Annotated in this window: 68 protein-coding genes (1 of these 68 cut by a window edge); 56 read left to right on the forward strand and 12 right to left on the reverse strand. The window is 49.8% G+C overall.

The genetic code is table 11. The annotated features are described in order from the left end of the window. Positions 1-97: 97 nt before the first annotated feature. The 32 genes from rpsJ to SU32_RS08520 all read left to right on the forward strand — a co-directional run bounded on the left by rpsJ (position 98) and on the right by SU32_RS08520 (position 19660). Complete coding sequence (gene rpsJ, locus SU32_RS08365; protein ID WP_026481640.1) at positions 98-406, forward strand: 30S ribosomal protein S10; 309 nt, start codon at positions 98-100, stop codon at positions 404-406. 24 nt (positions 407-430) lie between these two features. Next, a complete protein-coding gene (rplC, locus tag SU32_RS08370) occupies positions 431-1135 on the forward strand; it encodes a 50S ribosomal protein L3 (protein WP_053998907.1) in 705 nt (234 codons plus the stop codon). Next, positions 1135-1752 carry a 50S ribosomal protein L4 gene (rplD, locus tag SU32_RS08375; RefSeq protein WP_053998908.1) on the forward strand — a complete coding sequence of 206 codons (618 nt, stop codon included), beginning with the start codon at positions 1135-1137 and terminating at the stop codon, positions 1750-1752. Before rplC ends, rplD begins: the two co-directional genes overlap by 1 nt. Further along, positions 1749-2042, forward strand: coding sequence for a 50S ribosomal protein L23 (locus SU32_RS08380; RefSeq protein ID WP_053998909.1), 294 nt, complete (start codon positions 1749-1751; stop codon positions 2040-2042). Before rplD ends, SU32_RS08380 begins: the two co-directional genes overlap by 4 nt. A gap of 20 nt (positions 2043-2062) precedes the next feature. Then, entirely contained in the window at positions 2063-2896 is an 834-nt protein-coding gene (gene rplB / locus SU32_RS08385; RefSeq protein ID WP_053998910.1) for a 50S ribosomal protein L2, read from the forward strand. An 18-nt stretch (positions 2897-2914) separates the two neighbouring features. Continuing rightward, positions 2915-3193 carry a 30S ribosomal protein S19 gene (rpsS, locus tag SU32_RS08390; RefSeq protein ID WP_026481645.1) on the forward strand — a complete coding sequence of 93 codons (279 nt, stop codon included), beginning with the start codon at positions 2915-2917 and terminating at the stop codon, positions 3191-3193. 3 nt (positions 3194-3196) lie between these two features. Next, a complete protein-coding gene (rplV, locus tag SU32_RS08395) occupies positions 3197-3586 on the forward strand; it encodes a 50S ribosomal protein L22 (protein WP_053998911.1) in 390 nt (129 codons plus the stop codon). After that, the gene (gene rpsC, locus SU32_RS08400) at positions 3586-4296 is read left to right on the forward strand and encodes a 30S ribosomal protein S3 (RefSeq protein WP_053998912.1); all 711 of its coding nucleotides are present in this window, start codon (positions 3586-3588) and stop codon (positions 4294-4296) included. Before rplV ends, rpsC begins: the two co-directional genes overlap by 1 nt. Positions 4297-4321: 25 nt before the next feature. Further along, complete coding sequence (gene rplP, locus SU32_RS08405; protein ID WP_053998913.1) at positions 4322-4735, forward strand: 50S ribosomal protein L16; 414 nt, start codon at positions 4322-4324, stop codon at positions 4733-4735. Positions 4736-4746: 11 nt separating this feature from the next. After that, positions 4747-4947 carry a 50S ribosomal protein L29 gene (rpmC, locus tag SU32_RS08410; RefSeq protein ID WP_053998914.1) on the forward strand — a complete coding sequence of 67 codons (201 nt, stop codon included), beginning with the start codon at positions 4747-4749 and terminating at the stop codon, positions 4945-4947. A 12-nt stretch (positions 4948-4959) separates the two neighbouring features. Then, a complete protein-coding gene (gene rpsQ / locus SU32_RS08415; protein ID WP_053998915.1) occupies positions 4960-5190 on the forward strand; it encodes a 30S ribosomal protein S17 in 231 nt (76 codons plus the stop codon). A 69-nt stretch (positions 5191-5259) separates the two neighbouring features. Next, on the forward strand, positions 5260-5628 hold the full coding sequence (gene rplN / locus SU32_RS08420; RefSeq protein WP_053998916.1) for a 50S ribosomal protein L14: 369 nt from the start codon (positions 5260-5262) through the stop codon (positions 5626-5628). A gap of 11 nt (positions 5629-5639) precedes the next feature. Then, complete coding sequence (rplX, locus tag SU32_RS08425; RefSeq protein WP_053998917.1) at positions 5640-5951, forward strand: 50S ribosomal protein L24; 312 nt, start codon at positions 5640-5642, stop codon at positions 5949-5951. Continuing rightward, on the forward strand, positions 5944-6504 hold the full coding sequence (gene rplE, locus SU32_RS08430; protein ID WP_053998918.1) for a 50S ribosomal protein L5: 561 nt from the start codon (positions 5944-5946) through the stop codon (positions 6502-6504). Before rplX ends, rplE begins: the two co-directional genes overlap by 8 nt. A gap of 26 nt (positions 6505-6530) precedes the next feature. Then, positions 6531-6836: a 30S ribosomal protein S14 gene (gene rpsN, locus SU32_RS08435; RefSeq protein ID WP_053998919.1), complete on the forward strand. Its 306-nt coding sequence runs from the start codon at positions 6531-6533 to the stop codon at positions 6834-6836. Positions 6837-6848: 12 nt separating this feature from the next. Further along, a complete protein-coding gene (gene rpsH / locus SU32_RS08440) occupies positions 6849-7247 on the forward strand; it encodes a 30S ribosomal protein S8 (protein ID WP_026481655.1) in 399 nt (132 codons plus the stop codon). 44 nt (positions 7248-7291) lie between these two features. Beyond that, positions 7292-7825: a 50S ribosomal protein L6 gene (rplF, locus tag SU32_RS08445; protein ID WP_053998920.1), complete on the forward strand. Its 534-nt coding sequence runs from the start codon at positions 7292-7294 to the stop codon at positions 7823-7825. Positions 7826-7836: 11 nt separating this feature from the next. Then, positions 7837-8199 carry a 50S ribosomal protein L18 gene (gene rplR, locus SU32_RS08450; RefSeq protein WP_053998921.1) on the forward strand — a complete coding sequence of 121 codons (363 nt, stop codon included), beginning with the start codon at positions 7837-7839 and terminating at the stop codon, positions 8197-8199. A 127-nt stretch (positions 8200-8326) separates the two neighbouring features. Continuing rightward, positions 8327-8890, forward strand: a complete 564-nt coding sequence (gene rpsE, locus SU32_RS08455; RefSeq protein ID WP_026481658.1) for a 30S ribosomal protein S5 — start codon at positions 8327-8329, stop codon at positions 8888-8890. 48 nt (positions 8891-8938) lie between these two features. Further along, positions 8939-9139: a 50S ribosomal protein L30 gene (rpmD, locus tag SU32_RS08460; RefSeq protein ID WP_053998922.1), complete on the forward strand. Its 201-nt coding sequence runs from the start codon at positions 8939-8941 to the stop codon at positions 9137-9139. 18 nt (positions 9140-9157) lie between these two features. Next, positions 9158-9631, forward strand: coding sequence for a 50S ribosomal protein L15 (gene rplO, locus SU32_RS08465; RefSeq protein WP_053998923.1), 474 nt, complete (start codon positions 9158-9160; stop codon positions 9629-9631). A gap of 181 nt (positions 9632-9812) precedes the next feature. Next, the gene (gene secY / locus SU32_RS08470) at positions 9813-11153 is read left to right on the forward strand and encodes a preprotein translocase subunit SecY (RefSeq protein WP_053998924.1); all 1341 of its coding nucleotides are present in this window, start codon (positions 9813-9815) and stop codon (positions 11151-11153) included. Then, positions 11150-11800: an adenylate kinase gene (locus SU32_RS08475; RefSeq protein WP_053998925.1), complete on the forward strand. Its 651-nt coding sequence runs from the start codon at positions 11150-11152 to the stop codon at positions 11798-11800. Before secY ends, SU32_RS08475 begins: the two co-directional genes overlap by 4 nt. 222 nt (positions 11801-12022) lie before the next feature. Then, the gene (gene rpsM / locus SU32_RS08480; RefSeq protein WP_053998926.1) at positions 12023-12391 is read left to right on the forward strand and encodes a 30S ribosomal protein S13; all 369 of its coding nucleotides are present in this window, start codon (positions 12023-12025) and stop codon (positions 12389-12391) included. Positions 12392-12454: 63 nt separating this feature from the next. After that, complete coding sequence (rpsK, locus tag SU32_RS08485) at positions 12455-12844, forward strand: 30S ribosomal protein S11 (RefSeq protein ID WP_053998927.1); 390 nt, start codon at positions 12455-12457, stop codon at positions 12842-12844. A gap of 101 nt (positions 12845-12945) precedes the next feature. Beyond that, positions 12946-13953: a DNA-directed RNA polymerase subunit alpha gene (locus SU32_RS08490; protein WP_053998928.1), complete on the forward strand. Its 1008-nt coding sequence runs from the start codon at positions 12946-12948 to the stop codon at positions 13951-13953. 46 nt (positions 13954-13999) lie between these two features. Next, complete coding sequence (rplQ, locus tag SU32_RS08495) at positions 14000-14428, forward strand: 50S ribosomal protein L17 (RefSeq protein WP_053998929.1); 429 nt, start codon at positions 14000-14002, stop codon at positions 14426-14428. A gap of 97 nt (positions 14429-14525) precedes the next feature. Then, entirely contained in the window at positions 14526-16037 is a 1512-nt protein-coding gene (locus SU32_RS08500; RefSeq protein ID WP_082376587.1) for a DegQ family serine endoprotease, read from the forward strand. 1 nt (position 16038) lies between these two features. Continuing rightward, positions 16039-17361 carry a replication-associated recombination protein A gene (locus tag SU32_RS08505; RefSeq protein ID WP_053998930.1) on the forward strand — a complete coding sequence of 441 codons (1323 nt, stop codon included), beginning with the start codon at positions 16039-16041 and terminating at the stop codon, positions 17359-17361. Positions 17362-17441: 80 nt separating this feature from the next. Beyond that, positions 17442-18263 carry an aspartyl/asparaginyl beta-hydroxylase domain-containing protein gene (locus SU32_RS08510; RefSeq protein WP_053998931.1) on the forward strand — a complete coding sequence of 274 codons (822 nt, stop codon included), beginning with the start codon at positions 17442-17444 and terminating at the stop codon, positions 18261-18263. 6 nt (positions 18264-18269) lie between these two features. Next, positions 18270-18650 (forward strand): fluoride efflux transporter CrcB, encoded by a 381-nt coding sequence (gene crcB / locus SU32_RS08515; RefSeq protein WP_053998932.1) that lies wholly within the window; start codon positions 18270-18272, stop codon positions 18648-18650. Between the two features lie 8 nt (positions 18651-18658). After that, the gene (locus SU32_RS08520; protein ID WP_053998933.1) at positions 18659-19660 is read left to right on the forward strand and encodes an RluA family pseudouridine synthase; all 1002 of its coding nucleotides are present in this window, start codon (positions 18659-18661) and stop codon (positions 19658-19660) included. A gap of 2 nt (positions 19661-19662) precedes the next feature. Here the strand turns inward: SU32_RS08520 and SU32_RS08525 are convergent, their stop codons facing one another. The 6 genes from SU32_RS08525 to uvrA form a co-directional block, all read right to left on the reverse strand. Further along, positions 19663-21255: an MBL fold metallo-hydrolase gene (locus SU32_RS08525; RefSeq protein WP_245625510.1), complete on the reverse strand. Its 1593-nt coding sequence runs from the start codon at positions 21253-21255 to the stop codon at positions 19663-19665. Positions 21256-21315: 60 nt separating this feature from the next. Continuing rightward, entirely contained in the window at positions 21316-21744 is a 429-nt protein-coding gene (locus SU32_RS08530) for an FKBP-type peptidyl-prolyl cis-trans isomerase (RefSeq protein ID WP_053998935.1), read from the reverse strand. 157 nt (positions 21745-21901) lie between these two features. Beyond that, on the reverse strand, positions 21902-23596 hold the full coding sequence (locus SU32_RS08535) for a glycine/sarcosine N-methyltransferase (protein WP_053998936.1): 1695 nt from the start codon (positions 23594-23596) through the stop codon (positions 21902-21904). Between the two features lie 435 nt (positions 23597-24031). Beyond that, positions 24032-25438, reverse strand: coding sequence for a type I glutamate--ammonia ligase (gene glnA, locus SU32_RS08540; RefSeq protein ID WP_053998937.1), 1407 nt, complete (start codon positions 25436-25438; stop codon positions 24032-24034). 50 nt (positions 25439-25488) lie between these two features. Next, on the reverse strand, positions 25489-25827 hold the full coding sequence (locus SU32_RS08545; protein WP_053998938.1) for a P-II family nitrogen regulator: 339 nt from the start codon (positions 25825-25827) through the stop codon (positions 25489-25491). Between the two features lie 252 nt (positions 25828-26079). Next, positions 26080-29004, reverse strand: coding sequence for an excinuclease ABC subunit UvrA (gene uvrA / locus SU32_RS08550; RefSeq protein WP_053998939.1), 2925 nt, complete (start codon positions 29002-29004; stop codon positions 26080-26082). Between the two features lie 222 nt (positions 29005-29226). Between uvrA and ssb the strand changes: the two genes are divergently transcribed. Next, entirely contained in the window at positions 29227-29721 is a 495-nt protein-coding gene (gene ssb / locus SU32_RS08555; protein ID WP_053998940.1) for a single-stranded DNA-binding protein, read from the forward strand. Further along, a complete protein-coding gene (locus SU32_RS08560) occupies positions 29702-30166 on the forward strand; it encodes a hypothetical protein (protein ID WP_245625511.1) in 465 nt (154 codons plus the stop codon). The genes ssb and SU32_RS08560 overlap by 20 nt, the downstream gene beginning before the upstream one ends. Before the next feature lie 11 nt (positions 30167-30177). On the opposite strand, the gene SU32_RS08565 is transcribed toward SU32_RS08560, so the two are convergent. Next, positions 30178-30804 (reverse strand): MarC family protein, encoded by a 627-nt coding sequence (locus SU32_RS08565; protein ID WP_053998941.1) that lies wholly within the window; start codon positions 30802-30804, stop codon positions 30178-30180. 328 nt (positions 30805-31132) lie between these two features. On the opposite strand from SU32_RS08565, the gene gyrA reads away from it, so the two are divergent. The 8 genes from gyrA to tgt all read left to right on the forward strand — a co-directional run bounded on the left by gyrA (position 31133) and on the right by tgt (position 39201). Continuing rightward, the gene (gyrA, locus tag SU32_RS08570; RefSeq protein WP_053998942.1) at positions 31133-33979 is read left to right on the forward strand and encodes a DNA gyrase subunit A; all 2847 of its coding nucleotides are present in this window, start codon (positions 31133-31135) and stop codon (positions 33977-33979) included. Continuing rightward, positions 33979-34602, forward strand: coding sequence for a LysE family translocator (locus SU32_RS08575; protein WP_053998943.1), 624 nt, complete (start codon positions 33979-33981; stop codon positions 34600-34602). Before gyrA ends, SU32_RS08575 begins: the two co-directional genes overlap by 1 nt. Before the next feature lie 245 nt (positions 34603-34847). Next, positions 34848-35252: a hypothetical protein gene (locus SU32_RS08580; RefSeq protein WP_053998944.1), complete on the forward strand. Its 405-nt coding sequence runs from the start codon at positions 34848-34850 to the stop codon at positions 35250-35252. A 51-nt stretch (positions 35253-35303) separates the two neighbouring features. Beyond that, positions 35304-35789: a pantetheine-phosphate adenylyltransferase gene (gene coaD / locus SU32_RS08585; RefSeq protein WP_211097723.1), complete on the forward strand. Its 486-nt coding sequence runs from the start codon at positions 35304-35306 to the stop codon at positions 35787-35789. A gap of 13 nt (positions 35790-35802) precedes the next feature. After that, positions 35803-36387, forward strand: coding sequence for a peptidylprolyl isomerase (locus SU32_RS08590; RefSeq protein WP_053998946.1), 585 nt, complete (start codon positions 35803-35805; stop codon positions 36385-36387). Positions 36388-36436: 49 nt separating this feature from the next. Next, positions 36437-36943, forward strand: a complete 507-nt coding sequence (locus SU32_RS08595; RefSeq protein ID WP_053998947.1) for a peptidylprolyl isomerase — start codon at positions 36437-36439, stop codon at positions 36941-36943. Positions 36944-37015: 72 nt separating this feature from the next. Continuing rightward, positions 37016-38074 carry a tRNA preQ1(34) S-adenosylmethionine ribosyltransferase-isomerase QueA gene (gene queA / locus SU32_RS08600; protein ID WP_053998948.1) on the forward strand — a complete coding sequence of 353 codons (1059 nt, stop codon included), beginning with the start codon at positions 37016-37018 and terminating at the stop codon, positions 38072-38074. Beyond that, positions 38071-39201 (forward strand): tRNA guanosine(34) transglycosylase Tgt, encoded by a 1131-nt coding sequence (tgt, locus tag SU32_RS08605; protein WP_053998949.1) that lies wholly within the window; start codon positions 38071-38073, stop codon positions 39199-39201. Before queA ends, tgt begins: the two co-directional genes overlap by 4 nt. Here the strand turns inward: tgt and SU32_RS08610 are convergent. From SU32_RS08610 to SU32_RS08620, 3 genes are all read right to left on the reverse strand, one after another. Beyond that, the gene (locus tag SU32_RS08610) at positions 39198-39788 is read right to left on the reverse strand and encodes a ferric reductase-like transmembrane domain-containing protein (RefSeq protein WP_053998950.1); all 591 of its coding nucleotides are present in this window, start codon (positions 39786-39788) and stop codon (positions 39198-39200) included. The two genes, tgt and SU32_RS08610, sit on opposite strands and share 4 nt — an antisense overlap. 14 nt (positions 39789-39802) lie before the next feature. Next, entirely contained in the window at positions 39803-40291 is a 489-nt protein-coding gene (locus SU32_RS08615) for a hypothetical protein (protein ID WP_053998951.1), read from the reverse strand. Positions 40292-40391: 100 nt separating this feature from the next. Then, the gene (locus SU32_RS08620) at positions 40392-40817 is read right to left on the reverse strand and encodes a DUF4864 domain-containing protein (protein WP_201454903.1); all 426 of its coding nucleotides are present in this window, start codon (positions 40815-40817) and stop codon (positions 40392-40394) included. A 141-nt stretch (positions 40818-40958) separates the two neighbouring features. Between SU32_RS08620 and SU32_RS08625 the strand changes: the two genes are divergently transcribed. From SU32_RS08625 to SU32_RS08680, 12 genes are all read left to right on the forward strand, one after another. After that, on the forward strand, positions 40959-41843 hold the full coding sequence (locus tag SU32_RS08625) for a VOC family protein (RefSeq protein ID WP_053999070.1): 885 nt from the start codon (positions 40959-40961) through the stop codon (positions 41841-41843). Positions 41844-41851: 8 nt separating this feature from the next. Further along, positions 41852-42688 (forward strand): 3-deoxy-8-phosphooctulonate synthase, encoded by an 837-nt coding sequence (kdsA, locus tag SU32_RS08630; protein ID WP_053998953.1) that lies wholly within the window; start codon positions 41852-41854, stop codon positions 42686-42688. A 142-nt stretch (positions 42689-42830) separates the two neighbouring features. Continuing rightward, a complete protein-coding gene (eno, locus tag SU32_RS08635; protein WP_053998954.1) occupies positions 42831-44105 on the forward strand; it encodes a phosphopyruvate hydratase in 1275 nt (424 codons plus the stop codon). A gap of 168 nt (positions 44106-44273) precedes the next feature. Next, a complete protein-coding gene (locus SU32_RS08640) occupies positions 44274-44561 on the forward strand; it encodes an FtsB family cell division protein (protein WP_053998955.1) in 288 nt (95 codons plus the stop codon). A gap of 137 nt (positions 44562-44698) precedes the next feature. After that, positions 44699-45742, forward strand: a complete 1044-nt coding sequence (gene pdhA / locus SU32_RS08645) for a pyruvate dehydrogenase (acetyl-transferring) E1 component subunit alpha (RefSeq protein ID WP_053998956.1) — start codon at positions 44699-44701, stop codon at positions 45740-45742. A 15-nt stretch (positions 45743-45757) separates the two neighbouring features. After that, positions 45758-47146, forward strand: a complete 1389-nt coding sequence (locus SU32_RS08650; RefSeq protein ID WP_053998957.1) for a pyruvate dehydrogenase complex E1 component subunit beta — start codon at positions 45758-45760, stop codon at positions 47144-47146. Positions 47147-47196: 50 nt separating this feature from the next. After that, positions 47197-48528, forward strand: coding sequence for a pyruvate dehydrogenase complex dihydrolipoamide acetyltransferase (locus tag SU32_RS08655; protein WP_425394266.1), 1332 nt, complete (start codon positions 47197-47199; stop codon positions 48526-48528). 6 nt (positions 48529-48534) lie between these two features. Next, positions 48535-49176, forward strand: coding sequence for an SGNH/GDSL hydrolase family protein (locus SU32_RS08660; protein ID WP_053998959.1), 642 nt, complete (start codon positions 48535-48537; stop codon positions 49174-49176). A gap of 26 nt (positions 49177-49202) precedes the next feature. Beyond that, entirely contained in the window at positions 49203-50651 is a 1449-nt protein-coding gene (gene lpdA, locus SU32_RS08665) for a dihydrolipoyl dehydrogenase (protein ID WP_053998960.1), read from the forward strand. Next, positions 50644-50931 carry a hypothetical protein gene (locus tag SU32_RS08670; protein ID WP_144421082.1) on the forward strand — a complete coding sequence of 96 codons (288 nt, stop codon included), beginning with the start codon at positions 50644-50646 and terminating at the stop codon, positions 50929-50931. Before lpdA ends, SU32_RS08670 begins: the two co-directional genes overlap by 8 nt. A 19-nt stretch (positions 50932-50950) precedes the next feature. Continuing rightward, positions 50951-51919: a lipoyl synthase gene (gene lipA, locus SU32_RS08675; RefSeq protein ID WP_053998962.1), complete on the forward strand. Its 969-nt coding sequence runs from the start codon at positions 50951-50953 to the stop codon at positions 51917-51919. A 1-nt stretch (position 51920) separates the two neighbouring features. Further along, entirely contained in the window at positions 51921-52373 is a 453-nt protein-coding gene (locus SU32_RS08680; protein ID WP_053998963.1) for a type II toxin-antitoxin system RatA family toxin, read from the forward strand. Here SU32_RS08680 and SU32_RS08685 read toward each other — a convergent pair. Further along, positions 52358-52909, reverse strand: coding sequence for a CinA family protein (locus tag SU32_RS08685; protein WP_053998964.1), 552 nt, complete (start codon positions 52907-52909; stop codon positions 52358-52360). The two genes, SU32_RS08680 and SU32_RS08685, sit on opposite strands and share 16 nt — an antisense overlap. After that, on the reverse strand, positions 52906-54099 hold the full coding sequence (locus SU32_RS08690) for a bifunctional 2-C-methyl-D-erythritol 4-phosphate cytidylyltransferase/2-C-methyl-D-erythritol 2,4-cyclodiphosphate synthase (RefSeq protein ID WP_201454904.1): 1194 nt from the start codon (positions 54097-54099) through the stop codon (positions 52906-52908). Before SU32_RS08690 ends, SU32_RS08685 begins: the two co-directional genes overlap by 4 nt. A gap of 139 nt (positions 54100-54238) precedes the next feature. On the opposite strand from SU32_RS08690, the gene dusB reads away from it, so the two are divergent. Continuing rightward, positions 54239-55270 carry a tRNA dihydrouridine synthase DusB gene (gene dusB, locus SU32_RS08695; protein ID WP_053998966.1) on the forward strand — a complete coding sequence of 344 codons (1032 nt, stop codon included), beginning with the start codon at positions 54239-54241 and terminating at the stop codon, positions 55268-55270. Beyond that, a protein-coding gene (locus SU32_RS08700) for a two-component system sensor histidine kinase NtrB (RefSeq protein WP_053998967.1) crosses the window boundary here: on the forward strand, positions 55270-55780 show its 5' portion. 596 nt of this gene lie beyond the right edge of the window; the window shows 511 of its 1107 coding nt (coding positions 1-511); it begins with the start codon at positions 55270-55272; its stop codon lies off the right edge, out of view. The genes dusB and SU32_RS08700 overlap by 1 nt, the downstream gene beginning before the upstream one ends.

Consider the following 55780-nt stretch of genomic DNA (forward strand, 5'->3'; position numbering starts at 1 on the left):
CGGGCATCGTTTCTAAAATTCTGAAGTAAGTCGTTACTATCAAGCAGATCGGGCGCGGCACACGCTGCGCCTTGATGCTTGAATGAGGAGCCAGTTAATGAACGGCCAAAATATTCGCATCCGCCTTAAGGCGTTTGATCACCGCGTACTGGACGCATCTACACGTGAGATCGTGTCGACTGCTAAACGTACAGGTGCTGGTGTACGTGGTCCTGTACCACTACCGACACGGATTGAAAAATTCACCGTGAACCGGTCGCCGCACATCGACAAGAAAAGCCGTGAACAGTTCGAGATGCGCACTCATAAGCGTTTGCTCGATATCGTTGACCCAACACCACAAACAGTGGACGCGCTGATGAAGCTCGACCTTGCTGCCGGTGTTGATGTTGAGATTAAGCTGTAAGCACGGGATCGGAAGGACGAACCAATGCGTTCAGGTATTATTGCACAGAAGCTGGGTATGACCCGCATCTATACAGATGAGGGTATCAACACACCGGTCACAGTTCTCCGCGTTGAGAACTGTCAGGTTGTTGCTCAGCGTACTGCCGACAAAAACGGCTATACAGCTGTTCAACTCGGCGTTGGCTTTGCGAAGCCAAAAAACGTTTCAAAAGCGATGCGCGGTCATTTTGCCAAGGCATCTGTTGAGCCAAAGCGCCGCTTGGCTGAGTTCCGCGTATCAGAAGACAATCTTCTGGATGTTGGCGCTGAGATCGTAGCGAGCCACTTTGTTGCCGGTCAAAAAGTTGACTGCACAGGCACAACACAAGGTAAAGGCTTTGCCGGTGTTATGAAGCGTCACAACTTCGGTGGCGGTCGCGCAACACACGGTAACTCGCTTTCACACCGTTCGCATGGTTCGACAGGTATGTGTCAGGATCCGGGCAAAGTCTTCAAAGGTAAGAAGATGGCCGGTCACATGGGCGCTACCCGTGTAACAACACAGAACCTCGAAATTGTATCAACTGATGAAGATCGTGGTTTGATCCTCGTTAAAGGTGCCGTTCCTGGCTCAAAGGGTGCATGGATTTTGATCAAGGACGCTGTTAAAGGCGATCTTCCTGACAATGTTCCAATGCCTGCTGCGATCCGTGGTTCAGCTGCACCAGCTGCTGAGGGAGCCGAGTAATGGAAATTTCAGTAACCAAACTTGATGGCAAGTCTGCCGGTAAGGTAAAAGTTTCTGACGCTGTATTTGGTCTTGAGCCACGTGCCGACCTTCTTCAGCGTATGGTCAACTATCAGCTGGCCAAGAAACAGCAGGGTACACATGTAACGCAAGGTCGTTCCGACGTTGCCCGTACAGGTGCCCGCTTGTACCGCCAAAAAGGTACAGGTAAGGCCCGTCACCATGCCGCATCAGCGCCACAGTTCCGTGGTGGTGGTAAAGCACACGGTCCAGTTGCTCGCAGTCATGCGATCGACCTGCCGAAAAAAGTTCGCGCCCTGGCTCTGCGCCATGCGCTTTCTGCCAAAGCTCAGTCAGAATCTATCGTTGTTCTTGACGATATGACGAGCGACGGCAAAACCAAGTCTCTGGCTGCACAGTTTGAGGCACTGGGTTTGAAAAACGCATTGTTCATCGGTGGTGAAACAATCGATGCGAATTTCAAAAACGCTGCTGCAAACCTGGCGCACATTGATGTGCTCCCAATTCAGGGCATCAACGTATATGACATCTTGCGTCGCAACACATTGGTGTTGTCGAAAGCGGCTGTCGAAGCTCTTGAGGAGCGTTTTAAATGACCGATTTACGCCACTATGATGTGATCGTATCACCGGCAATTACGGAAAAAGCGACGCTTGTGTCTGAACACAACCAAGTTGTTTTTAATGTAGCGCGTGATGCATCCAAGCCGGAAATCAAAGCGGCTGTAGAAGCCTTGTTCAATGTCAAGGTTAAAGCAGTGAACACTTTGGTCCGTAAAGGCAAACTTAAGCGCTTCCGCGGCATTCAGGGCCGTCAGAGCAATGTTAAAAAAGCCATTGTGACACTGGTTGACGGCCAGTCGATCGATGTTGCAACCGGCCTATAAGGGCGACGGGGTAATAGATTATGGCATTGAAGAAATTTAATCCGACAACACCAAGCCAACGTCAGTTGGTGATTGTCGACCGCTCTGGCCTTCACAAAGGCAAGCCTGTCAAATCTTTGACACAAGGCCTTTCGAAGTCAGGTGGACGTAACAATACGGGCCGCATTACTGCGTACCAAAAAGGTGGTGGCCACAAGCGCACTTACCGTATCATTGATTTCAAACGTCGTAAGTTTGATGTTCAGGGTACTGTCGAGCGTTTGGAATATGACCCGAACCGCACAGCCTTTATTGCACTGATCAAGTATGATGATGGCGAGCTTGCTTACATTCTGGCTCCGCAGCGTTTGTCTGCTGGCGATAAAGTTATCGCTGCTGAACGTGCTGACGTGAAGCCGGGCAACGCAATGCCGCTGAAATCAATGCCGATTGGTACGATTGTTCACAATGTTGAGCTTAAGCCAGGCAAGGGTGCACAGGTTGCACGTTCTGCTGGCGCTTATGCCCAGCTTGTTGGCCGTGATGCCGGTATGGCTATCCTTCGCCTGAACTCAGGTGAGCAGCGCCTTGTTTCCGGTACATGTATGGCAACTGTCGGTGCTGTATCGAACCCGGATCACTCAAACATCAATTTGGGTAAAGCCGGTCGCAGCCGCTGGCTCGGTCGCCGTCCGCATGTTCGCGGTGTTGTTATGAACCCTGTTGATCACCCGCACGGTGGTGGTGAAGGCCGTACATCAGGTGGCCGTCATCCAGTGACACCTTGGGGTAAGCCGACGAAAGGCAAGCGTACACGCTCCAATAAGTCGACTGATCAATTCATCATGCGCTCACGTCACGCGCGTAAGAAATAAGTAGAGAGGAATAGCCATATGGCTCGTTCAGTTTGGAAAGGTCCGTTCGTAGACGGCTATCTTCTCAAGAAAGCTGAGAAGGCCCGCGAAAGCGGTCGTCACGACGTTATCAAAATCTGGAGCCGTCGTTCGACGGTTCTACCGCAGTTCGTTGGTTTGACATTCGGTGTCTACAACGGTCAGAAGCACATCCCAGTGTCCATTTCTGAGGACATGGTTGGCCATAAGTTCGGTGAGTTTGCGCCTTCACGCACTTACTACGGACACGGCGCCGACAAAAAGGCGAAGAGGAAGTAACCGATGGGTAAGCCTAAGGCACCACGCCGCTTGGCGGATAATGAGGCACGCGCAGTCACTAAGACTATTCGCGTTAGCCCTCAGAAGCTGAATCTTGTTGCAGAATTGATCCGCGGCAAGAAAGTATCAGCAGCACTTGCTGATCTTGAATTCTCGCGCAAGCGTATTTCAGGTACAGTGAAAAAGACACTTGAGTCCGCAATTGCGAACGCAGAAAACAACCATGATCTGGATGTTGATGCGCTGGTGGTGGCTGAGGCTTATGTCGGCAAATCAATCGTAATGAAACGCTTTATGGCACGTGGCCGTGGTCGCGCCAGCCGTATCGTGAAGCCATTTTCACACTTGACGATCGTTGTTCGTGAAGTTGAAGAGACAGAGGAGGCCGCGTAATGGGTCAGAAGATTAACCCAATCGGTTTTCGTCTTGGCATCAACCGCACGTGGGATTCACGTTGGTATGCTAACACTGGTGAATATGGCCAGTTGCTGCATGAAGATCTGAAAATCCGCAAGTTTCTTGAAAAAGAACTGAAGCAGGCAGCCGTTGCTAAGATCGTTATCGAGCGCCCACACAAGAAGTGCCGTGTGACAATTCACTCTGCACGTCCGGGCATCATCATCGGCAAAAAAGGCGCGGACATCGAGAAACTTCGCAAGAAGATTTCTGAGCTGACCGACGCTGAAACACACCTCAACATTGTTGAAGTGCGTAAGCCTGAAGTTGATGCAACGCTTGTTGCTCAGTCAATCGCACAGCAGCTGGAACGCCGTGTTGCATTCCGCCGCGCTATGAAACGCGCTGTTCAGTCAGCAATGCGTCTTGGCGCACAAGGCATCAAGATCACTTCCGGTGGTCGTCTTGGCGGTGCAGAGATTGCCCGTATTGAATGGTACCGCGAAGGTCGCGTTCCATTGCACACACTGCGCGCTGACATTGATTACGGTACTGCAGAAGCTGAAACAGCTTACGGTATTATCGGCATCAAAGTCTGGATCTTCAAAGGTGAAATCCTTGAGCACGATCCAATGGCTTCTGAGCGTCGCGCTATGGAAAACGACAGCCAGGGCGGTGGTAACAACCGTCGCCGCGAAAACGCTTAACGCGCCCTGGATTGGAGAATAGAAAATGTTGCAACCGAAACGGACGAAGTTCCGCAAACAGTTCAAAGGTAAAATCCACGGCGTCGCTAAAGGCGGTACGGATTTGAACTTTGGTGCTTACGGTTTGAAAGCACTTGAGCCTAACCGCGTTAATGCGCGTGAAATCGAAGCGGCCCGCCGCGCGATCACACGTCACATGAAACGTGCAGGCCGTGTTTGGATCCGTATTTTCCCTGACACACCGGTCACATCAAAACCGACCGAAGTGCGTATGGGTAAAGGTAAGGGTTCTGTCGATTATTGGGCAGCCCGCGTTAAACCTGGCCGCGTTATGTTTGAAATTGATGGTGTTCCAGAAGATATCGCACGTGAGGCGCTTCGCCTTGGTTCTGCGAAGCTTTCTGTGAAGACACGCTTCATTCAGCGCATTGGCGAGTAGGGGATAGAATTATGAAACCTGCAGACATCCGCGCACTCACTGCCGATCAATTGGCAGAAGAACTCGAAAAACTGAAGAAAGAGCAGTTCAACCTGCGCTTTCAAGGTGCCACAAACCAGCTTGAGAAGACAAACCGTGTTCGCCAAGTTCGCCGTGACATCGCACGCATTAAAACTATTGCCGGCCAGATGGCTGACAAGGCAAAAGCTTAAAGGGACGACAAAATGCCAAAACGTATTTTGCAAGGTGTCGTTGTAAGCGACAAAAACGAGAAAACGGTTGTCGTACGCGTTGAGCGTCGATTTGCACATCCGCTCTTGAAAAAAACTGTTCGTCGGTCTAAGCGCTACCAGGCGCATGACGAATCTAACCAAATTAAGGTTGGGGAGCAGGTCTCAATTCAAGAGTGTGCACCAATTTCTAAAAGCAAGCGTTGGACAGTTGTTACCGCTTAATTTCGGTAACCTGTTTGATTTAGTTAGTACCCGGTTGTCCGGGCAAAAGAGAAACAAAGGCATCCAGTCATGATTCAGATGCAAACAAACCTCGACGTCGCCGATAATTCTGGCGCTCGTCGTGTTCAGTGCATCAAAGTGCTTGGCGGTTCAAAGCGCAAATACGCTTCTGTAGGCGACGTTATCGTTGTCTCTGTAAAAGAAGCTATTCCACGCGGACGCGTCAAAAAAGGTGATGTTATGAAAGCTGTTGTTGTACGCACAGCTAAAGACATCCGCCGCACAGATGGCAGTGTAATTCGCTTTGACGGCAATGCAGCCGTTTTGGTGGACGGTAAATCAGAACCAGTTGGCACACGTATTTTCGGCCCTGTACCACGCGAATTGCGCGGTAAGAAGCACATGAAAATCATCTCGCTTGCGCCAGAAGTGTTGTAGGAGACGGAGTTATGCAAAAAATCCGTAAAGGCGATAAAGTCGTCGTACTCACCGGTAAAGATAAAGGCCGTTCAGGTGATGTAGCAAAAGTAATGCCGAAAGACGGCAAAGCTGTTGTTACAGGTATCAATATGGTGAAACGCCACACACGCCAGTCACAAACAAGCGAAGGTGGCATTATTTCAAAAGAAGCGCCAATCCAGTTGTCGAATTTGGCAATTGTTGATCCGAAAGACGGCAAGCCGACACGTGTTGGTTTTCGCATGGAAGGCGACAAGAAAGTGCGTTTCGCAAAACGTTCTGGAGATTTGATCGATGGCTGAAGCTAATTATGAGCCGCGCCTGAAGGTTCAGTACCGCGACGCAATCCGTGGCCAAATGCAAGAATCGTTCTCATACAAGAACGTCATGCAGATCCCAGAGGTAACGAAAATCGTTATCAATATGGGTATTGGTGAAGCAACAAACGATTCCAAGCGTCCTGCAAAGGCTGCTGAAGAATTGTCTTTGATCGCCGGCCAAAAAGCGCAAGTTACTTATGCCCGCAACTCTATTGCCGGCTTTAAAGTGCGCGAAGATATGCCGCTTGGCTGTAAAGTTACTTTACGTGGCCAGCGTATGTATGAATTCATGGACCGCCTGGTCACAATCGCGCTGCCGCGCGTTCGTGACTTCCGTGGCCTGAATCCAAAAAGCTTTGATGGCCGTGGCAACTTTGCCATGGGCCTTAAAGAACACATCGTGTTCCCGGAAATCGACTACGATAAAGTCGACAATATTCTGGGAATGGACATTATCGTTTGTACGAGTGCGACAAACAATGAGGAAGCATTGGCTTTGCTTAAAGCCTTCAACTTCCCATTCCCGTCAAACTAACGGCAAGCAACACAAGGTGTATTCGAATGGCTAAAGTTAGCGCAATCGAGAAGAACAAACGCCGCCGTCAACTGGTGGATAAATATGCTGAAAAGCGCGCTGCGCTCAAAGCAATCGTTATGGACCGTTCTCTTCCTATTGAAGAGCGTTTTAAAGCGAATATCAAATTGGCAGCTTTGCCGCGTAACGGTGCGAAAATCCGCGTCCGTAACCGCTGTGAAGTATCCGGTCGTCCACGCGGTTTCTACCGCAAGCTACGTATGTCACGTATCGCACTGCGCGATCTTGGCAGCACAGGCAAAGTGCCTGGCGTTGTGAAATCTAGCTGGTAAGGAGAGGCCTCAATGTCGGTTTCAGATCCAGTCGGCGATATGCTGACCCGTATTCGCAACGGTTTGCACCGCTCTAAAGGCAGCGTATCTACGCCTGCCTCTAAGCAGCGTGCCCGCGTGCTTGATGTTCTTCAGTCTGAAGGTTACATCCGTGGATATTCACAGGTTGAGTATGGTACAGGCAAATCCGAGTTCGTTATCGAACTTAAATATGCTGAAGGCCAGCCTGTAATTCGTAAGATCGAGCGTGTTTCCAAGCCTGGCCGCCGTGTATATGTTGGCGTTAAGTCAATCGAACATGTGGCAAACGGTTTGGGTATCTCAATTCTGTCAACACCGTCAGGTGTTATGGCAGATCACGATGCTCGTGAGAAAAATGTTGGTGGCGAGTTGCTCTGCCGCGTATTCTAACGCGAAACTGAGCATTCCGAATTTAAGAACGGACAGGTAATAAAATGTCTCGTATTGGTAAAAGAGCGGTTGCCCTTCCAGATGGCGTTTCAGCCACGCTAGAAGGCAATGTCGTTAAAGCTAAAGGCCCTAAGGGTGAGCTGGAATTCGTCGCCAACGATGAAGTTATTGTTGAGGTAAAAGACGGAGAGATTTCTGTTCAACCTCGCGATAACTCTAAAGTTGCACGATCAAAGTGGGGCATGTCCCGCACGATGATCCAGAACATCGTTGATGGCGTTAAAAACGGTTTTGAGCGTAAGCTTGAAATCAATGGTGTTGGTTACCGTGCTTCTATGCAAGGTAAAAACATTCAGTTGGCTGTCGGCTATTCGCATGATGTTGTTTATCAGGTGCCTGAAGGCGTATCTGCTGCAACACCGAAGCCTACAGAAATCGTGTTGACCGGCATAGACAAGCAGCAGCTTGGTCAAGTCGCGGCTGAAATTCGTAAATTCCGCTCACCTGAGCCTTACAAAGGCAAAGGTATCAAATATGCGGAAGAAACGATCATCCGCAAAGAAGGTAAGAAGAAGTAAGGACCGCTATCATGGCTTCAAACAAGCAAGCAGTGCAGCGTCGCGCACAACGCGTTCGCCGCCAGCTGAAGAAGGTAGGCAATGGCCGCGTGCGCCTTTCGGTTTACCGCTCTTCAAAGAACATCTATGCGCAACTCATTGATGATGCAGCAGGCAACACTATTGCTTCTGCTTCAACTCTGGATGCGGATCTTCGTAAGTCACTTAAATCAGGTGCTGATATCAATGCGGCGACTGCTGTCGGCAAACTTGTTGCTGAACGTGCGTCTAAAGCAGGTATCAAAGAAGTCGTCTTCGACCGTGGACCATATATTTTCCACGGCCGTGTAAAAGCTTTGGCTGACGCTGCCCGTGAGGGTGGCCTGACGTTCTAATTTGAACGTAAAGCTGGACAGTTTTAGCCCGCTGGTTTAAGCGGGCTAAATTACATCTATGGGGCTGCTTTGGTTGCTCTGTTTTTGTTTAACCCCGTGCTTCCGGAAAAAAATAAGGATTAGGGAAATGGCACAAGATCGTGGTGGTCGTAATGACCGCAACAACCGCGAGGAAGTCGACAGCGAATTCGTCGACAAGCTCGTTCATATTAACCGCGTTGCGAAAGTGGTAAAAGGCGGCCGTCGCTTTGGTTTTGCCGCGCTCGTCGTTGTTGGCGACCAGAAAGGCCGTGTTGGCTTTGGTCATGGTAAAGCACGTGAAGTGCCTGAAGCTATCCGCAAGGCGACTGAAGCTGCAAAACGCGAAATGATTTTCGTTCCATTGCGCAGCGGCCGTACATTGCACCACGACGTTAAAGGCCGTCATGGCGCTGGTAAAGTTGTTCTTCGTGCAGCACCTGCCGGTACTGGTATTATTGCCGGTGGTCCTATGCGTGCGGTTTTCGAAACTGTGGGCATGCACGACGTTGTTGCAAAGTCTGTTGGTTCTTCAAACCCATACAACATGGTTCGTGCGACATTTGACGCATTGAAAAACCAAATGCACCCGAAAGACATCGCTGCTCAGCGCGGTGTTAAATACTCAACACTTCAGGCGCGTCGTCGCGATCTGATTGGCACCGAAGAATAGGAACGGTGAAACCGTCCTTCGGGACATGTTTTACAGAGGAATTGCACTATGGTTGATAAATCCAAAGGCGCGACTGTCACCGTTGAACAGATCGGCAGCCCAATCCGCCGCTCAGCAGATCAGCGCAAAACGCTTATCGGTCTGGGCCTGAACAAATTGCATCGTGTTCGCACACTGGAAGATACACCAGCTGTTCGCGGCATGATCCTTAAAGTCTCTCACCTCGTTCGTGTACACGACGACGCTTGATAGACCGGAGTATTTGATATGAAACTCAATGAAATACGCGATAATGAGGGCGCAACGCACTCTAAAATCCGTGTTGGCCGCGGTATTGGCTCTGGCAAGGGCAAAACCGGCGGACGCGGCGTTAAAGGTCAGAAGTCACGTTCAGGCGTGGCGATCAAAGGCTACGAGGGCGGCCAAATGCCGATCTATCGTCGCCTGCCTAAGCGCGGCTTTACCAACGTTTTCACAAAGAACTTCAATGTCGTTTCTATTGAGCGCCTTGAAGCTGCTATTGAAGCTAAGAAGCTTGATGCCAAGAAAACCATTACAATCGATACATTGATCGAAGCAGGCGTTTGCCGCCGTGCTTTGGATGGTGTTCGTGTTCTTGGTGACGGCGAAGCAAAGTCCAAGCTTAATCTGGAAGTTGCCGGCGCATCAAAGTCAGCAATTGAGAAAATTGAAAAAGCCGGTGGTAAAGTTACTGTTCTTGCCTCTGCTTCGGACGAATAATATACTTTTTTCGAGAACGGCGGGCCATGTGCCCGCCTTTTTTGTTTGTACCTGTGGTTTTATGCGTTAATGACGGCTGGTGTCACTGACTTTGTGACTTGCACGTCTCGTCTCTTATGCCTATCTGAGGTAAATCTGCAGAGTCGAGTAGTGACCGCGGAATAGCGAACCGGAGAATTCTATGGCCTCTGCTGCCGAACAATTAGCTTCTAATATGAATTTTGGCGCCTTTTCGAAGGCAACTGAGCTTAAAAAGCGTATTTGGTTTACGCTGGGCGCTCTGCTTGTTTATCGTCTGGGTACTTATATCCCGCTGCCCGGATTGAACATGGATGCTTTCGCTCAGGCTTTCCAAAGCCAGTCGAGCGGTATTCTGGGTCAATTCAACATGTTTGCCGGTGGCGCGATTGAGCGCATGGCGATCTTTGCGCTCGGCATCATGCCATATATTTCAGCGTCGATTGCTATTCAGTTGATGACATCTGTCATTCCGCAGCTCGAACAGCTTAAGAAAGAGGGCGAGCAGGGGCGTAAGGTTATCAACCAATATACGCGCTATGGCACGGTGTTCTTGGCGACATTGCAGGCTTACGGCATTGCTGTGGGGTTGGAAGGCGGTAACGGTATTGTTGCTGATCCAGGCTGGTTCTTCCGTTTCTCTACAGTGATTTCACTTGTTGGCGGTACAATGTTCCTGATGTGGCTTGGCGAGCAGATTACTGCGCGTGGCATCGGTAACGGTATTTCATTGATCATCTTTGCGGGCATTGTTGCCGGTATGCCTTCCGCGATTGCCGGAACCCTTGAATTGAGCCGTACGGGCGCGCTTTCTGCCGGTCTTGTTGTTGCTATTCTGGTTCTTGCAATTGCGATCATTGGTTTGATCGTCTTTGTTGAGCGTGCGCAGCGCCGTTTGCTTATCCAGTACCCGAAACGTCAGGTTGGTAACCGGATGTTCCAAGGCGATACATCGCACTTGCCTTTGAAGCTGAACACAGCGGGTGTTATTCCGGCAATCTTTGCATCATCTTTATTGCTTTTACCTGCTACGCTTGCCGGTTTCTCTGACACCAGCAACCTGCCGGACTGGGCAACAAGTGCCTTGGCAGCGCTTGGCCACGGGCAGCCGCTCTATATGGTCTTTTACGGTGCACTGATCGCATTCTTTGCGTTCTTCTACACTGCGATTGTTTTCAATCCGCAAGAAACCGCGGATAACCTCAAGAATCATTCAGGCTTTATTCCTGGTATTCGTCCGGGTGCACGTACAGCCGAATACATTGACTATGTTTTGACACGTATCACTGTCGTTGGCGCAATCTACCTTGTTCTGGTTTGTCTATTACCCGAATTTCTAATAGCGCGTACCGGCGTACCGTTTTATCTGGGCGGTACATCATTGCTGATTGTGGTCAGCGTCACACTGGATACGGTCGCTCAGGTGCAAGGTCATCTCATCGCCCACCAGTATGAAGGCTTGATCAAGAAGTCTAAATTGCGTGGGGGGAAAAAGCGTCGATGAGACTAATTTTACTAGGACCGCCAGGGGCAGGTAAGGGCACTCAGGCGCAAAAGCTTGTTGATGCTTATGGCATTCCCCAGCTTTCAACAGGTGATATGCTACGTGCTGCCGTTGCTGCCGGTACAGAAGTCGGCCTACGCGCCAAAAGTGTTATGGATGCCGGCAATTTGGTTTCGGACGACATTGTGAATGCAATTGTGTCCGAGCGTCTCGAACAGCCTGATTGTGAAAAAGGATTCATTCTTGACGGCTATCCGCGCACGCTCGCACAAGCTGATTCCGTAGAAGACCTGCTCGCTGAAAAGGGTATGCCTTTGGATGTCGTTATTGAGCTGGCTGTTGAAGACGAAGTTCTTGTCGAGCGTATTTCCGGCCGGTTCACATGTGCAAATTGTGGTGCCGGTTACAACGACACTTTGCAGCCTACGGCTAAAGAAGGTGTTTGTGACAAATGCGGCGGCACAGAGTTCAAACGCCGCAAGGATGATAATCCGGAAGCGTTGAAAACACGGCTTATGGCGTATTATAAAGAAACATCGCCGTTGCTTGGCTATTATTATGCTAAAGGTATGCTCCAGTCTGTCGACGGATTACAGGCAATTGAGCAAGTTGGCGAAAGTATTAAAGCAGTTCTGGACGAAGTTTGATCCAAAACTATAGAAATATCAGTAGTTGGTATGATTCATGCGTGCCGACTGTTGACAGTTGTTGGTGTCAGGCTTATAGCCCACCGACTCCCTTATAATCGTGTGGATTTTTGAGTCCTTTTCTGGATCGGTTTACACATTTGACAGTGAGCTCCGCAGGGGCCGGCCTCCACCGGACGCGGAAAATATAATCGCCATTTTGGCATACATGGAGTATAGAGCATGGCTCGTATTGCAGGGGTTAACATCCCAACACAAAAACGCGTAATTATCGCACTACAATACATTCATGGTATTGGCGCGCAATTCGCGAAAGAAATTATCGAAAAGAACAACATTGCCCCTGAGCGTCGCGTAAATGAATTGTCAGACGCTGAAGTTCTTGGCATTCGCGAAACAATCGACCGTGACTATCAGGTTGAAGGTGATCTTCGCCGCGAAACATCCATGAATGTTAAGCGTTTGATGGACCTTGGTTGTTACCGTGGCCTGCGCCACCGTCGCGGCCTTCCTGTTCGTGGTCAGCGTACGCACACAAATGCGCGCACACGTAAAGGTCCGGCTAAAGCGATCGCTGGTAAGAAGAAATAATTACAATTTATACGGTTTAGCCGCCGGCACTACGGCGGCGCTTGAAATCAAAGGAACGATTTAATGGCTAAAGAAGCTGCTCGCGTTAAACGCCGCGAAAAGAAGAATATTTCATCTGGCATTGCTCATGTGAACTCTACTTTCAACAACACAATGATCACTATCACGGATGCTCAAGGCAACGCGATTGCTTGGTCTTCAGCTGGTATGCAGGGCTTTAAAGGCTCACGTAAGTCAACGCCGTTTGCGGCTCAGATGGCTGCGGAAGACTGTGCAAAGAAAGCACAAGAGCACGGTATGAAGTCTTTGGAAGTTGAAGTTAACGGTCCTGGTTCCGGTCGTGAATCAGCATTGCGCGCGTTGCAGGCTGCGGGTTTCACAATTACGTCTATCCGTGATGTGACAACTATTCCGCACAATGGCTGCCGCCCTAAAAAACGTCGCCGGGTATAAATCCGACCACGATGTGATTTGGGTGTCGTTAATCCAGCGATACTCGATAAAAGACAAAGCGCTACGATTGGATGGTAGCGTTGTAGTTGAAGGAAAATGCTGTGATACAAAAAAACTGGCAAGAACTGATCAAACCGAGCAAGGTTGAGTTCAAAGGTTCAGGAAGTAAAGTGTCTTTGATGGTCGAGCCGCTTGAGCGTGGTTTCGGTCTGACTTTGGGCAACGCGCTGCGTCGCGTTTTGCTATCATCACTTCGTGGTGCCGCTGTTACTGCGGTGCAAATCGACGGCGTACTGCATGAGTTCTCTTCAATTTCCGGTGTTCGCGAAGATGTTACCGACATCATTTTGAACATTAAGGAAATTGCGATCAGCATGGAAGGCGATGGCCCGAAACGTATGGTTGTGCGTAAGCAGGGACCGGGCGCTGTTTTGGCTTCTGATATTCAGACTGTTGGTGATGTTGAGATTCTCAACCCTGACCATGTCTTGTGTACGCTTGATGAAGGCGCTGAAATCCGTATGGAATTCACCGTTGATGCAGGTAAAGGATATGTTCCTGCAGAACGCAACCGCGCTGAAGATGCACCAATTGGTCTTATTCCGGTCGATAGTCTTTATTCACCTGTTCGCAAAGTGTCTTACAAAGTTGAGAACACACGCGAAGGTCAGGTTCTTGACTACGATAAGCTGCTTATGACGATTGAAACAAACGGTGCTGTTTCCGGTGAAGATGCTGTGGCGTTTGCTGCGCGTATCCTGCAGGACCAGCTCGGCGTGTTTGTGAACTTCGAAGAGCCGGAAAAAGAAGCACAGGAAGAGCAGGTTCAGGAACTTGCGTTCAACCCGGCGCTTCTTAAGAAGGTTGACGAACTGGAACTTTCTGTTCGTTCTGCAAACTGCCTGAAGAACGACAATATTGTTTATATTGGCGATCTTATCCAGAAGAGCGAAGGTGAAATGCTCCGTACGCCTAACTTCGGTCGTAAGTCTCTTAACGAGATTAAAGAAGTTTTGGCATCTATGGGTCTGCATCTTGGTATGGAAGTACCAACATGGCCACCGGAAAACATCGAAGATCTCGCAAAACGTTACGAAGATCATTATTAATTTTTGAACTTAATCCGGCTGAGCCGGGCAACCTAGGAGAAGGCTCATGCGCCACGGAAAATCAGGCCGCAAGCTAAACCGTACAAGCAGCCACCGCAAAGCAATGTTTGCGAATATGGCAGCGTCACTTATTGAACACGAACAGATCGTGACAACTTTGCCAAAAGCAAAGGAATTGCGTCCGATCGTCGAAAAGCTCGTTACTTTGGGCAAGCGTGGTGATCTTCACGCACGCCGTCAGGTGGCAGCTTCTATTCGTGACGAAGCTCAGACACGCAAATTGTTTGCGTCACTGGCACCGCGTTATGTGGACCGTCACGGCGGTTACTTGCGAATCATGAAAGCGGGCTTCCGCACCGGTGATAACGCACCTATGGCTGTTATCGAATTTGTTGATCGTGATGTTGATGCTCGCGGCGCGGCCGACCGTGCGCGTGTTGAAGCTGAAGAGAAAAACGAAGAAGCAGCAGCATAATTTCGCCATTTGAAGCGAATTGAGAAGTAAGGGCCTTTCGGGGCCCTTTTTTCGTTCTATATTGATGGTGCTATTGGTGATTTGCTTGGAGATCAGAATGCTTATTCGTATTTTTGCTACAGCTATGATGCTCATGGTTGTGACATCAGGCCCATTGCCTGCGCAGGCGCAAAATGCGGACAACAGTATTCGTGGTTTCCTCAATGAGTTGTTTCAGCCTAAAGAGCCCGAGCAGAGTAAACAGGCGCCCCAGACACAAGAAAGTGTGAATTCTACGACAAGGCGCGTACCGCTGGCACAAGGCGATATCCAACTCTCTTTTGCGCCGCTTGTTGAAAAAACATCACCTTCCGTTGTGAACGTTTATGCGGCGCGCAAGATCGAGCAAAGGCAATCGCCTTTTGCCGGTGATCCGTTTTTTGAGCAGTTCTTTGGCAACCGCCTAGGCCGGCGTCAGCCTCGCGTGGAATCGTCTCTGGGCTCCGGTGTAATTGTCGATAGTGCAGGGCTGGTTGTTACCAATAATCATGTGATTGATGGTGCGGACCAGATCAAAGTTGCTCTGTCGGACGGGCGTGAATTTGAAAGCGAAGTTGTTCTTCGCGATGAACGCTCCGATCTTGCGGTACTTAGAATTGAAACGGGTGAAGATTTACCTGCGCTCAGTTTTGCGGAATCCGATCAATTGCTGACAGGCGATCTGGTATTGGCGATCGGCAATCCGTTTGGTGTCGGCCAGACGATTACATCCGGTATTGTTTCTGCTGTCGCGCGCACACGCGTTGGCGTTTCTGATTTCGGCTTTTTTATCCAGACGGACGCAGCCATTAACCCCGGTAATTCGGGTGGCGCATTGATTGATATGAGTGGCAAGCTGGTGGGTATAAATACAGCTATTTTCAGTAGGTCCGGCGGATCAAATGGTATTGGCTTTGCGATACCGGCAAATATGGTTCGTGCTGTCGTTGCGCAGGCAAAAGGCGGCAGTGATGCTTTTGAAAGACCATATATAGGAGCGGATTTTGAGCCGGTAACACCAGACATTGCCGAAAGCCTTGGTCTGCAACGCCCGTCCGGTGCCATTATTGTAAGTGTTGTTGAAGATGGTCCGGCTGACAAAGCGGGTTTACGCGTTGGAGATGTGCTGCTTTCAATCGGCGGCAATCGCATAGAACATCCTGATGCGCTGGGCTACAGGCTTGCAACACTCTCTATTGATGAGAATGCCGAAGTGGATGTGTTTTCACGCGGCAGACTGGTTACACTGAAAATCAGACTTGAGGCGCCACCGGCCAACATACCGGCAGAACGTGTGGTAATTGAGGGACGCGGACCTTTCTCAGGTGCTGAAATTTCGGAGCCGTCACAAGACATTATCCGTCAATTGCGCATTCGCGGTGACGTGCAAGGTGTTATCATTACTGATATTGCGCGCGGATCAAACGCAGCCCGCGCCGGTTTCAGACCGGGCGATATTATTCTGGGTGTGAATGGCGAGGAAACAAACACGATTGAAAAGGCGAGTGCTGTTCTAAGCGAAGACCGCCGCTCATGGCGTTTTCATATCAACCGAAACGGGCGCACCATTCGCCAATTCTTGCGGTACTAATTTGGCGGGTCTTTTTGAAACAGACGAAACGAAGAGTCATAGCGGCGACGACCTAAATCGTCCGCTTGCTGACCGTTTGCGCCCGAAAGAGCTTTCAGACGTTGTCGGCCAAGAGCACCTGACCGGTGAAGAAGGCGTGCTAACGCGTTTGTTTTCTGCAGGCGGGACAGGAAGCCTTGTTCTGTGGGGCCCTCCCGGTACAGGTAAAACGACTCTAGCGCGGTTGATTGCGGGCAAAACGGATCACCATTTCGAGCAATTGTCGGCCATTTTCAGCGGTGTCTCTGATCTGAAAAAGATATTTGAATCGGCACGGTTGAGACGTAGCAACGGCACGGCGACCATTTTATTCGTCGATGAAATACACCGCTTTAATCGCGCGCAGCAGGATAGTTTTTTGCCTGTCATGGAAGATGGCACAATCACATTGATTGGCGCCACAACCGAAAATCCCTCTTTTGAGCTTAATGCCGCGCTGTTATCGCGTGCGCGCGTGCTAACGCTTAAACGCCATGATGAGGAAAGCCTGTCGCAGCTTTTGTCAAAGGCAGAGGAACTTATCGACCGTCCATTGCCGGTCGATGAGGAAGGGCGCGAGGCTATTATCGCAATGGCTGACGGCGACGGGCGGGCAGTCCTGACGCTTGCCGAAGAGCTTTACCGCTCGACATTGCCCGATGAGCGGCTTGGCGTTGATGGTTTGCGTAAAATATTGCAGCGGCGCGCGCCACTTTATGACAAGGGACAGGACGGCCATTACAACCTTATATCAGCATTGCATAAGTCCGTGCGCGGGTCTGATCCTGATGCAGCGCTCTATTATCTGGCACGAATGCTGGATGCGGGGGAGGACCCGCTTTATCTTGGGCGGCGCTTGGTTCGTATGGCCTCAGAAGATATAGGTCTTGCCGATCCGCAAGCACTGCAAATTACATTGGCTGCAAAAGATGCCTATGATTATCTTGGTTCGCCCGAAGGTGAGCTCGCGCTGGCACAGGCATGTGTTTATTTGGCTTCTGCACCAAAATCCAATGCGGTTTATACGGCTTATAAGATGGCGCGGGCATCGGCACAGCAATACGGTTCTTTGTTGCCACCTAAACATATTTTAAATGCGCCGACTAAATTGATGGGCGCAGAAGGCTACGGCGTTGGTTATCAGTATGATCATGATGCGCCGGACGCATTTTCCGGTCAGAACTATTTTCCTACGGAAATGGGCCGCCAGAAATATTATGAACCTGTTGAGCGGGGTTTCGAGCGTGATATCGGTAAACGTCTCGAATATTGGGCAAAGCTAAGAAAACAGCGCGGTCAATCCTGATAAGTGAACAATTTGCGCACTTGCTGATTGTTGGTTCAGTGCGTAAATGAAAATCTACTATAACCGGATGATGATCAGTGATGAAACGTGAAACGAAAAAGCTCATTAGAACTGTTGTTATCAGCACGGTAGTTCTGGCGGCTCTTCTTTATTTCATTCCGTGGATTACCATTTTCTGGCTTATATGCGGCCTGCTGGATATTTCCCGCAACAAGGCAAAAAACAATATGATGTTCAAGCGATATTTTGCCGGCAATGGATTGCTGACTTGGTTTTTGTCGCCAGTCAATTTGTTTATTGATCTAATTTCGCCGCGCAATCCCGGCGTTCTTAAACTGGACGATCTCCCAGAAACGCACCGCGCTGAAATTAATGAAGTTCTGAATGTTTTTCGAGACCAGAAAGACAATATTATTGCCGATATTGATGCGGTTTATGGTGAAGGCCGCCGTGGCATGTATGTGTACCGTTGGTTTGGCAAAAAGCAGATTGACAATGTGCCTGCGCTTAGCGGTGACTATAAATATGTGAAGACGATTGCTGTTTCAGTGTTCAGCGGTAAAGAAAAAACAACCTGGCACTACGGTCCGCACCGTTTGAGTTATCGCGTTTTACTTAATCTATCGCCTGTAGAAACGGATAAGGTATTTATCGAGTGTCAGGGCAAGAAGCATTTTTGGCACGAAGACCCGCTTTACATTTTCGACGACACATTGTTCCACCGTTCAATCAATGATTTGGATGCACGGCGCTATGTTGTCTTTATGGATGTGGCGCGGCCTAGCTATGCGCCTGGAATTATCGATGCTGGATTGTCGTTCGTTTCAACCGTTGGCGGCCGGATGAAAAAATTCTTTTATAAGAACTGGAAACTGATCGGAACGGGACCTAAAACTACGTGATGATGAATGTATAGTTTTTTTCTCATTGGTATCGGCGGCGCGTTAGGCGCAATGTTGCGGCACGGCGTGAACATGGGTGCTATGCGCATATTCGGTATCAATTTTCCGTATGGCACGATCATCGTCAATGTTATCGGCTCATTCCTGATGGGTGTTTTGATCGCTTATCTTGCGCGGCGGCTGGGCGCATCAAACCATGAATTGCGGCTCTTTCTTGCGACCGGTTTTCTGGGCGGGTTTACGACTTTTTCCGCCTTTTCGCTTGATGCGGTTGCCCTTTATGAACGGGGTGATATCACGCAAGCAGGTTTATATGTTGTAATGAGCGTCCTTATCTCAATAGGTGCGCTTTTTGCCGGATTGCTGCTGATGCGCAGCTTAGGTTAGGGAATTTTATGGCTGGCGTAGAAATCATCGAAGTTGATGGCGAAGAAGAAGGTATGCGCCTTGATCGTTGGTTTAAGGCACATTATCCGGGCTTGGGCTTCGGCGCGCTTCAAAAACTGCTGCGTTCGGGGCAGATACGTGTCGATGGCGGGCGCGTGAAATCTGATACCCGCCTGCAAAAAGGGCAAAGTGTTCGTATTCCGCCCATGCAAACGGATAGAGCAAGTGCCGGTGCCGGCAATATGACAGCGCATTCTATTCGCAATACGGGCGATGCCGAAGCGATCCGCAAAATGACATTGTTTGAAGATGAGCGTGTTCTCGTCATTAACAAGCCACCCGGTCTTTCCGTTCAGGGCGGCTCAAATGTGCCACGGCATATTGATGGCATGCTTGAAGCACTTCGCAATAAGAAAGGCGAAAAGCCGCGCCTGGTTCATCGTCTTGACCGCGATACGTCCGGCGTTCTTATGGTTGCAAAAACGCGCAGTGCTGCCCAAAAACTGTCAGAGGCTTTCCGTCACCGCGAAACCAAGAAAACCTATTGGGCGCTTGTAAAAGGTGCGCCGCCTAAAACCGAAGGCACAATCAAAAGCTGGCTGTTAAAAAAGCAAACGCCGGATGGTGACCGTATGGAAGTCGTTCGTCACGGTGTTAAAGGCGCTGATCATGCGGTCTCAAATTACCGTATTGTCGAGCGCATTGGCCAGCGCATGACGTGGCTTGAGCTGGAACCTTATACGGGGCGCACTCATCAGCTTCGGGTCCATACTTTGCAGATGGAGTGCCCAATTCTGGGCGATCCGAAATATTTTGAAGATGATCCGAATTGGGATTTTCCAGGCGGTATTCAAAACAAGCTTCATTTGCATGCGCGCCGCTTGCGTATACCGCATCCTTCAGGCGGTACTATGATCGATGTGAGCGCGCCAATGCCTCAACATATGGTCCAGAGCTGGAACTTGCTCGGCCTTGAAGAGGCAAGTGGCGATGAGATGGAAGAGAGCTGATTTTAAAGCTGAGATTTCAATTTGGCCAGCAAAGCACGTCTTTGCTGGTCATTTGTGCTTTTGTCCAAACGCTCTGTCAATTCAACCACAAAGGCGGCGTAGTCATTGTGCCAGTCAGTCTTCATTTCAGTGGTATCAATTCGCGGAGGCTTGGCACCGAGTGATTTTGCGCGTCCTTTTGAGGCCGGATCACCCGCTGTAAGTTCGAAACTTTCATCAAATTGCGGCATGTGGATGAGTTCAGGATCAAGCCCTTTTTCTATCAATAAGCCTTTCAGCACGGCGCGCGCATCGTCATCACTGTGGTTCAGAAATAGACCGCCCGCAATGGGTGAGCGCTCCATTATCCACTCGAGCAGCTCGCCCTGGTCCGCATGGGCTGAATAATTGCCTAAGCTTCTGATATCCGCTTTGACGGTAAATTCCTTACCATGAATGCGTACTTTTTTCGCGCCGGATGTAATCACGTGACCAAGGCTGCCGGGAGCCTGATAGCCGACAAAAATAATTGTCGCGTTGCGTTTCCAAATATTGTTTTTGATATGGTGCTGGATACGGCCTGCATCCGCCATGCCCGACGCGGAAATAATAATCGCGCCGCCTTTGATTTTGTTGATTGCTTTACTTTCATCAACGCTTTGGACCAACCGGAAGTCCTCATCGCGGAAGAGTTCACTATTGGCAATCTCCACGTCATCAAGGGTGTCTGCGTGCTTGATGAAAACTTCAGTTACTTTTTTTGCAAGCGGCGAGTCTAAAAACACTGTCGTTTGCGGCAGTTCGCCTTTGGCGAGCAGCGCGCCAATGTCATGCAGAAGCTCTTGGCTTCGCTCGACAGCAAAGGCTGGAATGACAATATTGCCGCCTTTGTTTAAGCCGCGAACCAGTTCGGCTTTGAGCATCTCACGGCGTTTTTCCAACGTGTAATCATCGCGTTCACGGTCGCCATAAGTGCTTTCGCAGATAATATAATCAAAACCGGTTTCACCGCCGGGTTCCGGATGGAACACTTTTTCTTCCGGTCCAATATCGCCGGAAAATAACAGGCGCATTGTATTGCCGTTGGCATCGGGAAATTTGACTTCCGCTGAGGCAGAGCCAAGTATGTGACCGGCATTCCAGAAACGGAATTGAATATCTTTTTGTGGTGAAAACCAGTTCCCGTAGTCTACTGCTTCTAGTAGTGGAAACACGCCTTTGGCGTGATCTTGCGTATAAAGCGGTTCAACCGGATCAAGCCCTTTTCGCGCACGCTTACGGTTTTCACGTTCATTATTGCCCTCTTGAATACGTGCTGAATCGAGCAGCATAAAACTCAATAAATCAACGGTCGGAGTCGTCGCATAGATCTTGCCTTTGAAGCCGTGCTTGATGAGTTTGGGTAAAAGGCCGGAATGGTCGATATGGGCGTGTGTCAGAATTAGAAAATCAGCTTGTGCTGCGTTAAAGGGAAAGTCCTGATCGTTCAGCGCCCGTATTGTTTTGTTGCCTTGGAACATGCCGCAATCAACAAGGAATTTCGTGCTTTGGGTCTCAATCATCGAGCAGGAACCGGTAACCGTGCCGGCGGCACCGAAGAATGAGAGCGTTGTCATGATCAGGGTATCCTTGTACATAAAAAAACGGCGGTATTTCTACCGCCGAGTTTTAGCTGTTTATGTGACGGAGACAAGCTCAACATCAAAGACAAGATCCTTACCTGCCAACGGATGATTGGCATCCATGGTAACGGTTGTATCGTCTGCCTCGATAACTGTTAGATTGATGGTTTGTCCGTCCTGACCGGTCGCCTGAAGCTGTGTTCCAACTTCTGTTTGAATTTCGGCAGGGAGCTGGCTGCGTTCAACTTTCTGAATGCCTTCAGGATGGTGAGGGCCGTATGCTTCGGCGGCCGGAATTTCAATTGTCTTTTTGGCGCCGACTTCCATGCCACGCATTGCTTTATCAAGGCCCGGGATAACTTGGCCTGCGCCTAGTTCGAATGTAAGCGGGTCGCGGTTTTCAGAGCTGTCGAATACAGTACCATCCGGGAATTTACCCGTATAGTGAATGTGTACGGTGTTGCCGTGTGCTGCTTCTGTCATAATATATGCTTCTCGGGATAAGGTTCTGGGGAGCGTACTCACCCATTGGATTGTCCGCCATGCGGCGGGATGTGTCCCTAACATAGTAAGGCAAGCCGCGATGTAAAGGCATCGCGGCCAGCTTATCTTGTTTCTATAGCCTCAGTGGCGATCTGAATTAGCTGTTAGCCGGCTTTTTCAGCTTAATGATTCCCCAAGCCAGATAACCTTGTTCACCGCCGTCGATCCATCGGTCCAGACCGCGCAACATGTTCTCGATATATTCTTCAGAAGCGCCTTCCGCGACTTTTTCACGGTTGGCGATAAGCTCTTCTTTAATGCGGGAGAAATGCTTTGGCAGTTGCGTACTCAGATCGGTTGTCGCTTCGACTTCAAAGCCGATCAACTTTGCCAGTTCGATATAGCTTGAGAATGAAGCAAGGCTTGTTAGATGAAGACGATCATATATCGGCTGCAATACGCCTTCGGGACAAATGTCCGCCTGCATTGGGTCCGTGAAGATCATTGTTCCGCCATTTTTCAACACACGGAAGCTCTCGGCCAGTATTTTTTCACGCGCATCAGAATGCAGAAATGCATCTTGTGACCATACAATATCAAAACTGTCATTGGCCGCCGGTATATCTTCAAAGTTACCATGCGTTACGGTGATATTGTCTTGAAGGTTCGCGCGTTTCACCATCAGGCGATTGCGATCGTTTTGTGTATCTGACAAGTTTAAGCCGGTTACTCTGCAATTAAATTTATTGGCAAGATATCTTCCGGTTCCACCGTAACCTGATCCCAAATCAATGACTTTAGAATCCGCGTTCAGTTCAGGCAGTATTGAGCACATACGATCAATCGTCGCGAAGCCCGCATCTTTGACATCATTGGTGTCATCATAGATGCCTAGATGCAGGTCTTCGCCGCCCCAGATTGTCGAGTAGAATGTGTCTGCATCGTTGCTGTTGTAATAGTCTTCGGTGATGGCAAGCGAACGGATGGATTGATTTATCGGCATAGGCACCGATGGTGTCAGCACCGATTTTTCTGCGACATGTACAAAAAAGTCGGCATCTTTATCGCTATAAGCCGACTCGAAATCTCCATAGGTGCGGATGCGCTCAAAACCGCCTTCGCGTAATAATTTACGCATGTAATTTTTTCTGATCGGGCATAAATTCAGGGTGTAAGACGTGTCGTCGGGGAAAGAGTATTCAAACCGGACCAAATCTTCAGCGATGTGGATTGGCTTTGCTGAGACCTGATTGCCGCAATAATAGTACTTATGTTTGGATGAATAGCCGCTATCGAGCATGTAATCATAATTGCGCTGGTCAATGATCAATATGCCGTTTGGCTTCAATGCCGCATAAAATTCAGCAAGCACCCGTCTTCTGTCCAGTTCGTCGTGGAGGTGGGTGAAAGAATTGCCAAGGCAGATAATGGCATCATACCGGCTTTCGGTGCTTCGTCCGAGCCAGCGCCAGTCCGCTCGTAAAGTCTTAAGTGTAAGGCCGCGTTCCTGTGCGTTCTGGAAAGCTTTGGCAAGCATTGCGCCGGAACCGTCAGCAGACGTGACGTCAAAACCTTCTTCAATCAAGCGGACCGAATGGAAACCTGTTCCTGTAGCGACATCAAGAACAGTCTGTTTGCCGCGTGAACGAAGGACGTCGACAAAAAAGTCGCCTTCGCCTTTTGCTCGGCCTTCCCAGTCAATCAAAGAGTCCCACTTATCGACAAACTCTGAAATGTACTCATTGCGATAATGGTCTGTAGACCGGTCTTTTAACGGGTTTGAATTGTATTTTTGCTTTTTAAGAGCAAGTTCTGGGCTGGAAAACTCGGATGATGCTTCGGAATTTATCATTCAAAAATCCTGTCAATTTGCCGTCGTTTCAGAAACCTAAAAATATCTCTATACCAAATACGATAGATATGTTTCTAAAAACGACATTTCGATAATTTTGTCATCCTTTATTATGATCAGTGCGCAACTATTTTAATAATGCTGCATGTTGAGAAATATTTTCGTTCGTGCAGGGGCAAGATTCGCCGTCACAGAAGGAGGGTGGCAAGGCGTTCTTTGTTTCGGGTAGAGAATGTGTTGCTGGGGCTTTGACGTGTAGTTGGCGGAGGCTGATTTGGGCCGTCAGGATTTACAAGTTGCCTGTATGATGGCTTTGTGTGTCGCATATGATGTCAAAGCAAGTTTAATAGTCATTATCAAATAGCGGAGATGGCGCAAAAAAACCGGCGGCCATTTCTGGTCGCCGGTTCTGAAAAGGTGTCGATATCGCTTAAATTAAAGCGAGTAGTACATATCGAATTCAACCGGATGAGGTGTCTGCTCGTAGCGCAGGTTTTCTTCCTGTTTTAGAGCGATATACGCGTCAATCTGGTCGTCATCAAATACGCCGCCTGCTTTCAAATATTCACGGTCTTTATCCAAAGCTTCCAGTGCTTCACGCAGTGAAGTACACACAGTTGGAATTGACGCCAATTCTTCCGCAGGAAGATCGTACAGATCTTTGTCCATTGGTTCGCCCGGGTGAATTTTGTTTTTGATGCCGTCAAGGCCGGCCATCAGCATTGCTGCGAATGCAAGATATGGGTTGGCCATCGGGTCAGGGAAACGTACTTCCATACGCTTGCCTTTTGGCGACGGTGTAAACGGAATGCGGCAAGAAGCAGAGCGGTTACGCGCTGAGTATGCCAACAGAACAGGTGCTTCGTAGCCCGGTACCAAGCGCTTATACGAGTTGGTGGACGGGTTGGTGAAAGCGTTCAATGATTTGGCGTGTTTGATAATGCCGCCGATGTAGAACAGACATGTTTCAGACAGGCCAGCATATTCGTCACCAGCAAACAAAGGCTTGCCGTCTTTCCAGATTGACTGGTGAACGTGCATTCCTGTGCCGTTGTCGCCGAAGACAGGCTTAGGCATGAATGTTGCTGTCTTGCCGTATGCATGTGCAACGTTCTGAACAACATATTTGTAGATCTGTGTTTCGTCCGCTTTGGCAACGAGCGTATTGAAGATCATTGAAAGTTCGTGCTGGGCAGCGGCAACTTCATGGTGATGTTTCTCTGTTGAAACGCCCATTTCAGCCATAACAGTCAACATTTCAGAACGCATATCCTGACAGCTGTCGACCGGGTTTACCGGGAAGTAGCCACCCTTGGTAGCCGGACGGTGGCCCATATTGCCTGTTTCATATTCTGTGCCTGTGTTTGAAGGCAATTCAGATGAATCAAGCGAGAAGCCTGTGTTGTAAGGATCTGTGTTGAAGCGAACATCATCAAAGATGAAGAATTCCGGCTCAGGGCCAAAATATGCTGTGTCGCCAAAACCGCCTGATTTAACATAGGCTTCCGCACGTTTTGCTGTCATGCGCGGGTCACGGTTGTAGCCTTCGCCGGAAACCGGATCGAGAATGTCACAGATAACAACCATAGTGGACTGCGCGTAGAACGGGTCCATATGCGCTGATGCGACATCCGGCATCAAAACCATGTCTGACTCGTTGATGGCTTTCCAGCCGCCAATGGACGAGCCGTCGAACATCACGCCGTCGGAGAACATGTCCTCATCGACAACTGCGACATCAATAGTAACGTGCTGCAATTTACCGCGTGGATCTGTGAAGCGCAGGTCAACGAACTTTACGTCGTTGTCTTTGATTTGCTTCATAATATCTTTTGCGCTCATTTATTGGCCTTCCTTCTCATTTTAAGTTGGCTCGTTTTAACGTCAGACGATTATACGGCGTCTGCGCCGGTTTCTCCCGTGCGGATTCGCACGACTTCTTCAATCGGAGAGACAAAAATTTTGCCATCACCGATACGACCTGTTTGCGCCGCATTGCGGATCGCTTCTATTGCGGCATCTACAGCTTCGCTTGTTACCACAACTTCAATTTTCACTTTCGGCAGGAAGTCCACGACATATTCTGCGCCACGGTATAATTCGGTGTGACCTTTCTGGCGACCGAAACCTTTTGCCTCTGTTACAGTGATGCCCTGTAGGCCAACTTCCTGTAGTGCTTCTTTGACTTCATCAAGCTTGAACGGCTTGATGATGGCTTCGATCTTTTTCATTCAGGTGACCTCCAATACATGTTGACGCGTGCTATGCATGAAGCGTGCCAACTTATATCCGATGCCGGAATTGAATTTAATGTCGGCACATCATGCAATATCCAGCTTTTTAAGCCTGATACGAGCCATTGGCAAATCGGCGCAATTTTAGCCTGATTAAAAATTACGCTTTCTGCCTAAAATATATGCAAATGATGATTTTGCAGGCATTTCACATGGTTCAATCCATGCCTGCAATATTAATGGTGCTTACTATTCTGCGGCAACCTGCTTGAGAGGGCGGCGTTCAAGAAGCTCTTTCAGGAAGATGCCGGTATGCGAACGCTCGACCGTCGCGATTTGCTCCGGTGTTCCTTCGGCAACAATTTCGCCGCCGCCATCGCCGCCTTCAGGACCAAGATCAATGACCCAGTCCGCGGTTTTGATCACCTCAAGGTTGTGTTCAATGACAACAACCGTATTGCCGCCATCGACCAGCTCATGCAGAACCTCCAGCAGTTTGGCGATGTCATGGAAGTGCAGGCCAGTTGTCGGCTCATCCAATATATAGAGTGTTCTTCCTGTCGAGCGGCGCGATAGTTCTTTTGCAAGCTTGATGCGCTGGGCTTCACCACCGGACAAAGTTGTCGCCTGCTGTCCGACCTTCACATAGCCCAATCCAACGCGGCGCAGTGTTTCCATCTTGTCGCGCACGGCCGGTACGGCGGCGAAAAACTCCACGCTTTCGTCAACCGTCATTTCCAATACGTCCGAAATGGATTTGCCTTTAAATTCCACCTCCAACGTTTCGCGGTTGTAACGCTTGCCGTGACAGACATCGCACGTCACATAAACGTCGGGCAAAAAGTGCATTTCGATCTTGATAACGCCATCGCCCTGACAGGCCTCGCATCTGCCGCCTTTGACATTGAAAGAGAACCGTCCGGGTTGGTAGCCGCGCACTTTTGCTTCTGGCAATTGTGCAAACCACTCACGGATCGGCGTAAAGGCACCGGTATATGTTGCCGGATTGGAGCGCGGTGTTCGACCAATAGGCGACTGGTCAATGTCAATGACCTTGTCGATATGCTCAAAGCCTTCAATGCGGTCATGTTCTGCGGGCACATCGCGTGCGCCATTGATACGGCGCGCAGCAGCTTTGTAGAGCGTTTCGATCAGGAACGTGGATTTTCCACCACCGGAAACGCCCGTTACAGCAGAAAATACGCCGAGCGGCAGAGTTGCTGTCACATCTTTAAGATTGTTGCCTTTGGCACCAATGACTTTTATGCCGCGCTTTTTGTCAATTTTCCGCCGTTCGGGACGCATCGGTATCGTCAGTTCACCTGTCAAATATTTGCCAGTGAGTGACCTCTTGTTTTTCATCACCTGTTTGGGCGTGCCGCTGGCGATGATCTCGCCGCCGTGAATGCCGGCGGCCGGTCCAATATCAACCACATAATCGGCGGTCAGAACCGCATCTTCGTCATGCTCAACGACGATGACTGTATTGCCGAGATCGCGCAAATGCCGCAACGTTTCCAACAGGCGGGCATTGTCGCGCTGGTGCAGACCGATGGAAGGTTCATCCAGCACATAGAGAACACCGGTCAGGCCTGAACCGATTTGGGAGGCCAAGCGGATACGCTGGCTTTCACCGCCTGAAAGCGAGCCGGAGCCGCGTGATAGAGTGAGGTAATCAAGGCCGACATCAACCAGAAACTTCAGGCGATCACGGATTTCTTTTAAAATCCGGCCGGCAATCTCCATCTGTTTATCAGTCAGATTATCCGGCAAATTGTTGAACCAGTCATTGGCGACGCGGATCGACATTTCGGAAACCTGGCTGATGTGCAGCTTGTTGATTTTAACCGAGAGCGCCTCTTCTTTCAGGCGGTGGCCATCACAGTGAGAGCAGGGATTACGCGACATGTAGCGTTCGATTTCTTCCCGCATCCATGCAGAATCGGTTTCGCGCCAGCGGCGCTCCAGGCTTGGAATTACGCCTTCAAACGGTTTGCGCGTTTTGTAAGTCCGCAAGCCATCATCATAAGCAAAATCAATGTTTTGCGAGCCTGTGCCGTAAAGTACGGCATCCTTGCTTTCCTGTGTTAAATCAGCCCAGACATCGGTCATTTTAAAGCCGTACAACTTGCCGACGGCTTGCAGTGTTTGCGCATAATATGGCGAAGGGTTGCTGGATTTCGACCACGGTGCAATGGCGCCTTTTTGCAAACTCAAGCCCGGATCAGGAACTACCATGCCCGGATCAACGCCTTGTTCTGTGCCCAAGCCATCACAATGGGGGCAGGCACCAAACGGATTGTTGAACGAGAACAGGCGCGGTTCAATTTCAGGAATTGTAAAGCCGGATACCGGGCAGGCGAATTTCTCGGAGAAAACCATCCGCTCATGGGTGTCATTTGCCGACTTGTTTTTCGCTTCTTTCTTGGTTTCGCTGTCGGGCAATGGCTTATCGGCAAATTCAGCGATTGCCATGCCGTCTGTCAGGCGCAGACATTGTTCCAGTGAATCGGCAAGTCTGGACTGCATGTCCTCGCGTACGACAATACGGTCGACGACGACATCAATATCGTGTTTGTATTTTTTATCGAGGGCAGGGGCGTCGGCAAGTTCGTAAAACTCGCCATCAATCTTGACCCGCTGATAGCCTTTCTTCATCAGCTCAGCGAGTTCCTTTTTATATTCACCTTTGCGTCCGCGTACGATCGGCGCGAGAATATAAAGGCGGGTGCCTTCTTCCAAAGCAAGAACGCGGTCCACCATTTGGCTGACAGTCTGGCTTTCGATCGGCAATCCGGTCGCGGGCGAATAGGGAATACCGACACGCGCAAACAGCAGGCGCATATAGTCATAGATTTCGGTAACTGTGCCGACAGTCGAGCGCGGGTTCTTCGAGGTGGTCTTCTGCTCAATTGAAATTGCCGGAGACAGGCCGTCAATCTGGTCAACATCCGGCTTCTGCATCATTTCCAGAAACTGGCGCGCATAGGCCGAAAGGCTCTCCACATAGCGGCGTTGGCCTTCGGCATAAATCGTATCAAAGGCGAGGGATGATTTTCCTGATCCTGAAAGGCCGGTCATGACGATGAGCTTGTCGCGCGGTAAGTCAATATCGACGTCTTTTAGATTATGCTCACGCGCACCACGCACTGAAATATATTTGCTGTCGGCCATTTTATGATCGCTGTTGTTTCTGCAATGAAGTCGATTTCACCTACCATTTAGACCGTATCGCGGCCATGTCGAGGTCGGCGAAGTGAATCTTGACAGATTCGCCTTGGCTTAATAGAACAAAAAAAGAACATATGAAAGTCTGTGGACAGTCCATATGCCACTGTTTTGCATCAATTCGATGCTTTAGTGTATGTGGAAAGAATTCGAGTAGGAGTCTCTGCAATGGCAGGCAGCGTGAATAAAGTTATTTTGGTTGGAAATCTGGGTGCTGATCCGGATGTTAAGCGCATGTCGAGCGGTGATCCGGTGGTCAACCTTTCGGTTGCGACATCTGAATCCTGGCGTGACAAGGCTTCCGGTGAACGCCGTGAGCGTACGGAATGGCATCGCGTTGTAATTTTCAATGACCAGTTGGCAAAAGTTGCCGAGCAATATTTGAAAAAAGGCGCAAAAGTCTATCTTGAAGGCGCTTTGCAAACACGCAAGTGGCAAGACCAGAACGGTCAGGATAAATATACGACCGAGATTGTGCTTCAGCGTTATCGCGGTGAATTGCAGATGCTTGATGGCCGCAATGACCGTGAAGGCGGTTATCAGGGCGGCGGTCAACAGCGCAGTGTTTCCAATGACAGCGGCTATGGCGGCGGCAACCAAGGCGGTCAATCATCCGGTGGCGGTGATTTTTCCAGAGATATGGATGACGAAATTCCGTTCTAAGAAGAAGCATAGAAAAGAAATGAATGTCCGCGCGGGTGAAGCATATTTGCCGCGCGGCGTTTTCGTGCCGTTACCTAGCCTGACCTTTAGAGCTATCGTGGTAGCATTAGGCCTCGTCGTAACTTCAGGGAATGGCATCGCAGGTCAGGCTGATGTCGTTGCTGTTGAAGCATCACAGAGCGTAGATAAGTCTTGGCGGTTTAGTGTAACGGTCAGGCACGATGATGCCGGATGGGATCATTACGCTGATAAATGGTCCGTCTTTGCACCGGATGGGTCAATACTTGGTGAACGTGTGCTGGTGCATCCGCATGACAATGAACAGCCATTTAGACGCTCGCAGAGCGGTATCGTCATTGATGACAAAATAGATTCTGTCGTCGTTAAGGCGCATGACAATGTTCATGGCTGGGGCGACGACTTTACTTATAGGCTGGAAAAGTAAGGCCGCTGGATTTAACCCGCTATAATGGCCTTAATGCCATCTGCCACGAACTGCACGGCAAGCGCTGACAGGATGACACCCAAAAGGCGTGTAAGCACCGAGCGGCCGGTTTCTCCGAGCAATTTGTCGACTTTTTCCGCAACAAGAAAAACCAGATAAGTGACGAAAATTATCGCGCCGATAATCAGAATTAAGCCGGTGCGCTGGGTAGGTGAGGCAAAATCATTTGACAACAGAATGCCGGCCGAAATGGCGCCGGGCCCAGCCAGAAGCGGAATTGCCAAAGGAAAGATGGCGACCGAGCGTACCTGATCGGCGGTAATCGCTTTCTGGGCGGTTTCTTCATGGCGTTCCTGACGCTTTTCAAAAATCATTTCAAAAGCGATCCAGAACAGCAATAGACCGCCAGCGACGCGGAATGCGGGCAGGGTAATGCCGAAAAGTGTCAGAATGCCTGACCCGGCAATGACAAACACAACCAGAATAGCAAATCCCATTAGACATGAACGAAGAGCGACCTGCTTGCGCTGTGTCGAGTCCATGCCGCCGGTCACAGCCAGAAACAGCGGAGCCAGTCCCGCCGGATCGATGGTCACCAGAAGTGTTACAACAGCGTTCACAATGAGGTCGAAGTTCATAGTAGGTCCATTATCGTGAATCTGAGTGCGTTGGTTCGTATTCGGTCTTATCTATATCGACAAAATCATATAAGTTCTACTGTAAGAAAATGCCTGTCGTTTAATGGCTTAATACCCTGTAGCAAACACTCTGAAAGCGGGCTGCTATCGTTGTATTCGTCTTAATATTTGATGCGCTGTTGGCATTGCAGTGAAACGAAAGCTCTAAGGATGGGAATTGTTGGGTTTTGCCCACCGTTGAATGGTGGATAAATACCCGTAAACCTTGGATGTTTGGCTTAAAAGGGCTAATCTTACTCAATTGATTCTGAATTGAAAGTGGCTAGTTTTGAACGACAAAACACCGATCGATGACAACGGCGGAAATTCCGGCATTGAACCTATCTCTATTATAGAGGAAATGCAGCGCTCATATCTCGATTATGCGATGAGCGTGATTGTATCCCGTGCGCTTCCAGATGTGCGTGACGGCTTGAAGCCTGTTCATCGCCGTATTTTATATGCGATGCATGACAGCGGTTATCACTGGAACCGCAAATATGTGAAATCATCGAAAATTGTCGGTGACGTGATGGGTAATTTCCACCCGCACGGCGATGGCGCAATTTATGATTCTCTTGTTCGCATGGCGCAGGACTGGTCATTGCGTGTGCCGCTGGTTGACGGGCAGGGCAACTTCGGTTCGATCGACGGTGATCCGCCGGCAGCGATGCGCTATACGGAATCCCGGCTTGAGAAAGTCGCGCATGAGCTGCTTGAAGATATCGACAAGGACACAGTTGATTTTCAAGACAACTATGATGGCTCACGTGAAGAGCCAAAAGTGTTGCCCGCACGTTTTCCAAACCTTCTAGTCAATGGTTCAGGCGGTATTGCTGTGGGTATGGCGACCAATATTCCGCCGCACAATCTGGGCGAATTGGTGGACGGCTGCATAGCTATGATCGACAATCCGGCTATTACCTTGCCGGAAATGATGCAGTATGTGCCGGGTCCGGATTTTCCAACCGGTGCCATTGTGCTTGGTAAATCAGGTATCAAATCGGCCTATGAAACAGGTCGCGGCTCGATCATTATGCGCGGTAAGGCGGAAATTGAGCAGCGCGCCAATGACCGCGAAGCAATTGTCATCACTGAAGTGCCGTATCAGGTCAATAAAGCGACTATGATTGAGAAAATGGCCGATCTGGTGCGTGAGAAACGCATTGAGGGCATTTCGGATATCCGCGATGAATCTGACCGTTCAGGCTATCGCGTCGTTGTTGAAATCAAACGCGATGGCAATGCGGAAGTCGTTCTAAACCAGCTTTACCGTTATACACCGCTGCAAACATCATTTGGCGCCAATATGGTGGCGCTCAATGGCGGTAAGCCTGAACTAATGAACATTATGGATATGTTGCAGGCATTTGTGACATTCCGTGAAGTTGTTGTTCAACGGCGTACAAAATTTCTTCTGCGCAAGGCACGTGACCGTGCGCATGTCTTAGTTGGTTTGGCGATTGCTGTCGCCAATATTGATGAGATCATCCATCTCATCCGCACCGCGCCGAATCCGGCGACAGCGCGCGAACAGTTGATGGAACGCCGTTGGCCTGCAAAAGATGTTGCGCCTCTTGTTGAACTGATCGCCGACCCGCGTCACAAGCTTAACGAAGATGGTACCTACTTCCTGTCAGAAGAGCAGGCGCGCGCTATTCTTGAATTGCGTCTTGCACGTCTTACCGCGCTCGGCCGTGACGAGATTGCCGACGAGCTCAATACGATTGGCGGTGAGATTAAAGACTATCTGGAAATTCTGGCATCGCGCCAGCGCATTCAGGACATCGTCAAGCAAGAGCTTTCGGATGTGAAAGAAGAATTTGGTACGCCGCGGCGCACACTGCTCACCGAAGGCGGCCCTGATATGGACGATGAAGATCTCATCGCCCGTGAAGAAATGGTCGTCACATTTAGCCATGAAGGTTATATCAAGCGCGTTCCGCTCGATACGTACCGCGCACAGCGCCGGGGTGGCAAAGGGCGTTCGGGCATGGCGACCAAGGACGAAGATTTCGTCACCCGTCTGTTTGTTGCCAATACCCACACGCCGATATTGTTCTTCTCTTCGCGTGGCATTGTCTACAAGGAAAAAGTGTGGCGTCTGCCTATTGGAACGCCGACATCGCGCGGTAAATTCCTGCGGAACATGCTGCCGCTTGAAGCCGATGAGCGCATTACTTCCATCATGCCGCTTCCAGAAGATGAGGAAAGCTGGGCAAATCTTGATGTGATGTTTGCGACAACCCGCGGCACAGTGCGCCGCAACAAATTGTCCGACTTTGTTCAAGTCAATCGTAACGGTAAAATTGCGATGAAATTTGAAGAAGGATCGAGCGACGAAATTCTGTCCGTGCAGACCTGTTCGGAAGATGATGACGTGCTGATGACGACCGCGCTTGGTCAGTGTATCCGCTTTGCCGTTACCGATATTCGCGTGTTTGCCGGACGTAATTCGACCGGTGTGCGCGGTATGAATATTGCCGAAGGTGATAATGTAATCTCCATGTCTATTCTCGGCCATGTTGATGCAACAGCGGAAGAGCGTGCCGGTTATCTGAAACATGCTGCCGCACTTCGCCGTGCTGATGCAGAAAGCGAAGAAGCTTCTGTAAGTGCTTCTGATGATGATGAAAATACTGTTGCGGTGGAGCTGTCTACCGAGCGTTTGAACGAGCTGGCTGAGCGCGAACAATTTGTGCTGACAGTTTCTGAATTTGGCTACGGCAAGCGTTCATCGTCGTATGATTTCCGTGTTTCGGGACGTGGCGGCAAGGGCATTAAAGCAACCGATACATCCAAGACCAAAGAGATAGGCCGCTTGGTTGCGACTTTCCCTGTTGATAGAGATGACCAGATCATGCTGGTGTCTGATAATGGTCAGGTTATTCGTGTTCCTGTTGACGGCATCCGGTTTGCCAGCCGCTCCACAAAAGGGGTTACGATCTTCAAAACCCGTGCGGGTGAGCGTGTTGTATCGGTTGAGCGTATATCCGAGCCGGCTGATGATGAGGTGGAAGATGGTGAGGGCATTGAAGCTGTTGAAGGTGTCGTCTTACCTGAAGGTGGTTCCGGCGGTCCAATTGAAGGTGATACCGATTTGCCTGATACAGCATTGCCCGGAGATGATGAATAATGGCTGACGCGGCGGTGCTTTGGACATTTGTGCTTGCATGTGCGGCTATCGTCGTTGTGCCGGGGCCAACGGTAACAGTCATTATCGCCAACTCGCTTCGATCAGGTTCGAAGGCCGGGCTCATGAATATTGCCGGTACGCAGCTTGGTCTGGCAATTATGATTGGGATTTTAGCCTTCGGTTTGCAGGCCGTCATCGCGGTTATGGGCGAGATATTTGACTATGTGAAGCTGATTGGCGCTGCCTACCTCATTTATATCGGTATTATGATGTGGCGCTCGAACGGCGCTTTGGCGGAAGCTCAGGTGGGTGTTAAAAAGCGCTCTATGAGCGGCTATTTCTGGCAGGGTTTTTTCGTCATTTGGGCAAACCCCAAAGCGCTGCTTTTCTTCGGCGCTTTCATTCCGCAATTTGTTGTTCCCGACGGAAATCCCGCATTCCAGACAATGATCTTGGGCGGTATATTTATGGTCGTCGGCGCTGTGGGGGACGGTCTTTATGCTCTGGCTGCCGGAAGAACGGGCAGTTGGCTTACACAAGCCAATATCCGCCTGATAGAGCGGATATCGGGTACCGCACTTATTGGCGGTGGTATTTGGTTGGCACTATCAAAACGCGCGTAATTACTTATGATTTGTTTCGCGCATCATGAGTGCTGCAGATAAGCCGCCTGTTATGGTTAAAAGAGCAAGCGCGAAAGCAACTGTATAAAGTACGAACATTTTGTGTTCCTATTCTTGTTATGAGCGCAGATGTTATTTTTGTTTTCGTGCGCTTTTATTGACTTGCCGATATAACGCCGTATCGCGCAGAAAGTTGCATCATATTAGAACACACATGCGTGTTCTGCCTGTGAGGAGGTATCGTTTTGCTCAGATTTTTCCACCAAAAACTGGTCTTAAGCTTTGTTTTTATGTGCTTTTATTCTGCACCTGCTTTTGCGACGGCAAATATTCACTGCCACGCGACTGACGGCCGAAGCGGCGAGATATCGCTCAATGTCGGACGTTTGAATGTGTTGTCTGTTCTATCGGCAGATGTGACAGCCTTCGGCAAAACCTGGTCTACTGTTGATAACCGAGGCACGAAGATTTTAGTCGGGCAAGCATTTCAAGATAAGGAACGCATGTTTGTCGATTTCACCGATGATAATGTTGATCAAATTCTCATTTCACTGCGGACAGTGCGCGTTTCCACTGCTGACGAATTTGGTGAAGCGGGAATTTTGCGTATCGGTAAAGCTGTATATCCTGTTTTATGCGAAAGTGGCTGATTGCGGCTTTCAAGCTGCGGCAAAAGCATATAAATCATCGCTATGACAAAGATAAATATCGGCTTTTATTCAGGCTCATTCGACCCCATTACCAATGGCCATATGGCTGTTCTTGCGGGCGCGTTGGCCTCATTTGACCATATCATCATCGGCATTGGCGCTCATGCTGTTAAAAAAGGCATGTTTGATTTCGACCAGCGCAAGGCACTCATAGAGGCATCGCTGCAAGAGTCAGCGCTTGACCCTTCGCGGGTGAGAGTCGTCGCATTTGACGGTTTGGTGGTTGATGCCGCCAAAAAAGAAGGCGCACTGGCTATCGTGCGCGGTCTGCGTGATGCTTCAGATTTCGATTATGAAATGCAAATGGCTGGCATGAACGCCGAATTGGCTCCGGACGTTCAAACAATATTTATTCCTGCAACAGTGGACACACGCCCGATCAGCGCCACATTGGTCCGGCAAATCGCAACCATGGGCGGCGATGTGTCGTCATTTGTTCCTGCGCCGGTATTACAGGCGCTCAAAAAACTCAAATAAACAGGATATTTTTATGCGTTTAGAAAAATTTTTTACAGGTGCCTTAACAGCAATGACGATTGCTGCGGCTTCTACGGTTGCTGCATGGGCAGCAGAGCCGGAGAACACGATGGTCATTACGCTTGAATCCGGTGAAGTCGTTGTTGGTTTGCGTCCTGACCTTGCGCCGAAACATGTTGAACAGATCAAGCAGCTTGTACGTGCAGGTGAATATGACAATGTTGCTTTTCACCGCGTCATTGAAGGTTTTATGGCACAAACCGGCGATGTTCAGTACGGCGATATGGAAGATAATTACAGCGCGCAACGGGCCGGTACGGGCGGTTCCGATCTTGGCGACATAGAAGCTGAATTTACAGATACGCACTTCAAGCGCGGCATCGTTGGTATGGCACGGGCACAAGACCCGAACTCTGCTAATTCGCAATTTTTCATCATGTTTGCTGATGGCGACTTTCTCAATGGTCAATACACTGTTGTGGGTGAAGTCGAGAGCGGTATGGAATATGTGGACGGTATCAAGCGCGGTTCCGGTCAATCCGGTTCAGTTTCTAACCCGGATCGCATGATCAAGGTTGAGATTGCCGCCGACAAATAATAGGGACATGTCACGATTATTTTAATATCCCAAAACGAAGGAATAAATTTTGGCTTATAAAGACCCGGAAAATACACTCATCCTGGATACAACCAAGGGCGAGGTGGTTATTGAAATGCGTCCCGATCTTGCTCCCAACCATGTTACGCGTATCAAGGAACTTGCGCGTGCGGGCGAATATGACGGTGTGGTTTTCCACCGCGTTATCGACGGTTTCATGGCGCAAACAGGTGATGTTAAATTCGGCAAGCAGGGCGGCGCTTCATTTGACGCCAACCGTGCCGGTATGGGTGGTTCGGACAAGCCGGACCTTGCGCAGGAATTTTCTGATGAAAATCATGGACGCGGTGCCTGTTCTATGGCGCGTGCGCAAAACCCGAACTCTGCGAATTCACAGTTCTTCATTGTTTTTGACGATGCCAGCTTTTTGAACAAGCAATACACTGTTTGGGGCCAGGTCATTGAAGGCATGGAAAATGTTGACCAGCTTAAGCGCGGTGAACCGGTTCAAATGCCTGATTCAATTACAACAGCAAAAATCGCTGCTGATTTGTAAGAGTTTGCAATAATAGCTTATTAGGCAGGCTTTCGATTGAGGGCCTGCCTTTTGTATGTTTGGACTTCGCCAATGCGCGTTAATGATTTTGATTTCGAATTGCCGGAAAAGCATATTGCATTGCGTCCGGCTGAACCGCGCGACAGTGCGAAATTGCTGGTTGTTAAACCGTCCGGCCGTGAAGATTCACAAGTCAGCAATCTGGCTCAATTTTTAAAGGCCGGTGACTGCCTTGTTTTCAATGATACAAAAGTCATTCCCGCGCAGCTCAATGGCATTCGCGAGCGCGATGGCGCACCTGGCGCAGAGGTCGGCTTTACACTTCATCTTCGCGGCGCCGCTGATAGCTGGAATGCATTTGCCAAAGGGGCAAAAAAACTGCGCGTGGGCGATTCTGTTACATTCGGCGCCGATTTGACGGCCCGTATCGCCGAAAAACTGGATGGCGGCGAGGTGCGGCTTGTTTTTAATCGTACCGGACCGGAACTTGATACGGCAATTATGGCAGTCGGGCATGTGCCGTTACCGCCATATATCGCCGCCAAGCGGGAAGACGACGGTAAAGACCTGAAAGACTATCAAACAATCTATGCGCGTGAGGATGGTGCTGTGGCAGCGCCGACCGCCGGTTTGCATTTTACCGATAGGCTTTTTAATTCATTGGACAAAGCCGGTATCAAGCGCGAATTCGTAACGCTGCATGTCGGTGCCGGTACGTTTCTGCCTGTTAAAGTAGACGACACAAAAGACCATAAGATGCATTCGGAAATTGGAACGATATCCGATGACGTGGCTCAGCGTCTCAATGCTGTAAAACAGGCTGGCGGGCGCATCGTTGCTGTCGGTACGACATCGCTGCGTTTGCTTGAGAGCGCTGCGAACAGTGACGGAACATTGTCTGCCTGGCGCGGCGCAACCGATATATTTATTACGCCCGGTTATAAATTTAAATTTGTTGACTTGCTGATGACCAATTTCCATCTGCCACGGTCAACCTTGATGATGCTGGTAAGCGCCTTTGCGGGATATGAGAATATGCGCAAAGCCTACGAACATGCAAAAACGCACGATTACCGGTTCTATTCATATGGCGATTCAAGCCTGCTTTTTCCTGAAGGTTCAGAAGAATGACACAAGATTTTGGCTTCACGCTACATAATAGTGACGGTATGGCGCGGCGCGGGACGGTCCATACAGGCCGCGGCGACATTCAAACGCCTGCCTTTATGCCTGTGGGGACCGTTGGAACGGTAAAGGGACTTTATCTCGATCAAGTTAAGGATGCCGGTGCTGATATAATCTTGGGCAATACATATCACTTGATGCTGCGCCCTGGTGCCGAGCGCATGGACCGGCTTGGGGGCTTGCATAAATTTATTGGTTGGGATGGCCCAATTCTGACCGATAGCGGCGGCTTTCAGGTTATGAGCCTGTCGGCCTTGCGCAAGATAAGCGAAGAGGGCGTTACGTTCAAAAGCCATGTCGATGGAAAATTGTTTGAGATGTCACCGGAACGCTCAATCGAAATCCAAGGCTTGCTTGGTTCTGACATTCAGATGCAACTCGATGAATGTGTGGCGCTACCCGCCGATCATGACACTATGAAAAGCGCGATGGAGCTGTCCTTGCGCTGGGCCGAGCGGTGCAAAACAGCTTTCGGCAACCAGCCCGGTAAAGCGATGTTTGGTATTGTGCAAGGCGGTGACAATGTCGGTCTGCGCGAGCAATCCGCACAAGCTCTAGTCGACATGGATCTGAAAGGGTACTCGATCGGCGGGCTTGCTGTTGGCGAACCGCAAGAAGTTATGCTGGCGATGCTGGATGTTGTCTGCCCGATTTTGCCGACCACGAAGCCGCGCTATCTCATGGGTGTCGGTACGCCGCAGGATTTATTGCGCTCTGTGGCACATGGCGTGGACATGTTTGACTGCGTTATGCCGACACGTTCGGGACGCCATGGTCTGGCCTTTACGACACGCGGGCGTGTGAATCTTAAGAATGCACGCCATGCCGAAGATACCCGGCCGTTGGATGAGGGCGTTAATTGCACGGCGTCGAATTCTTATTCCCGTGCCTATCTGCACCACCTCATCCGCTCAAATGAGATGCTTGGAATGATGTTGCTCAGTTGGCACAATATTGCTTATTATCAACATCTTATGGCAGGTATTAGAGACGCTATATCAAATAATAACTTTGCACAGTTTGCGGAAGAAACCGAAGCGCGATGGGCGGCAGGTGATATTGATGCCCTCTAGCTCTTAAAAAATAACTGCTTAGCTCTTATTGCTGTTGCCACGACAACCAAAGCGCATAACGCAATCTTGGTGTAGAACTCCATTGTGCCATCAATCATTAGGGCATGAACTACCGTCCCGATTACGATGATGACCGCCAGCATCATATGTGCATAGCGCCAAGAATGCAGTCTAATGCGGAGTTTTCGCCGGAGTGCGGCAAGAATGGCCGTAGCAAACACAGCCCACATAGCGGTTACACCCCAAATTGAAAAAGGGGTAGGCGATCTAAACAGCAATGCATCGATGACATCTGGTGGACTGGTAATCCAAAGACCGATGACATGCGCTAGGACCATCAGCACCAGAGCGATACCGATAATTTTGTGAATTTTTCGAGCACGCTTTGCTGATATGTCGGGTAAATAGTTGCCAGCCAAAATTGGTTGAAGCAATAGTAAAGCCAGTCCGGCTATGCCAGCGAAACCAGCGATAATGTAAATCGGCTGTCTGTATTGAAGAAGCGGGCTGAAACCGGCAGCTAGAAGTGGCGCACATAGCGCTGTCGCCAGTGCTCCCCATATTAAACCAGTACGGGTAGCGCCCATTTCTTGTGTCTCAACTAAACTGTGACCAAAACAAAATCTGCGGTGAGCGACTTCTGGTCTGGGCTGTCTAATAGTGGCCGTAGAAATACTGTTTCAAAGCCTTCGTTTTCAGATGCCAGATGACCATGAGCCTGGCCGAAGGCTGGCACAATTTGCGGCATATCCATTGTGAACACACCATTTTCGTCGGTCAATGTGGCACCATGGCTTCGCTCATCGCGCTCATGGCCTTCGGTTGTATGTGCCCAGATTTGAATGCGCTGTCCAGCCAATGGCATACCATCGCTTGCACGGCGTACTGTGCCTGTCATTGTAAAGCCGCCGCCACCAATACGTTCAACGATTGGCGCGTTCGGGCGATAATTGTTGGAGCCACCGCGCATCGTCGGCGTAGGTGCAAGGCCTTGCGCTTTTGCCGGAACGATCAATCCTGATACGCCAACTGTGAGTGCGGCGCTGCCAGCAGTCAATATCGCACGACGGGTGATAATGTTACTTCTCATCATGATTCTCCGGTCGGAATTTGAAAGCTCTAATTTTAAATATGCCTCAAAGTCGACAAGAATAGTGTCTTCAACATTACAAATAGGAAAGGTTGAAGCCTCAAGTCATGCCTGCCGCGCCTTTGCGCAGATTTACGCCATCCACTTTCCAAGTTCCATCCGGCTGTCGTTGCATGTAGTAGACCGCGGTCCAGTCGGAACCGTCCGGCGCGCGAATAAGAACATCCTGTTTGATGCGGCCTTCTGCCAGATCTTCCGTATTACCAAAGGCGTAATTGCCCGGCCTTAATACGGGAAGGTAACCGCCCTGAACCATCGCCATGAACTGTTCAACGGTGGGAAAGAACCCTTTTATGTTGTCAGACGCAAATGAGTAGGCTCGATCGAAATCACGGGCAATAAAAGCCTCGAGCTGGTCCGTAATTACGCTGCGCGCTGCATTGTTATCTGATTGTGCAAGTGCCGTCACAGGAGCGAACAACAAAGCAGCCACGATAAGAGCGCTTCGAAATAATTTCATTATCATTCGCATTTCCTCCAACTATAACTATAGAGTAGACGAGTGGCAGGGCAATAAAGTTTCAAATTGCCGGTTCGTCCGGTGGTGCGCTTGCGGTTGATTGAGAAATCGGGCAGAGCTTCATCAGATTCAGAAAGCGGAAAATCGATGACAGCAAAATTCTTTGATCATGCGGTTCTACCAGTCGAAAGCCTTGAGGCTAGCCGCGAGCGGTATCAGGCGCTCGGCTTTACAGTGGCGCCCGATGCGCGCCATCCTTTCGGTACAGAAAATGCCTGCGTTTTTTTCAATGACGCAACCTATCTTGAGCCATTGGCGATCGGCCAGCGCGAGGACTGCGAAGCGACAGCACTTGCAGGCAATATGTTTACCGCTGTTGATCAGGCATACCGGTTTCGCAATGGCGAGAACGGATTTTCAGCTCTTGGTTTTGTAAGCAAGGATGCTGCAGCCGACAGACAGATTTTCAAATCCAAAGGTATCTTGGCAGGTGAAAATCTAACTTTTTCACGTCTGTTCAAAACGCCGGAAGGGGCTGAAGAAGAGGGCTCCTTTGAACTGGTTTTCACGCGCGATTTGCGCGCACCCGACATAACGCTTTTTGCGTGCCAGAATATCAAAGCACCTAAGATAGATAAGACTGCCTTGAAAAATCACGCCAATGGCGTGACCGGTATAAAGGAAGTTATCCTGTCTGAATTTGTCCCGTCAGACTTCCAGTATTATTTACAACCGGTCATCGGCAACCGGGATACGCCGTCCCATTCTTTCGGTATGGAAATTTCAGCGTCCAATGTGAACTTTAATGTGCTGACACCCGAAGGTTTGAAGGTGATGTTTGGTGCATCCCGCCAAAGCGCTGAACGTGGCCTGCGCTGCGAAGGTATCGTGCTGGCTGTGGACGATCGCGCTAAACTGGAAAAAGCGCTTGCTGATGGCGGTGTGAAACCACGCGATATGGGGCGCTATTTAGTGGTTGATCCTGCGCCTGGACAGGGTGCTTTTCTCGCATTTAATGTATCAGAGATTTAGAGCGAAAAATGAGTGTTCAAGTTAACAAGACTGTCAAAGCCGGATCAGTAACATTTGGCAATGATCTGCCTTTATCGTTAATTGCCGGCCCTTGCCAGATGGAAAGCCGCGATCACGCGATTGAAATGGCGTCTGCGATGAAGGAGATTTGTGCCGAACTTGGTATCGGCTATGTCTTTAAGACGTCCTACGATAAAGCCAACCGCACTTCTATATCGGGTCAACGTGGATTGGGCCTTGAAAAGGCAATGGATGTTTTCTCGGAAATCAAGACAAGTCTTGATCTACCGGTACTGACCGATGTCCATACTGCCGAACAGTGTGCGCCTGTAGGCGAAGTGTGTGACGTTTTACAAATTCCAGCCTTTTTGTGCCGACAGACAGATCTGCTCGTGGCCGCTGCCGAAACCGGCAAAGTTGTCAATGTGAAAAAGGGCCAGTTTCTAGCCCCTTGGGACATGAAAAACGTCTTAAAAAAAGTCACAGACAGCGACAACCCCAATGTCATGCTGACGGAGCGCGGTGCGAGTTTCGGCTATAATACGCTTGTCTCCGATATGCGCGCGCTGCCCATCATGGCCGAGACAGGAGCGCCGGTGATTTTTGACGCGACGCATTCGGTCCAACAGCCGGGCGGGCAGGGTACATCTTCCGGTGGTGATCGCCGTATGGTGCCTTATTTGTCCAAAGCTGCGGTGGCTGTTGGCATTGCAGGCGTATTCATTGAAACGCATCAGGATCCCGACAATGCGCCTTCTGACGGACCCAATATGGTGCATTTGAAAGACATGAAATCTTTGCTGAAACAATTGATGGCTTTTGATGCCTTGGCAAAGTCCGCCTAATCTGCCGGCTGTAGTGCTTTGCTCGGAATTCTTGCTTTGATTTGTGTCAGACCAATGAAAACGACTGTAGCACTATTTTACATTTTTAAACTCTCGTCTATGCAAGGCGGGATGCTTGACTTCGGATAACAAGGAAAAAGATATGACTGCAATTATCGACATTATTGGCCGCCAGATTTTTGACAGCCGCGGCAATCCTACGGTGGAGGTCGACGTTATTCTTGAAGATGGCACACTTGGCCGTGCCGCTGTGCCATCCGGTGCTTCAACCGGCGCATATGAGGCCGTTGAGTTGCGCGATGGCGGAAACCGCTACGGCGGCAAAGGTGTTTCAAAGGCGATTGACGCGATCAATGGACCTATTTTCGACGCGCTCGGCGGGATGGATGCCACACAGCAGCGCCAGATCGACGAAACCATGATCGAACTCGATGGAACCGAGAATAAAGCCAATTTTGGCGCCAATGCTATTCTTGGCGTATCTCTGGCCGTTGCTCATGCGGCAGCAAACTATCTTGGTTTGCCGCTTTATAAATATGTTGGCGGTCCTAATGCGCGCATTTTGCCGGTGCCGATGATGAACATTATTAATGGCGGTGAACATGCGGACAATCCGATCGACTTTCAGGAGTTCATGATCTCTCCCGTCGGTGCTGAAACGCTTGAAGATGCTGTGCGCATGGGTTCGGAAGTTTTCCATATTCTGAAAAAACGTCTGTCTGTTGCAGGCCATAATACATCTGTCGGTGATGAAGGCGGTTTCGCACCAAACCTTTCCAGTGCTATTGACGCGCTTGATTTCATTATGGATTCAATCAAGGAAGCTGGATACAAGCCGGGCGAAGATATGTTTATCGCGCTTGATTGTGCCGCATCCGAATTCTTTAAAGATGGGAATTATGTCTATAAGGGCGAGGGCGTTACGCGTACACCTTCCGAACAGGCAAAATATCTGGCCAAGCTGACAGAAGACTATCCGATCATTTCAATCGAAGATGGTATGGATGAAGATGATTGGGATGGTTGGGCTGAATTGACAGCACTCATTGGATCATCATGTCAGCTTGTTGGTGACGATTTGTTTGTGACCAACACGAAACGCCTAAAATCCGGTATTGAAAAAGGGGTGGCGAACTCCATCCTCATCAAAGTTAACCAGATTGGCACACTTTCCGAGACTTTGGATGCTGTGGAACTTGCGCACAAGGCCGGTTACACAGCTGTGATGTCTCACCGCTCTGGTGAGACTGAAGATGCGACCATCGCCGATCTGGCAGTCGCAACCAATTGCGGTCAGATCAAAACCGGCTCTTTGGCCCGTTCAGACCGGCTCGCTAAATACAACCAGCTTATCCGTATTGAAGAAGAGCTTGGAAATTATGCGCATTACGCCGGACGTTCAATTTTGCGAAAATAACACCGCTTAAAATCAATATCAGAGCCGCGTTTTGAGTGTTCAAAGCGCGGCTCTTTACGTTTTGTTAGCTATGTTTTTTGAGTCGGCCTTAACCAAGACCTTATACCTTGCCACGAGTGATTGCTTTCAGGTGAGTATATGTGGACTAGGCAGTATAAGAGATCAAAATTGCGCGTTGTCGTCGTGCCGGTATTGGCATGCTGTTTGCTCGGATATTTTGTGTTTCATGCTGTTAATGGAACACTGGGTCTTAATTCCAGCGAGCGCTATGATTCTAAAATATCAGAGCTTAAAGTAGAATTGGCATCGCTGGAGAAGCGGCGCGCCGAAATGCAAACACGCACAAAACTTCTAAGTGACGGCTCTCTTGAACGCGATTTAATTGACGAAACAGCGCGTCGCTCACTCGGTTTAACGCGATCCAATGAGTTAATTATGCTGCACAGCAGCAATTAACTTAATGTTGGTTAATTGTACTATTTTGTAGCAATAATAGTCACTTATCGTGTGCGACTTATGCAAAAATGCCTCTTGCAACTCCCTTTGTCTACGTTAGTGTAATTAGGGATTATTCAATGTAAGGGAGGCCTTTCATGGCGGCGCGCACGCGTAAATCTGCATCAAAAAAAGCGGACGAGCATGCTTTGCTCGGTTCCATTCCGGCTCCGGCGCCGGCAAAGTTTTCCAAAGATGAAGAATTAAAAGCATATCGCGATATGCTGTTGATCCGGCGTTTTGAAGAAAAAGCCGGACAGCTTTATGGCATGGGTCAAATCGGTGGTTTTTGTCACCTTTATATTGGTCAGGAAGCGGTTGTTACCGGCATCCAGATGAATATGGAAGACGGTGATCAGATGATTACTGCCTATCGTGACCATGGACATATGCTTGCAATGGGTATGGAAAGCCGCGGCGTTATGGCAGAGCTGACCGGCCGAATTGACGGTTATTCGCGCGGCAAGGGCGGCTCGATGCACATGTTCAGCCGTGAGAAGAACTTTTACGGCGGTCACGGTATTGTCGGCGCGCAGGTGTCGCTAGGTACCGGATTGGCTTTCGCAAACAAATATCGCGATAATGGTAATGTCTCTGTGTCTTTCTGTGGTGATGGCGCTGCCAACCAGGGCCAAGTCTACGAAAGCTTCAATATGGCGGCTCTTTGGAAGTTGCCCGCCATCTATGTGATTGAAAACAACCGCTATGCGATGGGTACTTCAACCAAACGCCATGCGGCGCAGCTTGATTTCTCAATGCGCGGTGTGTCGTTCGGCATTCCCGGTATTCAGGTTGACGGTATGGACGTTCGGGCTGTGAAATCAGCATCGGAATATGCGCTTGACCACTGCAAAAAAGGCGATGGCCCGATCATTCTTGAAATGATGACATATCGTTACCGTGGCCACTCCATGTCTGATCCGGCCAAATACCGCACCAAGGATGAAGTGCAAAAAATGCGCTCCGAGCAGGATCCGATTGAACAGGTCAAACAACGCATTCTGGGTGAGAAAATGGCCTCTGAAGATGATTTGAAGGTCATTGATAAAGAAATTCGGGAAATCGTGGTTGATGCCGCAGACTTTGCGCAAAACAGCCCCGAGCCGGATGCTTCTGAACTTTACACAGACATTTTGCTTTAAGGGGAGATACCAGACATGCCTATCGATATTCTTATGCCTGCGCTTTCTCCGACAATGGAAGAAGGCAATCTGGCCAAATGGACCGTTAAAGAGGGCGACAAAGTCGGCCCGGGCGATGTGATTGCCGAAATTGAAACAGACAAGGCTACCATGGAAGTGGAGGCCGTTGACGAGGGAACCATCGGTAAAATCGTTGTTGAGGAAGGTACCGAGAACGTCAAAGTCAACGCTGTTATCGCGGTTCTCTTAGAAGAAGGCGAAAGCGCGGACGATATTGGTTCGGAAAAATCGTCGCCAAAAGAAGAACCTTCTGAAGCAAAAGCGGAAAAATCCGGTGATGAATCGAAGTCTGCGTCTGCGCCGGCCGAACCTATCGCCGTTGATGTCGCGTCTGATCCTGATATTCCGGAAGGTACAAAAATGGTGTCCACAACGGTCCGTGTTGCTTTGCGCGATGCGATGGCCGAGGAAATGCGTGCCAATGATGACGTGTTCGTCATGGGTGAAGAGGTGGCCGAATATCAAGGTGCCTATAAAGTTACGCAAGGTTTGCTTGATGAATTCGGTGCGCGCCGTGTCGTTGATACGCCGATTACAGAGCATGGCTTTGCCGGTGTCGGTGTCGGCGCTGCGATGACCGGCCTGCGTCCGATTGTTGAGTTCATGACATTCAACTTTGCCATGCAGGCGATTGACCAGATCATCAACTCTGCTGCCAAAACACTTTATATGTCCGGCGGACAGATGGGCGCGCCAATGGTGTTCCGCGGTCCAAATGGTGCGGCAGCGCGTGTCGCCGCCCAGCACTCCCAATGCTATGCAGCCTGGTATAGCCATGTGCCGGGGCTCAAGGTTGTGATGCCTTACACCGCAGCAGATGCCAAAGGTTTGCTGAAAGCAGCCATCCGCGATCCCAATCCGGTCATTTTCCTTGAAAACGAGGTATTGTACGGTCAAAGCTTCGACGTGCCGGATATGGATGATTTTGTTTTGCCGATCGGCAAAGCCCGTATCCATAAATCAGGCAGTGACTGTACCGTTGTCTCCTTCGGTATCGGCATGTCCTATGCAATCAAAGCGGTGGACGCGCTGGCAGAGCAGGGTATTGATTGTGAATTGATCGATCTGCGGACAATCCGCCCGATGGATATGCCAGCCATTTTGGAAAGCGTTAAAAAGACAGGCCGTTTGGTCACTGTTGAAGAAGGCTTCCCGCAATCATCTGTCGGTGATTTTATCGCCAACAAAGTGCAGCGTGAAGCGTTTGACTATTTGGATGCGCCGGTCATTTCGATCTGCGGTAAAGATGTACCGATGCCATATGCGGCCAATCTTGAAAAACTGGCATTGCCGAATGTTGATGAAGTCATTGATGCTGTCAAAGCCGTCACTTACGCGGGTTAAGGAGGTCTATCATGCCAATAAATATTACGATGCCCGCACTTTCGCCCACCATGGAAGAAGGCAATCTTGCCAAATGGTTGGTCAAAGAAGGTGACAAGGTCGGCCCCGGTGATGTGATCGCGGAAATTGAAACCGACAAGGCGACAATGGAAGTCGAAGCGGTTGATGAAGGCACGATTGCCAAAATCCTCGTTGATGAAGGCACCGAAGGTGTGAAGGTCAATGCAGTGATTGCGGTTCTTGCCGAAGACGGCGAAGATGCTTCTGAGGCAGCGCAATCTGCCGGTGACACGCCAGCCAAGAAAGACAGTTCATCTGACAAGAAGGAAGAGGCTGAATCCAAAGCCGAGACCTCTTCAGACGAAGCGCCGACACCGAAGGCTAAAACATCGGCGGCTGACTCCAAGCCTTTGAGCGACGATAAAGGCGGCTCTGCCGGTCCCGTGCCAACGAAAGACGGCGAGAAAATCTTCGCATCGCCTCTGGCACGGCGTATTGCCAAAAATGAAGGCGTTGATATTACGGCCATTTCCGGCTCCGGTCCGAAAGGCCGTATTGTTAAACGCGATGTCGAAGAAGCGATTGCAAGCGGCGCGAAATCCAAAGCCGATGCGCCACAAGCTGCAACAGCAATGCCTTTGGGCGCTTCCTCAGAGGCAATTCTCAAAAACTTCGAAGAAGGTTCTTACGAACTGGTCAAGCATGACGGTATGCGCAAGACCATCGCCAAACGTTTACAGGAATCCAAGCAGACCATTCCGCATTTCTATGTGACGATGGATTGCGAATTAGATGCACTGCTTTCATTGCGCTCGCAGCTCAACAAATCTGCACCAGTGAAAGATGAAAAGCCTGCCTACAAGCTTTCTGTCAATGACATGGTGATCAAAGCCTTGGCGCTTGCCTTGCGCGATGTGCCGGATGCCAATGTGTCGTGGACCGACGAGAATATGGTCAAGCACAAACATGCCGATGTGGGTGTAGCTGTTTCTATTCCGGGCGGCTTGATTACGCCAATCGTGCGCAAAGCGGAAACCAAAACGCTGTCTGTCATTTCCAACGAAATGAAAGATTTGGGCAAGCGCGCCAAAGAAAAGAAACTGGCTCCAACCGAATATCAGGGCGGCACAACCGCTGTATCCAATATGGGTATGATGGGCGTGAAGAACTTCTCTGCGGTTGTTAATCCACCTCACGCGACAATTCTTGCGATTGGTGCCGGTGAGCAGCGTCCGGTTGTCAAGGATGGTGAATTGAAAGTTGCAACCGTGATGAGCGTCACGCTTTCGACAGACCATCGCTGTGTGGATGGTGCACTGGGCGCAGAATTGCTTGGTGCGTTCAAAAACTACATTGAAAACCCGATGGGTATGTTGGTTTAAGCCATCATGAAAACGGTCCTCGCATATGGCGACTCGCTGACATGGGGTTCATGCCCTGAAACGGGCGGTCGCCATCCTGCCAGCCATCGCTGGCCTGACGTATTGGCTGCGGCACTGGGTGATAGCGTCACGGTTATCACCAACGGCTTGCGAGGCCGTACAACCGCTTATGACGAATATCTGGCGGATTGCGACCGCAATGGTGTGCGTATTTTACCGACAATTATCAACACGTACGCGCCGGTTGATCTGGTGATCATTCTTTTGGGAGCCAATGATATGAAGCCGCATATTTGCGGTACTGCGATTGGCGCTTTGCAGGGTGTTCGCCGCCTAACGCAAATTGCCAAAAACCATATGCAGGGGCTTTCAAACGGGCACCGCGCAAAAGTTCTCATCGTTGCACCGCCGCCTTTAGTGGAAAGTGATGACCCTGAATTTCGCGCCATGTTTGACGGCGGCATTGAAGAAAGCCGGAAACTGGCCAGCCTATACGAAAAGCTTGCCAGGGAAATGGACGTTGCCTTTTTCGATGCTGGCACTGTGGCTGAAGCCTCAACACTTGATGGCGTTCATCTGGACGCTGAAAACACAAAGAAAATCGGCGTGGCGCTTGCACCCCACGTGAAGAAATTACTTGCGGTTTAAATCCGCTTTGACACGGAGAAGCTAAAATGGCTGACAATAATTATGACGTACTGATTATCGGTTCCGGTCCCGGCGGTTATGTAACGGCGATCCGCGCTGCGCAGCTTGGCATGAAAGTTGGTATTGTAGAGCGCGAACATTTGGGCGGTATTTGTCTTAACTGGGGCTGTATTCCTACCAAAGCGCTGCTGCGCTCAGGCGAAATGATGGACTATGCCAATCGCGCTTCTGAATATGGTTTGAAGCTTGACGGAAAAATGACTGCCGATGTCAAAGAGGTTGTCAAACGTTCACGCGGCGTGTCTGCACGTTTGAATGGCGGCGTCGGTTTTCTAATGAAGAAAAACAAGATCGACGTGATTTGGGGCGAGGCCAAGCTTGCCGGTAAAGGCAAAATCAAGGTTGGCAAACCAACGAAAAAGATTATGGAGCCGCAAAATCCGGTACCCAAAAATGTTAAAGGCGAGGGCGATTACACCGCCAAGCATATTATTGTTGCTACCGGAGCCCGTCCGCGCGCATTGCCGGGCATCGAGCCGGACGGCAAGTTGATCTGGACTTACTTTGAAGCAATGATCCCGCAGGAACTGCCGAAAAAGCTGATCGTTATGGGTTCCGGTGCGATCGGTATCGAATTTGCATCATTTTACAATTCCATGGGCTGCGATGTGACTGTCGTCGAACTTATGCCAAATATCATGCCTGTAGAAGACGCTGAGATTTCCGGCATAGCGCGCAAAGCGCTTGAAAAATATGGCCTTAAAATCATCACCGAAGCAAAAGTCAGCAAGGTTGAGAAGAAATCAAACTCGATTGTTGCCCATGTTGAAGGCAAAGACGGCAAAGTAACACCGATGGAAGCCGACCGTATGATTTCGGCTGTGGGTGTTCAGGGTAATATTGACGGATTGGGCCTTGAAGACCTTGGCGTGAAAACGGATAGCGGCTGTATCGTGATCGACGGTTACGGCAAAACCAATGTCGAAGGTATCTACGCAATTGGCGATGTCGCCGGACCGCCAATGCTGGCGCATAAGGCCGAGCATGAAGGTGTGATCTGTATTGAAAAAATTGCCGGTGTGCCGAATGTTCACCCTATGGAAAATGACAAGATTCCAGGCTGTACATATTGTCACCCGCAGGTTGCCTCTGTTGGATTGACGGAAGCCAAAGCCAAGGAAGCCGGCATTGATGTCCGCGTTGGCCGCTACATGTTCAATGCCAATGGCAAGGCTATTGCGCTTGGCGAAGACAACGGCATGGTCAAGACGATTTTTAATAAGAAGACCGGCCAGTTGATCGGTGCGCATCTTGTCGGCGCGGAAGTAACCGAGCTAATTCAAGGCTTTGTTGTTGCGATGAACCTTGAGACGACTGAAGAAGAATTGATGCACACAATCTTCCCGCATCCGACATTGTCGGAAATGATGAAGGAAAGTGTGCTGGATGCTTATGGGCGTGCGCTCAATGCCTAACGGGCAAAAACGCCGCGGCATTATACGCGGCGGCAATGCCGGTATTTGGCGGTCGGCGGGGTGGAAAATTCTGCGTGTGAGTATCATATTATTCACGGTAATGGGTTTTCTTGCTTCATTTGCAGCGATGCAAAATGGCGGTGTGACGTTTAACGGGGTTTTGGTTGAAGGCTGGACAGGTGTCTGGTACGTGACCGGCATTGCGGCCGTTGCAGGATTTTTATTTGGAGCCATTTGGCTGCTTTTGTTTAAAGCAATGTCCATGGCATCGAAAAACTAAAGAGAGTTAGGTTGTCCGAATGGTTACGGTTCTCGATACAACAAAGCCTTCCGGTAAAATGCGCCACCCTGAAAAGGCCCATCGTCCGGACCAGCCGACACGGTTGAAAAAACCGGACTGGATTCGGGTTAAAGCGCCTACTTCCAAAGGGTTTCACGAGACAAACAAGATTGTGAAATCTCACAACCTTGTAACTGTTTGCGGTGAAGCAGGGTGCCCCAATATCGGTGAATGTTGGGAGCAAAAGCACGCCTCATTCATGATTATGGGAGAAATCTGCACACGCGCCTGTGCTTTCTGTAATGTTGCAACCGGTATGCCCGGCGCCCTTGATAAAGACGAGCCGGTCAATGTTGCCAAAGCGGTCAAAACCATGGGGCTCAATCACGTTGTAATCACTTCTGTTGACCGCGATGATTTGGCCGATGGCGGTGCGCAGCACTTCGTTGATGTTATTCATGCTATCCGCGAATATTCTCCCGGTACCACTGTTGAGATACTGACACCGGACTTTCTTCGCAAAGAAGGTGCGCTTGAGGCTGTTGTTGCGGCCAAACCAGACGTATTCAACCACAATCTTGAAACTGTGCCGTCCAACTATCTCAAAGTGCGCCCCGGCGCGCGCTATTTCCATTCAATCCGCCTTCTACAGCGGGTTAAAGAACTTGACCCATCAATCTTCACAAAGTCCGGAATTATGGTTGGACTTGGCGAAGAGCGAAACGAAGTGTTGCAATTGATGGACGATCTGCGCATTGCCGATGTCGACTTCCTGACGATCGGCCAATATTTGCAGCCGACCAAAAAGCACCATGAGGTAATGCGTTTTATTACCCCTGATGAGTTCAAGTCATTTGAGACAGTTGCTTATACAAAAGGTTTCCTGATGGTTTCCGCTTCTCCGCTTACGCGTTCGTCGCACCATGCGGGAGCAGATTTTGAAAAACTGCGCGCAAATCGCGAAGCAAAGCTGACCGCAGCAAAGTAATATGCCAAGTTTCAAGACCACGCGCCGCGTCAACCACAGCGCAGACCAAATGTTTGCTTTAATTGCTGACGTGGAGAAATATCCGGAATTTTTACCGCTATGCGAGGCGCTGAGTGTCCGTGATACGCGCCAGCGTGACGATAAAAAGATGCTCGTTGCGGATATGACTGTTGGATACAAGGCAATACGGGAGACGTTTACCAGTCGGGTTCTGCTTAACGCCAATGAGAACCGGATTGATGTGTCTTATGTTGACGGGCCGTTTAAATATCTCGACAATCGTTGGACGTTTACCGACATTGGTGACGGCACTTCAGATGTACATTTCTACATTGATTATGAGTTCAAGAGCAAAATGCTCGGTATGTTGATGGGCTCGATGTTCGACCGTGCATTTCGTATGTTTGCAGAAGCATTTGAAAAGCGGGCTGACGAGATTTATGCCTCGTCTTGATCCGGTTCTTTGTCCGGTGCTTCTTTCAAAGTTTCGATCAGGATCATCAAAGCTGTCATAACTGTTTCGGCGCGAATAGCATCACGGCCATTATCGTCAAAATAGCGGCTGATTGTAAATGTCGGCGCCCAGTCGCAGGCGCAGCCAAACCAGACAAGACCAACCGGCTTATCTTCTGTGGCACCGCCCGGTCCGGCTATTCCTGTCACTGAAATCGCAATATCGGTCGAGCTTTTCTGTAAGGCGTTTTTCGCCATTGCTTCGGCAACTTCTTCGGAGACAGCGCCCGGGCCGTCCTCGTCGAAGAATTCTTCGGGTACTGAAAGCATCTCGATTTTAGCGTCATTGGAATAGGTGACATAGCCACGGTCCAGAACTTTGCTTGAACCGGGAATATCAGTAATCATGCCCGCAATCAGTCCGCCTGTACAACTTTCAGCCGTTGCGACTGTAAACCCGCGTGCGGAAAAGTTTTCGACAACTTCAAGTGCCAGTGCGCTTAAGGGATTATCGTGAATAGGGGCGTCGTCATTCATGATTTTTCTCCATAGGCGATACTGGCCGTTGCAAGTGCCATGATGCCTTCCTCACGGCCAATAAAGCCCATTTTTTCATTTGTTGTTGCTTTGACAGAGCACCGTTCCAGAGAAATGCCCAGCAATTCACTTAGTTTTTCACGCATAGCCATGCGATACGGCGCAATCTTGGGTGCTTCTGTTACCAAAGTTACATCCGCGTTCATTATTGTGCCGCCATTTTGCCGCACAATTTTGACGGCTTCGGATAAAAAGATGTGACTTGCCATGCCGCGCCATTTTTCATCGCTAGGCGGGAAATGATCGCCGATGTCGCCAGCACCGCATGTCGCAAGCAATGCGTCCGTCAGCGCATGAAGACCCACATCTGCATCCGAATGACCGGATAGTTTTTTATGAAATTCAATTTCTACGCCGCATAAAATGACTTTATCACCTTCTTCAAAGCGGTGAACATCGTAGCCGTTTCCTGTGCGAATATCGGGTACAGAATTATTGTTCATTGGCGCCTGCCCATTAAAGTCTTGCGGGTAAGTCAGTTTAATATTGGCGGCTTCGCCTTCAACAATCCGAACTGTCATGCCTGCCCATTCAAATAGCGCCGCATCGTCGGTAAAATCCGAAATGGATTGTGATTTCGCTTTGTCGTGCAGGTTTAAAATTGTACCAAATGGAAAGGCTTGCGGTGTCTGCGCACGGTGCATGTCTTTGCGAGATGCGGTACCGGTCACAATGCCATCCGAAACAGTTTTAAGTGTCTCGGACACCGCAATTGTCGGCAAAACCCCGTCTTCAGGATTTGCGCCCAGTTCTTCAAGAATGCGGAACATGAGATCGTCATTCACAAAAGGGCGGGCGGCATCATGTATCAGAACATGTGTGATGTGCGGAGCCGCTTCATATAAGGCTTGCAAGCCTGCGTGAACCGATTCCTGCCTTGTCACGCCGCCGGTGACAATTGTCATCTGCGATGTATCGATATTTGCCGTTGCCTGTTTGAGCAACGCCGCATCGTCGGCATGGATAACGATAGATGTGTTCGTAGCGGGAATGAAATCGGAAAAGCGCGATAGGGTTTGCTCGATTACGGTACCGGCGCCGAGTTCACGGTACTGCTTTGGGCCGTGTTGAGCGCCTGCGCGTTCGCCGCGACCGGCGGCCACGATTACCAAGCCTACAGATTGTTGCAAAAATACTGACAAAATAATTTACGTCTTAATTTAAGTGTCTATATGCCGATGAAGTTTTGCGACCTTTATCACAGGTACTCGATTGCGCAATTGGTCTATATTGTATAAAGAATGGGCAATTGCTATAAATGCTTAAAAAATGGACGATCATTTGACCGCAGCTTTGCACCAACCATTCCAGATCGGCAATATTTCTGTTCGAAATCGCGTTCTGGCTGCACCATTGTCAGGCGTGAGCGACCTGCCATTTCGCCAGCGCAGTTGGGCAGGCGGTGCCGGTATTGTTGTCAGTGAGATGATTGCGAGCCGCGAACTGTGCTATTCATCTGACGAATCCATGCGGCGCTCTCTTTCCGAAGAAGCTGGACCGGTGATGCTTCAACTTGCTGGATTTGAAGCGCACTGGATGGGCGAAGCGGCGAAAATGGCCGAAGCAAACGGCGCTGAAATTATCGACATAAATATGGGATGTCCGGCGCGAAAGGTGACGGGAAAAGCATCCGGCTCGGCGCTCATGCGTGACCTTGATCATGCCATGACCTTGGTGGATGCGGCCATTGCGGCCGTTAATGTTCCGGTGACGCTCAAAATGCGTTTGGGCTGGGATGACGAAACAATCAATGCGCCTGAGCTGGCAAGGCGCGCTGTCGATGCAGGCGTTCAAATGATCACTGTTCACGGGCGCACACGCTGTCAGTTTTATGAGGGAAGCGCAGATTGGGACGCTGTTTTGGCTGTTCGCGACGAAGTTGATGTTCCGCTGGTCGTCAATGGCGATATTGTCGATCTGTCTTCGGCAGAAGAAGCGCGGTCAAAATCAGGCGCGGATGCGGTTATGGTTGGCCGAGCCGGTCAGGGCGCGCCATGGATCGTTGGCGATATTGCGCGTGCTTCTGCGGGACTGGAACCATTTACGGCTGACCCATCCTTCAATGCGGCAGATTATGTCATTGCGCACTACGATGCCATGCTTTCCCATTATGGCGAGCGTGTCGGAACCCGCCATGCGCGCAAGCATTTAGGCTGGTACATTGATGGTCTTTTACCTCAGACGCAAATTGTTGCGGAACAGAGGCAGGAAATCATGCGGTCACATTTACCTGAGAAGGTCATTCCGCTTTTACGTACACTGTTTGAAAATTTTCGCGATAACAAGGCGGTGGCTGCATAATGAAAGCTGATAGTAAAAATGCCAGTCAGGCAGAAAATGCGCGCCGTGTTTTGGATAATCTGCGCGATCCGGTCATCATGATAAACCATGAAAACCTGATTACTTTTGCCAATCTGGAAGCTGAGTATTTTTTCTCTTCCTCCATGGCCAATCTCTCAAACTTTAAAATTGATGAATTTGTCGGGTTTTCAAATCCGTTACTTACGCTGATTGATCAAGTCCGCGCCGCCCAATCACCAACCAATGAGTATCGGGTAGACGTATCGTCTCCGCGCTTAGGGTTGGAGCGCATTGTCGATATTCATGTGACACCGGTTGCTGAAGAAGAAGGCGCGATGGTGATCGTGTTCCGAGAGCGTTCGATGGCCGAAAAGTTTGACCGTCAAATGACGCATCGCGGTGCCGCGCGTTCTGTGACCGGCTTGGCCTCTATGCTTGGTCACGAGATCAAGAATCCACTGTCAGGGATACGCGGCGCGGCGCAATTGCTTGAAACTGTTTTGAGCGATG

Source organism: Ahrensia marina (assembly GCF_001293565.1).
Lineage (GTDB): Bacteria > Pseudomonadota > Alphaproteobacteria > Rhizobiales > Rhizobiaceae > Ahrensia > Ahrensia marina.

Excerpts from the sequence above, each read along its gene's own strand:
- rpsJ (WP_026481640.1), top strand. The coding sequence starts at position 98 with ATGAACGGCCAAAATATTCGCATCCGCCTTAAGGCGTTTGATCACCGC.
- rplC (WP_053998907.1), top strand. The coding sequence starts at position 431 with ATGCGTTCAGGTATTATTGCACAGAAGCTGGGTATGACCCGCATCTAT.
- rplD (WP_053998908.1), top strand. The coding sequence starts at position 1,135 with ATGGAAATTTCAGTAACCAAACTTGATGGCAAGTCTGCCGGTAAGGTA.
- SU32_RS08380 (WP_053998909.1), top strand. The coding sequence starts at position 1,749 with ATGACCGATTTACGCCACTATGATGTGATCGTATCACCGGCAATTACG.
- rplB (WP_053998910.1), top strand. The coding sequence starts at position 2,063 with ATGGCATTGAAGAAATTTAATCCGACAACACCAAGCCAACGTCAGTTG.
- rpsS (WP_026481645.1), top strand. The coding sequence starts at position 2,915 with ATGGCTCGTTCAGTTTGGAAAGGTCCGTTCGTAGACGGCTATCTTCTC.
- rplV (WP_053998911.1), top strand. The coding sequence starts at position 3,197 with ATGGGTAAGCCTAAGGCACCACGCCGCTTGGCGGATAATGAGGCACGC.
- rpsC (WP_053998912.1), top strand. The coding sequence starts at position 3,586 with ATGGGTCAGAAGATTAACCCAATCGGTTTTCGTCTTGGCATCAACCGC.
- rplP (WP_053998913.1), top strand. The coding sequence starts at position 4,322 with ATGTTGCAACCGAAACGGACGAAGTTCCGCAAACAGTTCAAAGGTAAA.
- rpmC (WP_053998914.1), top strand. The coding sequence starts at position 4,747 with ATGAAACCTGCAGACATCCGCGCACTCACTGCCGATCAATTGGCAGAA.
- rpsQ (WP_053998915.1), top strand. The coding sequence starts at position 4,960 with ATGCCAAAACGTATTTTGCAAGGTGTCGTTGTAAGCGACAAAAACGAG.
- rplN (WP_053998916.1), top strand. The coding sequence starts at position 5,260 with ATGATTCAGATGCAAACAAACCTCGACGTCGCCGATAATTCTGGCGCT.
- rplX (WP_053998917.1), top strand. The coding sequence starts at position 5,640 with ATGCAAAAAATCCGTAAAGGCGATAAAGTCGTCGTACTCACCGGTAAA.
- rplE (WP_053998918.1), top strand. The coding sequence starts at position 5,944 with ATGGCTGAAGCTAATTATGAGCCGCGCCTGAAGGTTCAGTACCGCGAC.
- rpsN (WP_053998919.1), top strand. The coding sequence starts at position 6,531 with ATGGCTAAAGTTAGCGCAATCGAGAAGAACAAACGCCGCCGTCAACTG.
- rpsH (WP_026481655.1), top strand. The coding sequence starts at position 6,849 with ATGTCGGTTTCAGATCCAGTCGGCGATATGCTGACCCGTATTCGCAAC.
- rplF (WP_053998920.1), top strand. The coding sequence starts at position 7,292 with ATGTCTCGTATTGGTAAAAGAGCGGTTGCCCTTCCAGATGGCGTTTCA.
- rplR (WP_053998921.1), top strand. The coding sequence starts at position 7,837 with ATGGCTTCAAACAAGCAAGCAGTGCAGCGTCGCGCACAACGCGTTCGC.
- rpsE (WP_026481658.1), top strand. The coding sequence starts at position 8,327 with ATGGCACAAGATCGTGGTGGTCGTAATGACCGCAACAACCGCGAGGAA.
- rpmD (WP_053998922.1), top strand. The coding sequence starts at position 8,939 with ATGGTTGATAAATCCAAAGGCGCGACTGTCACCGTTGAACAGATCGGC.
- rplO (WP_053998923.1), top strand. The coding sequence starts at position 9,158 with ATGAAACTCAATGAAATACGCGATAATGAGGGCGCAACGCACTCTAAA.
- secY (WP_053998924.1), top strand. The coding sequence starts at position 9,813 with ATGGCCTCTGCTGCCGAACAATTAGCTTCTAATATGAATTTTGGCGCC.
- SU32_RS08475 (WP_053998925.1), top strand. The coding sequence starts at position 11,150 with ATGAGACTAATTTTACTAGGACCGCCAGGGGCAGGTAAGGGCACTCAG.
- rpsM (WP_053998926.1), top strand. The coding sequence starts at position 12,023 with ATGGCTCGTATTGCAGGGGTTAACATCCCAACACAAAAACGCGTAATT.
- rpsK (WP_053998927.1), top strand. The coding sequence starts at position 12,455 with ATGGCTAAAGAAGCTGCTCGCGTTAAACGCCGCGAAAAGAAGAATATT.
- rplQ (WP_053998929.1), top strand. The coding sequence starts at position 14,000 with ATGCGCCACGGAAAATCAGGCCGCAAGCTAAACCGTACAAGCAGCCAC.
- SU32_RS08500 (WP_082376587.1), top strand. The coding sequence starts at position 14,526 with ATGCTTATTCGTATTTTTGCTACAGCTATGATGCTCATGGTTGTGACA.
- SU32_RS08510 (WP_053998931.1), top strand. The coding sequence starts at position 17,442 with ATGAAACGTGAAACGAAAAAGCTCATTAGAACTGTTGTTATCAGCACG.
- crcB (WP_053998932.1), top strand. The coding sequence starts at position 18,270 with ATGTATAGTTTTTTTCTCATTGGTATCGGCGGCGCGTTAGGCGCAATG.
- SU32_RS08520 (WP_053998933.1), top strand. The coding sequence starts at position 18,659 with ATGGCTGGCGTAGAAATCATCGAAGTTGATGGCGAAGAAGAAGGTATG.
- SU32_RS08525 (WP_245625510.1), bottom strand. The coding sequence starts at position 21,255 with ATGACAACGCTCTCATTCTTCGGTGCCGCCGGCACGGTTACCGGTTCC.
- SU32_RS08530 (WP_053998935.1), bottom strand. The coding sequence starts at position 21,744 with ATGACAGAAGCAGCACACGGCAACACCGTACACATTCACTATACGGGT.
- SU32_RS08535 (WP_053998936.1), bottom strand. The coding sequence starts at position 23,596 with ATGATAAATTCCGAAGCATCATCCGAGTTTTCCAGCCCAGAACTTGCT.
- glnA (WP_053998937.1), bottom strand. The coding sequence starts at position 25,438 with ATGAGCGCAAAAGATATTATGAAGCAAATCAAAGACAACGACGTAAAG.
- SU32_RS08545 (WP_053998938.1), bottom strand. The coding sequence starts at position 25,827 with ATGAAAAAGATCGAAGCCATCATCAAGCCGTTCAAGCTTGATGAAGTC.
- uvrA (WP_053998939.1), bottom strand. The coding sequence starts at position 29,004 with ATGGCCGACAGCAAATATATTTCAGTGCGTGGTGCGCGTGAGCATAAT.
- ssb (WP_053998940.1), top strand. The coding sequence starts at position 29,227 with ATGGCAGGCAGCGTGAATAAAGTTATTTTGGTTGGAAATCTGGGTGCT.
- SU32_RS08560 (WP_245625511.1), top strand. The coding sequence starts at position 29,702 with ATGACGAAATTCCGTTCTAAGAAGAAGCATAGAAAAGAAATGAATGTC.
- SU32_RS08565 (WP_053998941.1), bottom strand. The coding sequence starts at position 30,804 with ATGAACTTCGACCTCATTGTGAACGCTGTTGTAACACTTCTGGTGACC.
- SU32_RS08575 (WP_053998943.1), top strand. The coding sequence starts at position 33,979 with ATGGCTGACGCGGCGGTGCTTTGGACATTTGTGCTTGCATGTGCGGCT.
- SU32_RS08590 (WP_053998946.1), top strand. The coding sequence starts at position 35,803 with ATGCGTTTAGAAAAATTTTTTACAGGTGCCTTAACAGCAATGACGATT.
- queA (WP_053998948.1), top strand. The coding sequence starts at position 37,016 with ATGCGCGTTAATGATTTTGATTTCGAATTGCCGGAAAAGCATATTGCA.
- tgt (WP_053998949.1), top strand. The coding sequence starts at position 38,071 with ATGACACAAGATTTTGGCTTCACGCTACATAATAGTGACGGTATGGCG.
- SU32_RS08610 (WP_053998950.1), bottom strand. The coding sequence starts at position 39,788 with ATGGGCGCTACCCGTACTGGTTTAATATGGGGAGCACTGGCGACAGCG.
- SU32_RS08615 (WP_053998951.1), bottom strand. The coding sequence starts at position 40,291 with ATGAGAAGTAACATTATCACCCGTCGTGCGATATTGACTGCTGGCAGC.
- SU32_RS08620 (WP_201454903.1), bottom strand. The coding sequence starts at position 40,817 with ATGATAATGAAATTATTTCGAAGCGCTCTTATCGTGGCTGCTTTGTTG.
- SU32_RS08625 (WP_053999070.1), top strand. The coding sequence starts at position 40,959 with ATGACAGCAAAATTCTTTGATCATGCGGTTCTACCAGTCGAAAGCCTT.
- kdsA (WP_053998953.1), top strand. The coding sequence starts at position 41,852 with ATGAGTGTTCAAGTTAACAAGACTGTCAAAGCCGGATCAGTAACATTT.
- eno (WP_053998954.1), top strand. The coding sequence starts at position 42,831 with ATGACTGCAATTATCGACATTATTGGCCGCCAGATTTTTGACAGCCGC.
- pdhA (WP_053998956.1), top strand. The coding sequence starts at position 44,699 with ATGGCGGCGCGCACGCGTAAATCTGCATCAAAAAAAGCGGACGAGCAT.
- SU32_RS08650 (WP_053998957.1), top strand. The coding sequence starts at position 45,758 with ATGCCTATCGATATTCTTATGCCTGCGCTTTCTCCGACAATGGAAGAA.
- SU32_RS08655 (WP_425394266.1), top strand. The coding sequence starts at position 47,197 with ATGGAAGAAGGCAATCTTGCCAAATGGTTGGTCAAAGAAGGTGACAAG.
- SU32_RS08660 (WP_053998959.1), top strand. The coding sequence starts at position 48,535 with ATGAAAACGGTCCTCGCATATGGCGACTCGCTGACATGGGGTTCATGC.
- lpdA (WP_053998960.1), top strand. The coding sequence starts at position 49,203 with ATGGCTGACAATAATTATGACGTACTGATTATCGGTTCCGGTCCCGGC.
- SU32_RS08670 (WP_144421082.1), top strand. The coding sequence starts at position 50,644 with ATGCCTAACGGGCAAAAACGCCGCGGCATTATACGCGGCGGCAATGCC.
- lipA (WP_053998962.1), top strand. The coding sequence starts at position 50,951 with ATGGTTACGGTTCTCGATACAACAAAGCCTTCCGGTAAAATGCGCCAC.
- SU32_RS08680 (WP_053998963.1), top strand. The coding sequence starts at position 51,921 with ATGCCAAGTTTCAAGACCACGCGCCGCGTCAACCACAGCGCAGACCAA.
- SU32_RS08685 (WP_053998964.1), bottom strand. The coding sequence starts at position 52,909 with ATGAATGACGACGCCCCTATTCACGATAATCCCTTAAGCGCACTGGCA.
- dusB (WP_053998966.1), top strand. The coding sequence starts at position 54,239 with ATGGACGATCATTTGACCGCAGCTTTGCACCAACCATTCCAGATCGGC.